Annotated in this window: 45 protein-coding genes and 1 pseudogene (1 of these 46 only partly in view); 24 read left to right on the forward strand and 22 right to left on the reverse strand. The window is 42.7% G+C overall.

Features of this window, described 5'->3' with window-relative positions; all coding sequences use genetic code 11:
• The 5 genes from KPL72_RS12285 to KPL72_RS12305 form a co-directional block, all read left to right on the forward strand.
• On the forward strand, nucleotides 1–892 hold the 3' portion of the coding sequence (locus tag KPL72_RS12285) for an isochorismate synthase (protein ID WP_219702989.1). The gene continues 284 nt to the left of window position 1, outside the view; the window shows 892 of its 1,176 coding nt (coding positions 285–1,176); the start codon falls outside the window, past its left edge; its stop codon occupies nucleotides 890–892.
• Nucleotides 889–2,529, forward strand: coding sequence for a (2,3-dihydroxybenzoyl)adenylate synthase (locus KPL72_RS12290; protein WP_212918387.1), 1,641 nt, complete (start codon nucleotides 889–891; stop codon nucleotides 2,527–2,529). The genes KPL72_RS12285 and KPL72_RS12290 overlap by 4 nt, the downstream gene beginning before the upstream one ends.
• A 12-nt stretch (nucleotides 2,530–2,541) precedes the next feature.
• Nucleotides 2,542–3,426 (forward strand): isochorismatase, encoded by an 885-nt coding sequence (locus KPL72_RS12295; RefSeq protein ID WP_219702991.1) that lies wholly within the window; start codon nucleotides 2,542–2,544, stop codon nucleotides 3,424–3,426.
• Nucleotides 3,423–4,181 carry a 2,3-dihydro-2,3-dihydroxybenzoate dehydrogenase gene (dhbA, locus tag KPL72_RS12300; RefSeq protein ID WP_249422231.1) on the forward strand — a complete coding sequence of 253 codons (759 nt, stop codon included), beginning with the start codon at nucleotides 3,423–3,425 and terminating at the stop codon, nucleotides 4,179–4,181. The genes KPL72_RS12295 and dhbA overlap by 4 nt, the downstream gene beginning before the upstream one ends.
• 97 nt (nucleotides 4,182–4,278) lie before the next feature.
• Nucleotides 4,279–4,965, forward strand: a complete 687-nt coding sequence (locus tag KPL72_RS12305; protein WP_219702993.1) for a 4'-phosphopantetheinyl transferase family protein — start codon at nucleotides 4,279–4,281, stop codon at nucleotides 4,963–4,965.
• A gap of 65 nt (nucleotides 4,966–5,030) precedes the next feature.
• On the opposite strand, the gene KPL72_RS12310 is transcribed toward KPL72_RS12305, so the two are convergent.
• Nucleotides 5,031–7,094: a TonB-dependent receptor gene (locus KPL72_RS12310; RefSeq protein ID WP_219702995.1), complete on the reverse strand. Its 2,064-nt coding sequence runs from the start codon at nucleotides 7,092–7,094 to the stop codon at nucleotides 5,031–5,033.
• 119 nt (nucleotides 7,095–7,213) lie between these two features.
• Here KPL72_RS12310 and KPL72_RS12315 point away from each other — a divergent pair, with 119 nt between their 5' ends.
• Complete coding sequence (locus KPL72_RS12315; protein ID WP_219702997.1) at nucleotides 7,214–9,190, forward strand: TonB-dependent receptor plug domain-containing protein; 1,977 nt, start codon at nucleotides 7,214–7,216, stop codon at nucleotides 9,188–9,190.
• A 383-nt stretch (nucleotides 9,191–9,573) separates the two neighbouring features.
• Here the strand turns inward: KPL72_RS12315 and KPL72_RS12320 are convergent.
• From KPL72_RS12320 to fepB (KPL72_RS12345), 6 genes and pseudogenes are all read right to left on the reverse strand, one after another.
• Nucleotides 9,574–10,809 (reverse strand): annotated as a pseudogene (locus KPL72_RS12320) (IS1182 family transposase).
• 149 nt (nucleotides 10,810–10,958) lie between these two features.
• Nucleotides 10,959–12,218 carry an enterobactin transporter EntS gene (entS, locus tag KPL72_RS12325; RefSeq protein WP_212918392.1) on the reverse strand — a complete coding sequence of 420 codons (1,260 nt, stop codon included), beginning with the start codon at nucleotides 12,216–12,218 and terminating at the stop codon, nucleotides 10,959–10,961.
• A gap of 23 nt (nucleotides 12,219–12,241) precedes the next feature.
• Complete coding sequence (locus KPL72_RS12330; RefSeq protein ID WP_219702999.1) at nucleotides 12,242–19,633, reverse strand: non-ribosomal peptide synthetase; 7,392 nt, start codon at nucleotides 19,631–19,633, stop codon at nucleotides 12,242–12,244.
• A gap of 11 nt (nucleotides 19,634–19,644) precedes the next feature.
• The gene (locus KPL72_RS12335) at nucleotides 19,645–19,869 is read right to left on the reverse strand and encodes an MbtH family protein (protein WP_212918394.1); all 225 of its coding nucleotides are present in this window, start codon (nucleotides 19,867–19,869) and stop codon (nucleotides 19,645–19,647) included.
• Between the two features lie 41 nt (nucleotides 19,870–19,910).
• Nucleotides 19,911–21,131: an enterochelin esterase gene (gene fes / locus KPL72_RS12340; protein WP_212918395.1), complete on the reverse strand. Its 1,221-nt coding sequence runs from the start codon at nucleotides 21,129–21,131 to the stop codon at nucleotides 19,911–19,913.
• A 101-nt stretch (nucleotides 21,132–21,232) separates the two neighbouring features.
• Nucleotides 21,233–22,291: a Fe2+-enterobactin ABC transporter substrate-binding protein gene (fepB, locus tag KPL72_RS12345; protein WP_212918396.1), complete on the reverse strand. Its 1,059-nt coding sequence runs from the start codon at nucleotides 22,289–22,291 to the stop codon at nucleotides 21,233–21,235.
• Between the two features lie 136 nt (nucleotides 22,292–22,427).
• On the opposite strand from fepB (KPL72_RS12345), the gene fes (KPL72_RS12350) reads away from it, so the two are divergent.
• Nucleotides 22,428–23,735: an enterochelin esterase gene (fes, locus tag KPL72_RS12350; RefSeq protein WP_219703001.1), complete on the forward strand. Its 1,308-nt coding sequence runs from the start codon at nucleotides 22,428–22,430 to the stop codon at nucleotides 23,733–23,735.
• Nucleotides 23,736–23,745: 10 nt separating this feature from the next.
• The gene (gene entS / locus KPL72_RS12355; RefSeq protein ID WP_219703002.1) at nucleotides 23,746–25,056 is read left to right on the forward strand and encodes an enterobactin transporter EntS; all 1,311 of its coding nucleotides are present in this window, start codon (nucleotides 23,746–23,748) and stop codon (nucleotides 25,054–25,056) included.
• 61 nt (nucleotides 25,057–25,117) lie between these two features.
• Here entS (KPL72_RS12355) and KPL72_RS12360 read toward each other — a convergent pair whose 3' ends face one another.
• The 5 genes from KPL72_RS12360 to KPL72_RS12380 form a co-directional block, all read right to left on the reverse strand.
• Nucleotides 25,118–25,987: an ABC transporter ATP-binding protein gene (locus tag KPL72_RS12360; RefSeq protein WP_219703004.1), complete on the reverse strand. Its 870-nt coding sequence runs from the start codon at nucleotides 25,985–25,987 to the stop codon at nucleotides 25,118–25,120.
• Nucleotides 25,984–27,000 carry a FecCD family ABC transporter permease gene (locus KPL72_RS12365; RefSeq protein ID WP_219703005.1) on the reverse strand — a complete coding sequence of 339 codons (1,017 nt, stop codon included), beginning with the start codon at nucleotides 26,998–27,000 and terminating at the stop codon, nucleotides 25,984–25,986. The genes KPL72_RS12360 and KPL72_RS12365 overlap by 4 nt, the downstream gene beginning before the upstream one ends.
• Complete coding sequence (gene fepD, locus KPL72_RS12370) at nucleotides 26,997–28,013, reverse strand: Fe(3+)-siderophore ABC transporter permease (RefSeq protein ID WP_249422233.1); 1,017 nt, start codon at nucleotides 28,011–28,013, stop codon at nucleotides 26,997–26,999. Before fepD ends, KPL72_RS12365 begins: the two co-directional genes overlap by 4 nt.
• Nucleotides 28,010–29,041 carry a Fe2+-enterobactin ABC transporter substrate-binding protein gene (fepB, locus tag KPL72_RS12375; protein WP_219703007.1) on the reverse strand — a complete coding sequence of 344 codons (1,032 nt, stop codon included), beginning with the start codon at nucleotides 29,039–29,041 and terminating at the stop codon, nucleotides 28,010–28,012. The genes fepD and fepB (KPL72_RS12375) overlap by 4 nt, the downstream gene beginning before the upstream one ends.
• Nucleotides 29,042–29,148: 107 nt before the next feature.
• Complete coding sequence (locus tag KPL72_RS12380) at nucleotides 29,149–30,666, reverse strand: glycosyl hydrolase family 79 N-terminal domain-containing protein (RefSeq protein WP_249422234.1); 1,518 nt, start codon at nucleotides 30,664–30,666, stop codon at nucleotides 29,149–29,151.
• A 99-nt stretch (nucleotides 30,667–30,765) separates the two neighbouring features.
• Here KPL72_RS12380 and KPL72_RS12385 point away from each other — a divergent pair, with 99 nt between their 5' ends.
• A complete protein-coding gene (locus tag KPL72_RS12385) occupies nucleotides 30,766–31,314 on the forward strand; it encodes a lipocalin family protein (RefSeq protein ID WP_212918402.1) in 549 nt (182 codons plus the stop codon).
• A 23-nt stretch (nucleotides 31,315–31,337) separates the two neighbouring features.
• Here KPL72_RS12385 and KPL72_RS12390 read toward each other — a convergent pair whose 3' ends face one another.
• Complete coding sequence (locus KPL72_RS12390; protein WP_212918403.1) at nucleotides 31,338–31,886, reverse strand: hypothetical protein; 549 nt, start codon at nucleotides 31,884–31,886, stop codon at nucleotides 31,338–31,340.
• Nucleotides 31,887–31,980: 94 nt separating this feature from the next.
• Here KPL72_RS12390 and KPL72_RS12395 point away from each other — a divergent pair, with 94 nt between their 5' ends.
• From KPL72_RS12395 to KPL72_RS12415, 5 genes are read left to right on the forward strand one after another with little or no spacing between them, the layout of a single operon-like run.
• Nucleotides 31,981–33,201: a pepsin-like aspartic protease gene (locus tag KPL72_RS12395; RefSeq protein ID WP_219703009.1), complete on the forward strand. Its 1,221-nt coding sequence runs from the start codon at nucleotides 31,981–31,983 to the stop codon at nucleotides 33,199–33,201.
• Nucleotides 33,202–33,256: 55 nt separating this feature from the next.
• The gene (locus KPL72_RS12400; RefSeq protein WP_219703011.1) at nucleotides 33,257–34,033 is read left to right on the forward strand and encodes an avidin/streptavidin family protein; all 777 of its coding nucleotides are present in this window, start codon (nucleotides 33,257–33,259) and stop codon (nucleotides 34,031–34,033) included.
• 32 nt (nucleotides 34,034–34,065) lie between these two features.
• Nucleotides 34,066–36,474, forward strand: a complete 2,409-nt coding sequence (locus KPL72_RS12405) for a PAS domain-containing hybrid sensor histidine kinase/response regulator (RefSeq protein ID WP_219703013.1) — start codon at nucleotides 34,066–34,068, stop codon at nucleotides 36,472–36,474.
• Between the two features lie 5 nt (nucleotides 36,475–36,479).
• Nucleotides 36,480–37,406, forward strand: a complete 927-nt coding sequence (locus KPL72_RS12410) for a GGDEF domain-containing response regulator (RefSeq protein WP_219703015.1) — start codon at nucleotides 36,480–36,482, stop codon at nucleotides 37,404–37,406.
• 44 nt (nucleotides 37,407–37,450) lie between these two features.
• On the forward strand, nucleotides 37,451–38,773 hold the full coding sequence (locus tag KPL72_RS12415; RefSeq protein ID WP_219703017.1) for a DUF3422 family protein: 1,323 nt from the start codon (nucleotides 37,451–37,453) through the stop codon (nucleotides 38,771–38,773).
• Nucleotides 38,774–38,874: 101 nt separating this feature from the next.
• On the opposite strand, the gene KPL72_RS12420 is transcribed toward KPL72_RS12415, so the two are convergent.
• The 5 genes from KPL72_RS12420 to KPL72_RS12440 all read right to left on the reverse strand — a co-directional run bounded on the left by KPL72_RS12420 (nucleotide 38,875) and on the right by KPL72_RS12440 (nucleotide 44,040).
• The gene (locus KPL72_RS12420; protein WP_219703019.1) at nucleotides 38,875–39,630 is read right to left on the reverse strand and encodes a GntR family transcriptional regulator; all 756 of its coding nucleotides are present in this window, start codon (nucleotides 39,628–39,630) and stop codon (nucleotides 38,875–38,877) included.
• Nucleotides 39,631–39,699: 69 nt separating this feature from the next.
• Nucleotides 39,700–40,815, reverse strand: coding sequence for an ABC transporter ATP-binding protein (locus KPL72_RS12425; protein WP_219703021.1), 1,116 nt, complete (start codon nucleotides 40,813–40,815; stop codon nucleotides 39,700–39,702).
• Between the two features lie 34 nt (nucleotides 40,816–40,849).
• Nucleotides 40,850–41,713: a carbohydrate ABC transporter permease gene (locus tag KPL72_RS12430; protein WP_219703023.1), complete on the reverse strand. Its 864-nt coding sequence runs from the start codon at nucleotides 41,711–41,713 to the stop codon at nucleotides 40,850–40,852.
• Between the two features lie 10 nt (nucleotides 41,714–41,723).
• On the reverse strand, nucleotides 41,724–42,659 hold the full coding sequence (locus KPL72_RS12435) for a carbohydrate ABC transporter permease (RefSeq protein WP_219703025.1): 936 nt from the start codon (nucleotides 42,657–42,659) through the stop codon (nucleotides 41,724–41,726).
• Between the two features lie 85 nt (nucleotides 42,660–42,744).
• On the reverse strand, nucleotides 42,745–44,040 hold the full coding sequence (locus KPL72_RS12440) for an ABC transporter substrate-binding protein (protein WP_219703027.1): 1,296 nt from the start codon (nucleotides 44,038–44,040) through the stop codon (nucleotides 42,745–42,747).
• Between the two features lie 261 nt (nucleotides 44,041–44,301).
• Between KPL72_RS12440 and nagB the strand changes: the two genes are divergently transcribed.
• From nagB to KPL72_RS12470, 6 genes are all read left to right on the forward strand, one after another.
• On the forward strand, nucleotides 44,302–45,102 hold the full coding sequence (nagB, locus tag KPL72_RS12445; protein ID WP_219703029.1) for a glucosamine-6-phosphate deaminase: 801 nt from the start codon (nucleotides 44,302–44,304) through the stop codon (nucleotides 45,100–45,102).
• Complete coding sequence (locus KPL72_RS12450) at nucleotides 45,099–45,980, forward strand: glucosamine kinase nucleotide-binding domain-containing protein (protein WP_219703031.1); 882 nt, start codon at nucleotides 45,099–45,101, stop codon at nucleotides 45,978–45,980. Before nagB ends, KPL72_RS12450 begins: the two co-directional genes overlap by 4 nt.
• 11 nt (nucleotides 45,981–45,991) lie before the next feature.
• The gene (gene nagA / locus KPL72_RS12455; RefSeq protein WP_249422235.1) at nucleotides 45,992–47,143 is read left to right on the forward strand and encodes an N-acetylglucosamine-6-phosphate deacetylase; all 1,152 of its coding nucleotides are present in this window, start codon (nucleotides 45,992–45,994) and stop codon (nucleotides 47,141–47,143) included.
• A gap of 212 nt (nucleotides 47,144–47,355) precedes the next feature.
• Nucleotides 47,356–47,565, forward strand: coding sequence for a cold-shock protein (locus KPL72_RS12460; protein WP_012069364.1), 210 nt, complete (start codon nucleotides 47,356–47,358; stop codon nucleotides 47,563–47,565).
• 215 nt (nucleotides 47,566–47,780) lie between these two features.
• Nucleotides 47,781–48,269: a peptide-methionine (R)-S-oxide reductase MsrB gene (gene msrB / locus KPL72_RS12465; protein ID WP_249411736.1), complete on the forward strand. Its 489-nt coding sequence runs from the start codon at nucleotides 47,781–47,783 to the stop codon at nucleotides 48,267–48,269.
• Between the two features lie 107 nt (nucleotides 48,270–48,376).
• On the forward strand, nucleotides 48,377–48,949 hold the full coding sequence (locus KPL72_RS12470) for a fasciclin domain-containing protein (protein WP_212918416.1): 573 nt from the start codon (nucleotides 48,377–48,379) through the stop codon (nucleotides 48,947–48,949).
• A gap of 125 nt (nucleotides 48,950–49,074) precedes the next feature.
• On the opposite strand, the gene KPL72_RS12475 is transcribed toward KPL72_RS12470, so the two are convergent.
• Nucleotides 49,075–50,013 (reverse strand): DMT family transporter, encoded by a 939-nt coding sequence (locus KPL72_RS12475; RefSeq protein WP_219703035.1) that lies wholly within the window; start codon nucleotides 50,011–50,013, stop codon nucleotides 49,075–49,077.
• A gap of 90 nt (nucleotides 50,014–50,103) precedes the next feature.
• On the opposite strand from KPL72_RS12475, the gene KPL72_RS12480 reads away from it, so the two are divergent.
• A complete protein-coding gene (locus tag KPL72_RS12480) occupies nucleotides 50,104–51,006 on the forward strand; it encodes a LysR family transcriptional regulator (protein ID WP_219703037.1) in 903 nt (300 codons plus the stop codon).
• Between the two features lie 269 nt (nucleotides 51,007–51,275).
• Here the strand turns inward: KPL72_RS12480 and trpA are convergent, their stop codons facing one another.
• Nucleotides 51,276–52,061, reverse strand: coding sequence for a tryptophan synthase subunit alpha (trpA, locus tag KPL72_RS12485; RefSeq protein WP_219703039.1), 786 nt, complete (start codon nucleotides 52,059–52,061; stop codon nucleotides 51,276–51,278).
• Nucleotides 52,058–53,314 (reverse strand): tryptophan synthase subunit beta, encoded by a 1,257-nt coding sequence (trpB, locus tag KPL72_RS12490; RefSeq protein WP_219703041.1) that lies wholly within the window; start codon nucleotides 53,312–53,314, stop codon nucleotides 52,058–52,060. The genes trpA and trpB overlap by 4 nt, the downstream gene beginning before the upstream one ends.
• Nucleotides 53,315–53,546: 232 nt before the next feature.
• On the opposite strand from trpB, the gene KPL72_RS12495 reads away from it, so the two are divergent.
• Nucleotides 53,547–54,503 carry a GGDEF domain-containing protein gene (locus tag KPL72_RS12495; protein WP_212918425.1) on the forward strand — a complete coding sequence of 319 codons (957 nt, stop codon included), beginning with the start codon at nucleotides 53,547–53,549 and terminating at the stop codon, nucleotides 54,501–54,503.
• A 123-nt stretch (nucleotides 54,504–54,626) separates the two neighbouring features.
• Nucleotides 54,627–55,211 carry a TetR/AcrR family transcriptional regulator gene (locus tag KPL72_RS12500; RefSeq protein ID WP_219703043.1) on the forward strand — a complete coding sequence of 195 codons (585 nt, stop codon included), beginning with the start codon at nucleotides 54,627–54,629 and terminating at the stop codon, nucleotides 55,209–55,211.
• A 76-nt stretch (nucleotides 55,212–55,287) separates the two neighbouring features.
• Here KPL72_RS12500 and KPL72_RS12505 read toward each other — a convergent pair whose 3' ends face one another.
• Nucleotides 55,288–56,532, reverse strand: coding sequence for a multidrug effflux MFS transporter (locus tag KPL72_RS12505; protein WP_219703045.1), 1,245 nt, complete (start codon nucleotides 56,530–56,532; stop codon nucleotides 55,288–55,290).
• A 354-nt stretch (nucleotides 56,533–56,886) separates the two neighbouring features.
• Between KPL72_RS12505 and KPL72_RS12510 the strand changes: the two genes are divergently transcribed.
• Nucleotides 56,887–57,365, forward strand: a 479-nt coding sequence (locus KPL72_RS12510) for a phage tail protein (protein WP_219703047.1), incomplete at its 3' end; no start/stop codon positions are given.

Raw genomic sequence — 57,365 nt, forward strand, 5'->3', positions numbered from 1 at the left:
TCTGGATCATAACTTGTCTCCATTTATCGATAAGGATTTTATTCATCATGCAAGTGAGCAAAGCTTTGTTCCAAATCATGTAGATTTTTTAGACATGATAGAGCAAGCGCTATCTATCTTTGAAAATAGCCTTTTGAAGAAAGTTGTTTTATCCAAAATACTGAAGTTAACCTTAGACAAAAGTGTTGATGTGCCACGCTTATTGGCCAATATAATGGCGCAAAATCCAAGTGCTTATCACTTTAGTGTACCGCTCGAAAATAGTGTTTTAATTGGTGCTAGCCCTGAATTACTTATTAGGAAGCAGGGTAATAAGATATTCTCAAATCCATTGGCTGGATCAGCAAAACGTTTGAAAAACGCCGATGCAGATCGACAAGCAGCAAAAACTCTTGCAAATTCAGCGAAAGATCAATACGAGCACCGCCTTGTTGTAGATGCCATTCGGGCTGCTCTGTTGCCTGTTGTAGAAAGCCTTAAAACACAAGAAGAGCCCAGTGTAATCGCGACACCAACAATGTGGCATTTATCAACGGACATTGAAGCAACGCTTCCAGCGATAAATGCTCCTTCCATGTTTGATCTTATTAAACAAATACACCCAACGCCTGCTATGTGTGGCACGCCAACAGTCTCCGCGCAGCATCATATTGCAGCACTTGAGCCTCATCAACGTGGATTCTTTAGCGGTTTGGTCGGCTGGTGTGATTCGAAAGGTGATGGGGAGTGGGCTATTGCTATACGTTGTGCCGAAGTGTCAGGTAATAAGGTGACCTTATTCGCTGGAGCTGGTGTAGTGCCTGATTCAAATCCAGAAAGTGAGTGGTTAGAAACCAGCGCAAAAATGCGCACCATGCTGAATGCATTTGGAATAAAGGAAGATGTGATATGAGTATTGCTTTTACGCCTTGGCCAGAATCGTTTGCCAAGAAATATCGAGAAAAGGGGTATTGGACTGATCGGCCATTACTGGATCTAATTGATAACGCACCACAAGAAAATGTCGCTGTTATTTGTGGTGAAAGGTCGTTGAGTTATCAAGATTTGTGTTCTCAATCTAGGCGATTAGCTGTTTATTTTCAGGGGCTTGGTTTGCGAACTGGAGATACCGCATTGGTCCAGCTTCCTAATATTGCTGAGTTTTATGTGGTGTTTTTTGCGCTTATGCGTCTTGGTGTTGCTCCTGTTAACGCATTGTTTAGCCATAACAAAATTGAGTTGACCGCTTACGCCAGCCAAATCGAGCCTAAAATTATTATTGCCAGTGATGAGCACGTCTTGTTTCATGATGGTGCTTTTTTCAATACGTTGAGAGCATTGTCAAAAGAGTTACAGCACGCTTTGATTATTGGTAAATCAGAATGGGCTGAGACACTTGAAAATGTACTGGCTTCATCGACAAGTACTTTATTAACAGCTGTGCCAAGTAAGGCCGATGAGGTGGCATTCTTTCAGCTTTCTGGTGGCAGTACAGGTACGCCAAAGCTAATCCCAAGAACCCACAACGATTACTTTTTTAGTGTGCGTCGTAGTACTGAAATCTGCCACTTTACGGCCACTACACAGTATCTTTGTGCGTTACCTTGTGCTCATAATTTTCCTCTGAGTTCTCCTGGTGCCTTTGGTGTTTTTCATGTTGGTGGGTGCGTTGTTATGTCACCAAGTCCTGATGCGAATACGTGTTTCGAATTAATCGAACGCCATCAAGTGACTGTTGCCGCTTTGGTTCCTCCTGCTTTGGCTCTGTGGTTACAAGCGGCACCGTCCAATAATGCGTCTTTATCTTCTTTGCAGCTAATGCAGGTTGGTGGTGCAAAACTGAGTGAAAGCCTTGCTCGACAAGTGCCGGAAATATTGGGCTGTCAGTTGCAACAGATTCTTGGTATGGCTGAAGGTTTGGTGAACTATACCAGATTAGATGATGACCTCGAAACAATAGTGACGACGCAAGGCCGCCCCATGTGTTCACTTGATGAGGTAAGAATCATCAATGAAGCTGGCGAAGAAGCGTCAGTAGGTGAGGTTGGTGAATTAGCGACACGAGGTCCTTATACCATTCGTGGTTATTACAAGTCGCCAGAACATAATGCCAAGGTGTTTGATGAGGAAGGGTTTTATCATTCAGGGGATTTGGTTTGCCGTAACGATAAGGGTTATTTGACAGTAGTCGGACGTGATAAAGATCAAATTAATCGTGGTGGTGAAAAAATTGCTGCGGAAGAAATAGAAAACCTTTTATTGAGGCATGAGCAGATTATGCACAGTGCGCTTGTCTCTATGCCGGACAGCATGATGGGAGAAAAGAGCTGTGCTTTTATTGTCCCGAAAATCGCCAGTCACGGCATGAAAAGTCTCTCGTTACGTAAATATCTAAGAGGGCTCGGCGTGGCGGATTATAAAGTGCCTGATAGGTTTGAGTTTATTGACTCTCTTCCCCTAACGCCCGTTGGCAAGCCGAACAAAGTCGCATTACGCGAGGTGATACGCCAACGTTTACAACTCACTTCTCAACTCGATAAAACACTGTAAAAAAGGACCATTATGAGCATTCCTACGATACCTTCTTATTCCATGCCAGCATCTGATACTTTTCCTAATCAAAAAGTAAATTGGGTGTTAGAGCCAAATCGAGCAGTGTTTTTAATTCATGATATGCAAGCGTATTTTTTACGTTTCTATGATACGGATTCCGAGTTAATTAAAATACTTAAACAAAATTTGGCAGCGATAAAAGCCTATTGTCGAGCGAATGACATCCCGGTTGTTTACACCGCACAACCTAATGATCAAAAGCCTGAAGACAGAGCTTTGCTTAATGATATGTGGGGAAGTGGGCTAAATGATTTTCCTGAGTTGCAACAGGTTGTCGAAGAATTGGCTCCAGACGAAAAAGATACGGTTTTGGTGAAGTGGCGTTATAGCGCATTTCATCGTTCTAATCTTCAAGAGCTGATGCAGAGCTGGGGACGTGACCAGTTATTGATTGGTGGTGTTTATGCGCACATTGGCTGCATGATTACGGCCGCTGATGCGTTTATGCGTGATATTCAGCCTTTCGTGATAGGTGATGCCTTGGCGGATTTTAGTGAAGAGGAGCATCGACAAGCGCTCACCTTTACAGGTGGAAGAACAGGTCGAGTGATTTCAACAAAAGAGGTGTTGATTGCAACCGATATTGTTGATACAGATTTTCGCTATGAGCAGTTAAAAGCACAAGTTTTTGCCTTCCTAGATGATGAAGATATCCAGGAATTTGATGCCGATGAAGAGCTTGTAGATTATGGCCTTGATTCGATTCAAATCATGTCATTGGTCACTAAATGGAAAGCTCAGGGAGTTGAGGTTTCTTTTCAAGAGCTTGCCAGTGCCGCAACACTGAATGGTTGGTGGGAGCTGATCCAAAACAAGAGGGTGCTAGCTGCATGATTAATCCACTCGATTTTTCAGGTAAAACTGTCTGGGTAACGGGTGCTGGAAGCGGTATTGGGTTGGAGGTTGCTAATCAATTTACTTCTCTTGGCGCCAAGGTTGTTGGCTTTGATTTATTGTTTGATGGTGAGTGTTATGATTTTGATTGTGTGACTATAGATATTAGTAATGAAGAAGCTATTTCTCGTGTTGTGCCAGGGTTATTGAGTGATTCTCCACGATTAGATGTATTGGTGAATGGTGCGGGAATATTGCATTTGGGAAGCCTAGAAGAGACAAGCTTTGATGATTTCAAACGCTGTTTTAACGTCAATGCGGGCGGTGCGTTTTTAATGATTAAGCATACAGCTCCTACTTTTAAACGCCAGAAGAGTGGTGCAATTGTCACTATTAGCTCAAATGCAGCCAAAGTGCCGAGGCAAAATATGGCGGCTTACTGCGCTTCTAAGGCAGCTTTATCAGCGTTGAGCCATACGGCAGGGCTAGAATTAGCACCTTATGGCGTCCGTTGTAATTTAGTCTGTCCTGGCTCTACCGACACGCCCATGCAGCGAATGTTGTGGACAAGTGATGACGCTGAGCAAAATACGATTAAAGGTTTTCCCGAGCAATATAAATTGGGTATTCCATTAGGTAAAATTGCTCAGCCGAGCGATATTGCTCAAGTGGTATTGTTCTTTGCTTCCGATATGTCGAACCATATCACCATGCAGGATATTGTTGCAGACGGTGGAGCTACGTTAAACGCTTAGTAAGTTTGTTATAAGATGAATCAAGTGTTTTCTTGTTTTTTAAGGAAAATTTGCTCGGTATGATTTTCATATCGAGCTTTTTTATATGGACATTAAAGTGAATTGCTATTTCCAAACGAAAATACAGTTATTTGGTTCTCATGTTTTGCATGTGAGTCATTTTGTTTTTAAAGAAGAGTCTTTGGTTGCGACACACTATGAAGCCAGTGTTGCAAAACCGTCAGGCTATAGCAATTGGCGAACGAAGCGTAAAGAAACCTTTTTGGCAGGGCGGCTTGCGGTTAAGCACGCACAAAATTGTTTGAGTGTGTCTGTAGTAGATGTCGCAAAAGCTGAAGATGGTGCACCGGTTTGGCCAAATGGATATACCGGCAGTATTTCCCATACGGATAATCAGGCGATTGCTGTCTTGTTTCGCCCTTCGAAAATAGGGATTCAGTATATCGGCATAGATTTGGAAGCCTTTAGTAATGCCGAAATGCTAGATGTAACTGATTCAATAGGATCACAGCGTGAGTTTGAAATATTATCAATTGCTGGAGTGAAAAAAGAGTTGTTGACCTTGACTCTCTTTTCTTTAAAAGAAAGTGTTTATAAATCACTTTACCCTTTGGTAGGCGAGTTTTTTGACTTTCTGGATGTTGAGTTGACGTCTTGTGAAGGAGGTGAGTATTTTGAGTTTCAAGTAAAGCGGCAGTTAAGTCAGAAAGTGCCGCTTAGTTTTGTTTTGCGTAGGGGTTATAAAGAGCAAGAAGGGCATCTATTAACTTGGGCTTTTTATTGATAAAAATTGATATTTAAAAGGGCGAATCATTTCTGATTCCCCCTTTTTATTTGACTAAATAAACACTATATCTTGTACGTAGCGCTTAAGCCGATAGTGCGGGATTGGCCGACAGAGGCTCGTGAACCACTATTGATTACATAGACGATATCTTCATCCGTTAGGTTTTTGATATAACCACTGATGAGAAGGTTGCCCATTTCATAATCTATATTAGTGTCCAATAGCGTGTAGTTTCCAACTTTGTAATCAGCTGTATTGTCCAAGTCTGAGTAATATTCTCCCACATAAGTGACATCTGCACCAATCGTTAGACTGTCACTTATGTACTGTGTGAAGCCAACCGAAGCATTCCATTCAGGTGCATTAGATAGTTCATTGCCCTCGTAATTATCACTCTCATCAATTTTTGATTTAATGAAGCCAATTGATTGTCGAATTTCTAGGTTTTCGGTTAGCCATTGTGTGGCTTCAAGTTCAATACCCATTGTATGTGCCTTGGTAACATTGCTGATACGGCTATCGGCTAATGCTTGGTAATCACTATAGCTATTGTAGAATACGGCGGCATTTAACGTAGTTCCGTTATCTAGTGAAGTTTTTGAACTAAGCTCATATGCATAAACGGTTTCTGCATCAAAGTTGTAGGTTTCAGCGGCTTGAACTTGGCCTTGCCCTGAACGATAACCATCATCGTATCCGATTCCACCAGAGTTATAACCTTTGCGAACTGAGAAGCCTACAGTGGTTTGGTCTGTTGCTGCAAGGGTGGCACCTAGTTTTGGCAAGAAAAATTGATCAGTTATGTCTTTATCAATATTAACTGTACCATAGTTTGAGTAGTAGCGACTTTGGTCTTCGTATTGAAAACGGCCACCTGCAATTAGAGTTAACTTTTCTGTTAGAGCATAGTCACCTTCTGCAAATACACCTATACGAGTTTCTTCAGTTTTGCCTTGAGTATTCACATTATCTAGTGTGTTATCTCTGTCTGCGACCATGATACCAACGAAGCCATTGAGCTCTGAATCCTTGGGTGTATAGAGCAGGCGGCTTTCTAGTGTTTTTGTTTTGTCTTCGAAAGTGTAGGTTTCTTCTTGTGGGTATTGATCAAATCGGTTTGTTTGACTATTGCTGGATAGAGTTGTGACACTGGTTAAGTCGTTACTTAAAACATAGTTAATTTCAGTGGACAGGTTGTTTACTTTAGAATCTTGTATTCGAGTATTGTTATAATTCGCAGTGCTTAACGTGAAGGTCTCGTCTTCATAGCCTGTGCCATTACTCCAGTTTGCCCAATTCAAATAGCTGCCATCCGCTTTGCGATGATTTGCTGTTACTTTGACAGTTAAATCGTCTGTTGCTTTCCATAGCAATTTACCTCGTAAATTCAGATTGCTTGATTCTTCTGGGTCTACAGGAACATCATTCGTCTCACCATCGTAACTGAGATAGCCTTTTCCGTCTGTGCCATCAGCGGCAATGCGATAAGCCAAGTCTTCTGTTATTGGGCCTGAAGTCATAACGGCCAAATTTTTCATTACATTACCATTTTTATAGGTTTCTAAACCAAGGCGTACAGCAGCTTCAGGGTTAAAGGTTGGGTCGTTGGTTTTTACCGAGATTGCACCACCAATCGAGTTTTCACCTTGAGTGGTTGATTGCGGGCCACGAAGTACTTCTACTTGTTCAATATCCCAAACACCAGATCCACTAAAGTTATAGCCTGTAAATGCATCAGCTACACCGTCTACGGATGTATTTATTCGCTGCCTACTGCCGCTTACCGTTGCGTAATAGCCAGTTGTTGCGCCACTGCCGTTAATCCCGCGAATATTCACAGTTCCAAATGCCGCTGAGACTACGTTTGGTGCTTTTGTTACTACATCGTTGACCGTTTTTGCATCGCCTTTTGCTACGTCTTCACCGTTAATAATGGTAACTGCAGTGGTTGTGTCCTTGATATTTTTATCCATTTTTTCACCCGTCACCACTAAAGCGGGTAGGGCTGTTGTTTCTTCTGCAAATGTACTTGCTGAGATACATGCAGCATTGATACTGATAACGGCCATAGCAACGCTAGATAGGCGGCTTGGTAAACGGGTTGAGGAGAAATTAGAGATAGACATGTTTTTTAATTTCCTTTCGGGTGAAATAATTATGATAATTGTATTGATAATGAAAACGATTCGCAATAAGATTCATATTGTTTAATAATTACTTACATTTTTAGGAGTGATACCGCTTTATGTTTGCTAAGAAAAAACTCATTGTTGGTATGCTGGCAGCTATGCCAATGGTCAGTTTTGCAGCTGGTGACGACATTACGCTGACCGAAGATGCAGAACAGCTAGATACTCTCGTTGTGACAGCTACAATGGCTGCAAAAAAAATTGAAGATATTCCCGCATTTGCCACAGTGGTGACGAAAGATGATATTGCTAAATCCACAGTGAGCAGTGTGGCTGATTTGCTTCGAGAAACTGTTGGGGTAAATAACTTTAGTGACTCCACAGGGCGAGATGAAATTCAGATTCGTGGTTTAGATGGCGATTACACTGTTTTATTGGTTAATGGTAAGCGAGTATCAGCAGGAACCGCTTTTGATAAAGGCAGCGATACAGATTTGAATAGTGTTCCCTTAAACTCTATCGAACGAGTTGAAATTATTCGTGGCCCTATGTCTGTATTGTATGGTGCGGATGCCATTGGTGGTGTTGTGAATATTATCACCAAAAAGCCACAACCTGATGCAGGATGGACGGGTACGGCAAGTGCGGAAATGCGTAAAATTGAGTCCGGTGAAGGTGGCGACCAATATCGTGTTGGTGTTACTGGAATGGGGGCGATAACAGATAAAGTGGCCTTGTCTGTTAGTGTTGAAGATCTAAGGCAGAAAGCCTGGTTTGCTAATGATGAAGATATTTCTCCGTTGCGTGAAAAGAAAAATGCCCAGAATTTATCCTCTACATTAACGTGGCAGGCAGCAGAGAACCAAGAAGTCGATGTGGATTTCGGTTATAACCATGATGAACGTCCTTACCAGATTTTTAATTCAAGTGGAGCGACTCGCGAGCAAGAAATTACTCGTACCGATTTGGCTATTACTCACAAAGGGAAATGGGACTGGGGGGATACCACAGCTTATATAAAGCGTGAAGAAAGTGATATTTACGATTACAACTCGCAATATGATGAGCCGGAAGCTCACTCTGGGTTGGAGGCAAACAATACCTATGCAAAAGGCTATGCAAATAAAGTAATTGGCATGCATGCATTGATGGCAGGTGTGGATTACCAGAATGAGCAATTAAAGAATAGCTACACTTTGCTGGATACTGGTGAGTACAATGTTGATCAGTACGGTGTATTTGCGCAGGATGAAATGGCATTAACAGACAAGCTTGTTTTCACTTTAGGTGGACGTGTCGATAATCATGAAATCTACGGAAACAATTTTTCTCCAAAGGCTTATCTTGTATATAACGCAACGAATTCACTGACACTAAAAGGTGGGGTTACCAAGGCCTTTAAGGCGCCAGAAGTGAGCAAACTAAGTGAGGAATATCGGACTGTAAGCTGTGGAGGAGCTTGTACCTTATCTGGTAATCCTGACTTAGAAGCAGAAACCAGCATTAGTTATGAGTTTGGCGTGGATTACCATACTAGGGCCTTTAATGCTACGGCAGCGGTCTTTCGAAATGACATTGATAATTTGATTGAACGTGAAGTTGGCTATGATAGTAGTGGAAATGCCAATTCTGCGAAATGGATTAACGTGGCTACAGCCATGACACAGGGTTTTGAGCTGAGTGCATCATCGCCATTAACAGATGATTTACTATTAAAGGTCAATTACACGTATTTAGATACAGAAGCGGAAGATTCTGATGGTGTCAAAACCACGTTGACAGGTCGCCCTGAGCATCAGGCTAGCTTGTCATTGGATTACCAGGCGACAGAAATTTTAGCTACTTATGTTTCAGTTAACTACATCGCTGGGATGCAATATTCAAGTTGGGTAAGTGGTGTTGGTGATGTTTATAGTACATTGCCTTCTTATTACCGTACTGATATTGGGCTAGTGGCTGATGTAACTGATAATTTAGTTCTTCGTGCGGGCATTAAAAATATAGGTGATGTTCGCTTAGATGAAGAAGATACAGGCTATACCACTTATGAATTAGGTCGTAACTACTTTGTAAGCGCAGCATACAACTTCTAGTCTTTCTAAATAACTAAGAGAAGCACGCATATCCCCTTATATGCGTGCTTTTTTTTGCTTGCTTATTAGTGCTCTGTTTGCAGTGTTCGTCAGGTATTGTCATTTAATAGTTTAGTTTATGCTCTTTCTTTTGCTTTGTTATTGACGTATGTCTGGGAGGGGCAGTTAATGCATTGCATTAAGGCAAAGAAAAGCCTTCTAATAAGGAGGTCAGGTTACTGATAAACCCCATTTTTTTTAACAGGGGTTTTATTTTTCTGAATGTTTTCCTGTATTTCTTTCCAAATAACTTAATATACCTCATTAGTGACTGGGTACTCTCTGAGAGTCTTTATTGAGGCTCTGATTATCGAATCAGTCATTTTTTGAACAGATAAAAGCTTCTAGCTCAGCATCAAGGTGATCTTCTTCATATTTTGGGCTGCTGCAGTTAGTAGACATTGAGAGGCGATCATATCTTTTCCCCTAAAACGTGCGTAGTGATAACCATGCAGCTCTTTTGCATCGGTAAAACTTCTTTCGACCGTCTCTTTTCGCCTTGCATAGATAGCCTTGCCTGCTGGCGTTAAGCGGTGGGCATTAATACGCTCTTTGCTATCCTCCCAAACATGGCGTGTGATGGTATTCACCGATTTTTTGTTGGTTGTACAGCGATGCCTCTCGGGACAGGCTTGGCAGATCAGTCCGTTTGAGCCGTAATGACGATAACCTTCTCTGACGTGGTTTTGTAAGTGAGCGGTTCGCCTTGTGGGTAGAGGTAAATGTTTTGCATCGTATTTGTACTCGCGTTTATAGAAGAAGCCTTTCTATGATTTGGACGACGATAGCCCATCACTGCATAGATATTTCGGGCTTCTAATCCATGACAAACTGCCGAGGTAAAATACCCTGCATCCACACCAACTGACGTAATAACGAAGTTAAATCGATTCTTGATTCGATCCAGTCTTTCTAAATAGGGAACGGCGTCATGGACATTGCCTGCGGTAACATGAACATCCGTAATGATGTTGCAGCGACTGTCTACCGTTCGATGAGCTAGATAAAAGAACCCTTTCGGCTTGGTATCACGTACCATGTAACCACTGTCAGGGTCGGTTGTACTCTGTTTAATTTCTCGTGTGTCCAACTGAGTTTTATCAGGTGGAAGTGACTTTTTTCTGTGAGCGAGTCGATCCTCCTCAATAGCCTGATCTAGTTCATCCATGTACGCCTGACGAGACTGTTCAATATGAACTTTCTCAAAATACTTCTTGTTGGCATTGGCCTTTAGATGAGTGGAATCTGTGTAGAAGGTATGCCCACCGACTAACTTGCGTTTCATTGCTTGGAGTACGATTAGCACTTAATGTTGAGGCATCAGGCACTTTGTTTGTTAGGCCTAAGCCTAGGAACCAGCGATAAGCGACATTAACTTGAAACTCTCGAATTAACTGATGTTCACTACGAATACCAAAAAGGTAGCCAATAAATAGCAGCTTAAACATGAGAGTAGGATCTAGAGCAGGACGACCGTTATCCGCGCAATAAAAATCCTTAACAAGATCATGTAAGAATGAAAAGTCGATGGTTCGATCAATCTTACGAAGAAGATGATCACTTGGAACGAGCTCGTCAATGGAGACAAACTCTAGAGTCGATTGGGTTTGGGGCGTTCTTTTAGCATAAGGCTATTATAAAAAGTCCTCGCACGAAGGCGAAGACTTTATCAGCAGTATAAGCCTCCTAAAAAGGAGGCTTATACAAAAGGGTAAGTATTTAGACGTGTTTAGTTTTCTTCTACTAATTCAGGATCATTGAGTGGGCTGCTTCTTAATGTTTTTAAGCTAGCTAACATGATGAGACCAATTCCCATCGACACGGCACCGAAAGCAAAGATACTACCCAATGATGAAAGTAGTTTCCCTAAAGCGCCAATGGAAAGTGTTCCAATTGAATCTCCAGAAGCGTCTTGAGCTGTCCATATGCCATTAATACGACCTAAATAGTGGTCGGGTGTATGCCCTTGAACAAAACTGTATTGTAACAGGGATGCGATAGATACTAGGTAGCCAAAAAGAGCCAAAAGAATAAGGGCAAGAGGAAAATAGGTTGTACTACCAATCCCCATTAAGCAGAGAAAAGCAGCAAGGCTGGTAAGCATCATTACTAAACCGGGTTTTTCTATATGATTTGTCCAGCCACTAATAATAGCTCCCATCGTTGCACCCAATGGAACGGCAGAATACATCAAGCCAACTGTCCAAGCGCCTCCACCATACACTGTGTCGGCTAAGGCAGGAAACAATACTCGTATCGCTGTTGTTAAGGTGACTAAGGTTCCTATTATTACCACGCTGGCAACAATTTTATTGGTGCATAGATATGTAAAGCCGTCCCATAATGATTTGAGTGGATTGTGACTTTTTACTTCTTTGGGTCGCATTGTTGGTAAAGATAGAAGAGCCATAAGAGTTATGCCTGTACCCACAGCAGCAATCATATAGTTCCAAGCCACATCAGAAACAGCAATAATAATGCCACCAATAGCGGGTGAAATGACCGTTGCTAAACGAACACTTACCATACTGATTGCGCGAGCTTGCATGAGATTTTCTCTGCCAACAATAAAAGGCATGCACGCCATTAATGCCGTGACGCCTAATGCACCAAAGAAGCCGTCCCAAATTGATAGAACATAGATGGCCCATAAAGAAGGTTCTGGTAACCATGCATTGACGGCCATAGCGAGAAAACCTAACCCACAAATTGTACGCGCAAAAAGGATTATGCGCTTACGTTCATACATGTCGGCTAAAACACCGCCTAGAAGTAGGCCAATAAATAGACCTATTCCTTCTAGTGCCATGACGATGCCTACATGCAAGCTGTCGTTGGTTAAAGAATACACCTGTACAGGTATGGACACGGAAAGCATGCCTAAACCTAGTATAGAAATGGTACGGGCAATAAATATATTGCGAAAATTCCTGTGGGTCGCTAATAAACTGAAATCCACAAACATTGATTTTTTCTTGGTATCGCTCACGTTTCACTCTCTTTTTGAAATGGTTAAGCCAGTTCTGATGATGTGTCAGAACGGTCTTTTAAACTTAATAATGTATTTTGTTTTGCATCATGAATAAGTTGATCTAGCAATGGTCCTAATGTTTTTAAATGTTCTGGGGATAGAATGTCTTCATGGCTGCAATGAGCTAAAGGGTGAAAACACACTTGACTTGCATAAGGTGGCCAATTGATGGCCGGGTTGATGTAATCCGGAAGAGATTGCTGTGCAATAAAGACATCAACTTTTGCATCATAGTTAGGAGTGGTGGTTTTTTTCAGTAAGCGAACCGCATCTTTATAGTTGGCAAAAATTTGCTCAAGCATCTTATCTTGTTCTTGTTTTACAAAAAGTGCCATTTCACCAGGGTCGCCATCTTCATCTGTTATTGCCGTGCTTAGAAGTTGTGTTTGTTCTCGCTCCGCGCCCATAGCAGCCTCTTCTCCTTGCGGGTCATTCCAATCATGAACTTCGGCTGGATAAGTATCTAATAGACCGAGGAAGTTAACGTCTTCCCCTATTTCTCTAAGCTTAGCTGCGACGCCATAAGCAACGGTTCCTCCGAGGGAATAGCCCAATAAATAATAGGGACCGTGTGCTTGTTCTTGACGAATGACATGAAGTTGTTGGTCGATTAGTTCTTCCATCGTTGCGCTACTGGCGATTAAACCGTTGGGTCTGGGAGATTGTAAGCCAATAATAGGGTGTTCACCTTTTAAATAGCGGGATAACACACTGTATTGCCAAGCAAAGCCAGATCCAGGATAGAAGCAAAACAGTGGTTCACCTTGCCCTTCACGAAGGTAAATCAAATGGTCAAAGCCATTTGCGTTACTGGCAGTCATTGCATTGCTGCCATCCATCATGGCTTCCAGCTTTTCGCGGCTATGTTGCTCTGTGTCTTTGCTTAAGAGTCGGGCGAGTTTGGCAACCGTAGAGGTAACCATTATTTGTCCTACTGTAATAGGTCGTTTCACTTCTCTACGTATATCCGCAGCTAGCCTCATGGCGAGTAAAGAGTGACCTCCTAGTGCAAAGAAATCATCTTCAGCTTTGATGTTTTCTATTCCTAAAAGCGTTGTAAACAGGCGTGCCAGCTGACTTTCTAGTCCGATCGATGGTGCTCTAGACACGTTGGACGTGAGCGTGTTTTTTGCTATGTTGGGTTCTGGAAGTGCATTTCGGTCAAGTTTGCCATTGGCACTGAGTGGTAGGCTGTCCAATATGACATAAGCGACAGGCAGCATATGACTTGGTAGTTCTTCGGAGAGCGCAAGTTTAACTGCTGATTCATCATAGTTTGTTGAAGCATTTAATGTGAGATAGGCCACTAACTGGCGATTATCTTGTCCCGTATTGTTGGCGGTTTCATTATTCAATGTACGGGCTACGACGACCGCTTGTTCGATTGTATTTTGTTGTAGAAGAAGCGTTTCAATTTCTCCTAGTTCAATGCGTTGGCCACGGATTTTGATTTGATTGTCCGCTCTGCCTAAATACTCAATATCCCCGTTTTCTAACCAGCGGACGATATCGCCTGTACGGTACATTCTGTCTCCGGCTTGTCCAAAAGGGTCAGCGACAAACCGAACACAATTGAGTTCTGGGCGATCTAAATAGCCAATAGCTAACTGAGTACCGCATAAATAAAGCTCTCCTGTTGCACCAATAGGGACGGGCCGTAAGTACTGATCTAGCACCCTTAGTTCTGTGTTCCACACGGGTTTTCCAATCGCGACGCCTTGGCCATGTGAAGACAAATCCTCAAAAGCGGGTTTATAAGTCACATCAACAGCGGCTTCGGTTGGCCCATAAAGGTTATGCAGTTGAGCGTTAGAGCAGTCTTTGAAAGCAATGGCTTGTGTTTTTAGCAATGCTTCACCGCTGCAGAATACCTGTTTAAGTGATTTGCAAGTAGGCGAATTATCGTCCTTGCTTTGCATGCTTGCCGTAAAAATAGCGAGCATAGAAGGAACAAAATGCAAGGTGCTGATAGCATATTGGTCGATGGTTTGCATGAGTAGTTCTGGATCGCGGTGAGCTTCAGGGGCCGCCATGACTAAAGATGCACCAACCATTGGCGCCCAAAAAAACTCCCAAACAGAAACGTCGAAACTGCAGGGCGTTTTTTGTAAGACGACGTCGTCAGGGGTGAGGTGGTATTCATGCTGCATCCATAAAATACGGTTGATTATTGCTTTATGGGAAACCAATACGCCCTTTGGACGACCTGTGGTACCTGACGTATAAATTAAATAAGCAGGATGTTCACCTGTAATCGCGCTGGCCGCTATTGGCTTGGTGTTTTTGTATTGATGTGCCGAGTTTTTATCGTAAGACTGGTCAAATAGCTCATCAAAGGCAAGGCGTTTTGTGTTTGTATTTATGTTAAGAAAACGGTTTTTTTGAGAGCTCTGGGTGACTAACAATACAGGTGAGGCATCGTCGAGCATGTAGGCGAGGCGATCATCAGGATAACCAAGGTCTAAAGGTAAATAGGCCGCCCCCGCTTCAATAATGGCCCAAATGGCCAAGCTTAAGTGACAGCTTCTTGGTAAGGCGACGGCAACAATGTGACCTTCAGTAACACCTTCATTGCGCAGCTTTGATGCCAGGACTTGCACTTGATATCGAGCTTCTTGATAATTCAACTGATGTTGTTGATCTGAAAGGCAGAGAGCCTCCGGCGTAGTTTGTGCTTGTATTGCTAATGCCGATTGTAAGGTTAATTCAGGAACAGATTGCTTCGTATCGTTAATACGGGTAATGAAGCGAACTTCCTGAGAGCTAAGACTTTCGTATCGGCACAGTGGTCGTCGAGGGTCTTTAAGACAGATTTCAATAGTTTGCTGCAATCTATGTGCTAAGGCTTCCACTTCAAAATGCGTTAATGCACCACGGTTTTCGATAAGGAAAGTAATTTCTTCACCGGGTAATACTAATAAAGCCAATGGATAGTGACTGTAGCCGCGGTTATGAATGTCGCTAACTGCTAGTGGATTGCCGTCTTTACCTTGTAATTGTGTGTCTAGATATTCGCTGTCCGGGTAGTTTTCTACCACTAATAAAGTATCAAACAAGGTTTGATTACCCGCGATGTTTTGTATTTCAGCAAGACCAATGGCGTCATGTTCTAAGAGTTCGATATGACGCTTTTGCATGATCGGTAACTGTTCCCAGAGCGACGAAGTGGAATTTAGTGCCACGCGAATTGGCAGTGTATTTAGAAATAAGCCAACTTGGTCTTCAATACCGAGGATATTGCTGCTTCGTCCAGAGACGGGCGAACCAAAAATGATATCTTCTTTACCGGATAATAGGTTTAAGGCTTGGGCCCAAAGTGCTTGCATGAAGACATTTAAGGTCACACCACGCTCTTTAAGTTGAGACATTAATTGTTTGCTTGTGGTGTGATTTAAAGAGAGTTTAAATTCGTTGACTTCATCTTGGCGCTGCTCAAATAGCAGGCAAGGTTGTGCTTGATGCATGACTTCCTGCCATTTTTTTAAACTCGTCTGTTGATCACGATTGTATAGTTGCTTGATTACCTCGGTGTAACTATTGGGGATAGGGCTAAGAGAGTTAGTTTGTTGCTGGTAGGCATCAAGTAGGCTGCGTAATAAAAGGGGCGTAGACCAACCATCGATAATAAGATGATGGACAATTAGGATAAGTGCCGATTTAGGTTTTCCTGTTGTTTCATCTTTTCCTAAATCCACATAAGCGGCGTGGATCATACTGCAGAATGTATCTGTCTTGTGTTGTGTTTTTAACAATGTTTGTTCTAGCTCTTCTAATGCAGCTGATTTTTTATCGTCAGGATAAAAGCTGATATCATGCGTACTCAGCGGCCATTGCCATGTTTGTTGTTGAGTATCGGGAATGATGAATACAGGTTCTGCTAAGTGTTCGCTATCAAAAGCACCGGCTAATTGAGGGTAGCGGACTAGCAGGGCATTTAGTGCATCCTGTAAAGTGGAGAGGTCCATTTCACCAGTAAAGTTTAGGCGCGTATATGCGTTGTAATTACCGGAAGCCGAATCCATCATGGTTTCAAATAGCATGCCTTTTTGTAATGGCAGTAACGGTGCAATGTCGCCAATCGGTTCATAATGTAATGATAGTGTACTTAGCTGATCTTGTGAGAGCGCCCATTTCTTGATGTTATCGGATGACGATGTGTCTGAAATAGGTGTAATTTCGATGGCAATTTGTCGGGGAGTGCGTAGTTTGAAAACTTGGCTCGGACGCAATGTATAGCCTGTATTTCGTAGTTCTGTGCAAAGCATAATGGCGCTAATACTGTCGCCACCGAGAACAAAAAAATCGTCCGTCGTGCCAATTTTGTCTATTTTTAATACCTTTGAAAAACAATCACAGAGCCGTATTTCATCTTCATTTTCAGGTAAGGCCTTGGCCTCTAGTGAAGTTTGAACGTCTATTTTAGGTAGGGCTTTTTTGTCTACTTTACCGCTGACATTACGCGGAAAAGATGACATGACGCAAAGGCTGGATGGCACCATGTAATCAGGTAGATTATTGCGTAATTCTGCTAATAATATTTGTCCGTGGTCTTGCTGTTGTTCTGTTGATAAGCCTGGTATCACGCAATAGCCAATTAGTCTGTGGCTGTTATTTAGCGCTTCAGCAATGACAATGGCGCTTTCGACATGCTCTAATTTTGAGAGAGCATTCTCTACTTCGCCTATTTCAACTCGGTAGCCACGGATTTTAACCTGATCGTCTCCACGCCCCATAAACTCTACGTAGCCTTCTTGATTCCAGCGTACGATGTCGCCGGTTCGATACATGCGGGTGCCGGCTTGATCGCTAAAAGGGTCAGCAATAAAACGGCTAGCACTGAGTTCCGCTCGAGCCAAATAGCCGTGGGCTAAGCCTGCGCCTGATATATAAAGTTCACCTAAGACGCCGATGGGAGCAAGCTGTAACTGAGTATCTAAAATATAAGTTTGTGTGTTTGCAATAGGGCGACCAATGATAGGCATATTATGCTGTGTTAGGTCGGCACGCAGAGTATCTACTGTGTATTCTGTTGGCCCATAAAGATTATGAGATTTTAGTTTTGGGTAGCTTCTCAGTTGCTGCCAAAGTGCTGCTGGGCATGCTTCGCCACCAATCAATATTAGGCTTGGTTGATGGTTTGATGTGCCTGATTGATCTGCCATCAGACCATTGTTAAGTAGTTGCGCTAACAGAGACGGCGGCAAGTCCATGGCATCAATTTTGATCTTATGAACCTCTTCTACAATGGCATAGGCGTCGCGTCGTGTTTCTTCATCAAACACATAGAGTTCTTCTCCTTGAATCAGCCAGAAAATCTGCAACCATGAAGAGTCGAAAGAAAATGAATGGGTGTGCGCCGCTCGTAGAGCGCGCCCTGGGTGACGTTCTTGAACCACTTTCTGGGCTGGACGGTAAATTGATTCTTGGTGAGAAAGTAGCAGGTTCAGCATGGCGGCGTGGGTGTTCATCACACCCTTTGGTCTACCTGTGCTACCTGAGGTGAAGATTACATAGGCGATGTCGTCCTTGCTGGGCGTTGGTCTATCTGCTTCTGTAATGTGGGTGTCTGGATGGGTGGCGAGTAACGAGACAAATGATTCATCGTCTAGGTTAATTACAGGCATATTTAACCCTAGCGAGACACTGGAATGGGTCAATAGCAAAACGGGATCTGTATCTTCACACATCATTTCCATGCGTTCTTTTGGGTAATCTAAATCCAGCGGTAAGTAGGTTGCTCCTGTGTTTAGAATAGACATCATCGCGATAACAGATTGAGCGCTACGAGGCATGGCGCAGGCAATGACAGTTTTGCCTTCGGTCTTTTGAAGACTAGGGTGTGCTAGTAAAAAATGACTTAAGCGGTTGATAGCTTGACCTAGTTCGAGAAACGTAAAACGTGTTTCAATGTCTTCGTCTGGGTGGCGGCAGACAAGCGCTGTCGCTTCTGGTTTGTCTACTACTTGTTGCCAAAAAACGTCTAAAATATTGGATACGTTTTCGGGTTCGAATTGGCGCCCTTTTCCCCATTCGATAAGAGCTTTGCGTTCCTCTTCAGGTAGAATGGATAGTTGGGCTAATGGAGTTTCGGGAGCTTTCAGCCAATTTGTTAGCATGGTAAAAAGGCGTAGGCCGTGCTGCTCTAGAGCAGCACGATTATATTTACGAGCATTTGCTCTTAGCTCGAAATAGGTTTTTTCTTTTTCGACAATAATGCTGAACTCAAAATCATCCACAGGGCCTGTGGCCAAATGATGGGTAATGCCTGCAATTCCTGCGAAATTGAGTTCGTAGTCAAACTGTTTGTAGTTGATGAGCGTGTTATAAAGCCCAGATGACCCTACCTTACCTATGTCTCGCTGAATTTGTTCTGCGCTGTAGTTTTGGTGGCGACGAATCGTTTTTAAAGAGCGCTTAAATGCTTGTGTGATGTCATGCCATTGCATGTGGGGTTCTAAGTCTATTTTCATCGGCAGCACATTGACCATGGGCGCAACGGATGACACAGATACAGAGCCTAAGCGCCTCATAAAAGGCATTCCAATGACTTGGCTAGTTTGACCAGTTACTCGGAAGAGGTAGGCGGTTATAAGGCTCATTAATAGCTCAGCGCTGCTGCTGTTAATTGAGTCAGCCAGTACGTTCAGCTTTTCTAGTTGATGAGGTGTTATTGGCGTGATATGGCGTATTAAGCTTGATTTACCTAGATCGTTTATAGTGGGTGTATTTGAAAGGCTGACAGGGGATGGCATGTCAACGCAATAGTCGGTCCAGAATATTTTATCGTTCTGATATCTTTCGGATTCCTGATATGTACTTTCTTCATCTATTACCTGGGTGACTGAAATAAAAGGCGAATCGGAAATAGGTTGTTTTTTTAACAAGTGATTGTAGATATCGGCGACTCGTTTGGTGAGAGCGGTGAAGCTGAATCCGTCTAACATAATATGATGGTAGCGCTGATACCAAAGCCAGACACTATGACCATTCTCTGTGATGGAAATTAATATCTGTTTCTGCAGCGGTTTTTGGCCGTCATTGGAGAGTGGAAGGTCTTGTTCTGTGTCTGCTTGCATGATTGCCAGCGCTTGTTCGCGACCTGCATTGTTTTGCGTTAAGTCGATTTTTTCTATGTGGATGTTATTGGCTTCTTTCGGGTCAAGAAGTGTTTGTTTTCCATTTCCGTAATGAGCGAGAACTGTATCGGCTTCACCAAGTGCTAAACGGATGGCTTGTTCTAAATATCCACTTTGAATATTACCTTTCATTTCTAAGCAGTGCGAAATAGTGTAGAGGTGTTTGTCTTCTGATACCTGATCAGCCAGCCATATCCCTTGTTGTGTATTGGTAAGAGGGAGTCTTTTAGATCGCATAATAGGGTTCCTTATCGGCTTTCTGGTGCTGTATTATCAAATGGGTTGATCGCTTTCCAATGCTGTTCAACGTAGGTTATGCATTCACTTCTAGGTAATGGTCCCAGAATTATTGTCCAGCCTTTCGGAAGTGAAGCGAATTCTGGCCATAAGCTGTACTGTCCTTGTTGGTTTAGTAGCACAAGGAATGATAGATCTTCATTGTCGAATGGGTTGAGGTATTGGTTATTGTCCATGTTTGCTTGGTCCTTATGACGCGGTGTATGGTTATTAGAAATCAGCTATTAAGTGCCTGTAATAGGCTGTGAATAAGACCTTGGCGCCAACATAACCAGTCATGGCCGCCTCTAAATTCTCGATATCGAACACGGTGTCCATTTTCTTTGAGCGTTTTTGCCATTATTTGACTGACTTCTAGCATGTCTTTCTCATAGCATCCTGCCTCCATCACAATATTTAGCGGGGCGGTGGTTAAATCCGCGTTTGAAATTTTTTGAATTAACTCGCCTTCTCCTGGTTGAGAGTCGACATCAGGCCACCAAAATGACCCCGATTGACTGATGGCTGTAGCAAAGTATTCAGGCCAGTGAAAAGCTCCGAAAATAGCGCAAAGGCCACCGAGGCTTTGCCCTGCGACGATCGTTTTTTCAGGCTTATCCGTAATAGAGTATTGAGTTCTCACCCATGGGAGTAATTCTTTCTGGATGGCGATCCAAAAATCGACATTACAAGCGAGCTCAATATTTCTATGAGAGGAGCTAATCGAATCGATTAAGATATATTGAGCTTCTGGAATCTGACAAGATAAGGTAAGTGCGTCTAGCTCTGCATAAATTGGTAGGTGATTTGCCCAATACTGCCCATCGAATAAAAGTACGACAGGCAGTGACTCTTGAGTGTTACGACTTGTTCTGTAGAGCCAAATTCGGCGTTCATTATTGAGCCGCTCACTTTTCCATACGGATTCTTTTAGGATGCCTTGTGTTTCTACATTTGAATATTTGAATGCGGCTTTTTTATCTTCACTTAGACAAATAGCAGAGAGTGTTACTCCGTTTCCATTACTATGGGCAGGTAATACGTTTAATGGGTCAGACTGCGCACTAAGGCCCATTAACTGAATCCACCATTGGCGAATTTCTTGACGGGTTTTGTGTTTTGGTGGACGTTGACTGTGTGTGGCTGGCATTAAAAAATAGCTACCAAGCCAGTCGTTTTCAAGTTCTGTTTCCCAGAACCAAACATCACTACCTTCAAGGCGGGCGAAACCTGTCAGCTGCTGTGTGGGATGAGGCGTTTTCGAATAGAGATCAATATAAACGGAATCTATATCAGAACACTTTCCACAAGGATCTTGCCAAATGAAGGAGACAATACTTTTATTCTCATCGACCTTTACGATTAAAGGTGTCCCTGCTTGCTTAATATCCAGCCACCAGTCATGAGAGCCTACATCTTGGCGATGGAATATAGGATTAATAGGTTGTGTCTGCAGCATAGTGTTAACTTTAATAATGACTTTTTATTTAAAGGCACCCACTCTACGGTGAAATAGAATTGTCTAAATTCATCTTAGGGGTGTGCGTCTTGGGTTGATTTTTAAGGATTGGAAGTCAGCACACTGCTGTCTTTTTTAAATAAGTTTGTTAAACGCTGAATCATGTTACTCGAGCTAAAATAGTCGAGCCTGAATGTATCATTTCCTACTGCATAGATGGAGTTATTAAGGACGGCTGGCGTTTCAGCAAGGTAAGCATTGTTTTTTACCATTGCTTCTTGAGGTGGTTCCGTAGCAAACAAAAGTAACGTATTTCCGGTTAACGCATCAGGGAAGCGTTCACCACTGGCGATGACTATGTCGTTGCGTTTTCCCATGCTTAAATCGCCGCGCACCGAATCTGGAATAGCTGACAAGGTGAATCCTAACTGAGTTAAAAGTTGACCCTGAGCCGATTCGGATGTCCATATGTTGCCCCCTGTGCCGTCTCGATAATAAACCAGTGGCGTGGTTGGTTGTGGAGGCAATATGGCTACTTTTTTGAACTGATCTATTTGCAGATTAAATGTGTCGATTAGTGTGTTTACATTGTCTTCTAAACCAATGAAGTTGCCCAAGACCTTGGCAAGTTGCATCCAGCTTTTATCTCCGTAATTAATGACGGCTGTCGGTGCGATGTCCTTTAATTGATCATAGAGCTTAAGGGCCGAATCACCACCGGTTGCGGAGATGAGTATAAGATCAGGGTTTTCCCGAATAACCGCTTCTGCGTTGTGTTCTGTTTGATAGAGCGCCTTTAAGCCTTTCTGCGTAGCAAGTTCACTCCATTGAGTGAAAAAGCCTTGGTCATCTGAGATATTGGTATTAGGGATGGTTGCACCTGAGCCAATAATAGGAGCATCAATGGCTAACAGTGTTCCAGTCATGGTGACGCTGGTGGAGATAATTCGTGTAGGCTGCTTGGTTAGGGTAACAGGACCATAGCTCGTCATAATCGTTCTTGGCCATCCTGAAATATCTTTACTTACTTCATCAATTTTCAGCTGAGTGGTATTTTGGGTGCTAACGTCAATATTGGATGTATCATCACAAGCTGTTATTAGCATGCATAGTGAAAGCAGGCTGGCGCAGAGAAAAAGGCGTTGAGTTTTATGCGTCATTATCAGAGTCTCTAATACAAATGATGTCTTTAAGTAGATATTGATAGATTTAAAGATTATGATAATCATTATCATATGTGTCTTGCAAGGCTTATAAATACTTAATTCATGAATGTTTTTTGTGGAGGGAAGGGGATTGATCGAAAATACGGGTTTACCACAACTGTTGCGTTGTTTTCTTTTACCTGAAAGTCAGATTGGTAGTCGTAAGTGGTGGAAAGATATTCGTTCTATTGGAGCGCCTTTTATAAAAGTACAAAACGCTCAAACAAGTGTTGTGCTATTTATTTGGCAGGATCCACAAGGAACGGAAGATAAATCTTCAACGGCGAGCGTATTGTTGGATGTGAACTCAATCACCGATCATCATAGCTGGACACCGGCTAGCATGCATAGAGTAAAAGGAACCGATGTTTGGTACGGTCAACTAGAAATCGGCGTAGAATGGCGTGGTAGCTATTCGTTCATCCCTATAGAAAAAAATCAGTTACCCGAAGTCGTGCGTTTATTGAGCGATAACTCTAGAATGGCACAGCGGAATTGGTGGATGGGGGTCGCTAAAAATCAGACATTCGACCCCTTAAATAAACGTCCAGCTGTGAGTTCTGGTTGGGGTGTTAGCTCAGTGCTACACCTTCCTCATGCACCGTTAGAATTAGGCTGGGATGAATGGGAAAAAGGGCTTCTGAACGACGTTTCTGAAGCGCGTATTCAGACGCTTATGTGGCAATCTTACGTACTTGATAATCAGCGAGATTGTTGGCTCTTCTCAACTACGATGGATGATGCTCCATTGGTGATTTTACTTGATGGACAAAAGTGGAATGCTGCTAGCGGTACGTTATCGGTTCTTCAGTATTTGACTGATACTGGAAAAATTGCGCCAACACATTATCTTTTAATTCCTTCTATAGATAGCAAAACTCGCTGGCATGAATTGGGTTGCTATCGGCCTTTTTGGGAGTCTTTGATTGATGGTTTGTTACCAATAGTAGAGTCGAAATTAGCGGCTTCGAACCGTTCTGTTTCAGAATATCTCGTAGCGGGACAGAGTTTAGGTGGTCTTTCTTCTTTGTATGCGGGCGTGACTTTTCCAGATGTTTTTTCGAAGGTGATTAGCTTATCAGGGTCTTTTTGGTGGCCTGACAAAGACAGAATGATTGATCCTGATAAGGTTATTGCATCTAAACCTATTCCAGCCAATAGTCTTGCAGAGCAAATATTGAATGACCGAGTAAGTGTTTCGCATTTAAAGGTTTATCAAAGTGTTGGAACGGGTGAAGGGGATATGTGTGTTTACAATGAGCAGACGTGCCAAGCCATTAGAGGAAAAGGGGGCCGTGTGCAATATGAGGTCTTCTGTGGTGGTCATGATTGGCTCTCGTGGCGCTCTGGTTTGATAAAGGGATTGTCGTTTTTGATTCCTGCTGATATGGCGGGTTAACTGAGTCGTTATGTCAAAATCAAATATCATGTTGGACTTTAGTTTGCTAAAAACCAACAGAAACTTTCGCGCTATTTTCATTGCTCGGCTGATGTCTGTGTTGGGTATTGGCATGCTAAATGTCGCCGTGCCGGTACAGATATATGAGTTAACGGGGTCCAGTTTACAGGTTGGTTTTGCCGTGGCGTTAGATGGAATGGGGATGTTTGTCGGTCTGATGCTAGGAGGTGTTTTAGCAGACAGAATGGACCGCAAATGGCTGATTCTATTTTCGCGCTTTATTTGCGGAGTTGGTTTTGTCTTGCTTGCAGCCAATGCGTATTTGTCAGAGCCAAGTCTATGGGCCGTTTACGCCATTTCTCTCTGGGATGGTTTTTTCAGTGCCATTGGAATGACGGCGTTAATGGCGTCTATTCCTCATTTAGTTGGACGAGAAAATTTGCCAACAGCGGGTGCATTGAGCATGTTGATTGTCCGTATTGGTTCCGTCATTTCACCCGCAGTTGCCGGTGTGGTGATAGTGTCATTTGGGGTGACATGGAACTATACCTTGGCAGCGATAGGTACGCTTTGTACGTTAATTACCTTGGTTACTTTGCCAAACATGAAGCCGCAAGAAGGTGGGCCTCAAGAGCACCCAATCCGCTCTTTAATAGACGGATTTAGCTTTGTGTTTACGCACAAAGTTATTCGTGCCGTTGTTGCATTGGGCACACTAGAAGCGGTCACCAAATCTATTCGTATTTTATTCCCTGCTTTAGCGGCAACCGCATTTGGTGGCGGAGCGTTTGAAGTTGGGCTCATGTACGCCGCAGTACCTGTTGGGTCGACGTTAGGGGCGCTTACTAGCGGTTGGGTTCGTCATGCGAAACGGCCAGGTGTGGTGATGTTGTTCACCGCATTTTTATCCTTCTTATGTGTCGCCGCGTTGGGTTTTATGGGGCATATAGTGGTTATGTTGCTGGCCTTGGCTGTATTCGGTTATCTCGGTTCTATTGGCGGCTTGCTGCAACACACAATTGTACAGGGCCACACGCCAGATCACATGTTAGGTCGAATTGGTAGCTTCTGGACTGCGCAAGATGTAGTAGGGGATTCTGCTGGTGCATTAGGCATTGGTGCACTTGTAAAGGTGTTGTCGCCGATTATGGGTTTAGTCGCCCTTGGCTTTGGTTGTGCCGCAGCAACGGTATTATTAAGTGCCGGAAATCGCTCATTACGAAATGTCAGCTTGATTGATACCACGCTCTTTCCTGATGAGGGTGTTGCTAAAGAAGGATCTAATGAAAAAGAAGTTGAGGCAAAAGAGGCGACGGCGTAATGACTTTTTAGAGGGTGCAATCTTAAAAATGGCGATGTCGCAGGACATCGCCATTTTTTATTTATAGCTTGTCGCTCAACGACACTTGTCGACCTTTTGGAATGATTAATGGTGTCCCTGAAACAGGATCTTCCAGAATCATACAGGGTAAGCCAAATACGTCTTCAATAAGCGCTTCAGTGACAACGTCTTTGGGCGCGCCAGAAGTAATGATTTTCCCTTCTTTCATAGCAATAAGATTGTCAGCGTATCGGCAAGCGTGATTAAGGTCATGCAGAACCGCCACCATGGTATGACCTTGTAGGCGGTTTAAGTCTTGAAATAAATCCATTAGCTCAATTTGATGGGCGATATCTAAGTACGTCGTTGGCTCATCTAATAATAGTAATGGTGTTTCTTGAGCCAAGGCCATAGCTACCCACACACGTTGTTTTTGCCCGCCAGAAAGTTGATCAACATGATGCTGAGCGAACTCCATGATGCCAGTCGCTTTCATTGCTGACTCGACGGCTATCTGGTCTTGTTCGCGCCAAGGTTGAAACCACTTTTGATGGGGAAAACGGCCACGAGCGACTAGATCGACCACTTTTATACCATCTGGAGCAATTGCGCTTTGTGGTAAGAGCCCCAGTATTTTTGCTACCTCACGGGTTGGTAACGTATGAATGTCTTGGCCATTTAGTCGTACTTGGCCAGATTTTGGTGGCAGTAGTCTACTCAATGCTCTTAGTAAAGTGGATTTACCACAGCCATTTGGGCCAACAATAATACTGAACTTACCTTCAGGAATATCAACCGAGAGATTGTTGGTGATGATGGTTTGATCGTAACCGAGGGTAACAGATTGGGTCGACAAAGAAAGTTCTGGCAAAGCTTGATAGTCTGGATCGTTTGATTTGTTTTGCTGAATTTCTGTGACTGTTGCTGTCATTTTCTTCCCTCTCGAATAATTAAAAACACTAGATAAATACCCCCCAAGCTCACAGTGATGAGTCCCACCGGTAATGTCGAGCCTTCCCAACTATGTTGCGCGATAAAATCTGCGCTAAGTAATAACAAACCGCCGACTAGAGCGGATGATCCTAATGAGGTGCTCGCGCTGTTTTCAAGTCGTTTTGCTATCTGAGGCGCGGCCAGAGCAATGAAGGCTATTGGGCCTGTGATGGCGGTGGCGACAGCGGTTAGAGCGACGCCAACAAACATTAGGGTGAGGCGGGTTTTATTCACTGAAACGCCCAGCGCCGCCGCGGTATCGTCGCCCATTTCGAGCAATTTCATACGAGTATTAAGCAAAAAAGCACAAAGGATAAAGGCTGCAATGAGTACCGCTGCGGGCAATATGCGCACCCAGGTTATACCATTGAGTGTGCCTGCCCCCCAAAGCGCAGCGGTCATTGCGGTTTCTAATGAAACGCTAAGAATCAGCCATTGGTTAAACGCAGAAAGGGTGGCACTAATCGCGATGCCAACGATGATTAATCGAAAACCGGAATGGCCATCTCTATAGGCAAAAATATAAACGAGCAAGGCAGAAAAAAGACCGCCCAAAATTGCGCCCAACACACTGAACCAGTAGAGATTGCCAAACAAAGCAATAGACAGCAAAACCCCGGTAAAGGCGCCAACATTAAAGCCAGTGATGTCTGGACTACCCAAAGGGTTTCGAACCAGTGATTGAAATACGGCGCCGCTGATTCCTAGCGCTGCACCGATGACTAAGGCGGCAAACAATCTAGAGGCACGCCATTGCCACACAACAATAGATTGATAGGGGGCAGCTTGACCTGTGAGAAGCCGCCAAATATCTTGAACATTTTCGGCAATGTGTTGGCCAAAAAAAAGTGTGGCAATGACCAGCGCAAGAGTAAAAAAACAAATGATTTGCTTTGGGTAGTGGCTGACAAAGTTGGTTATTGTAAGTGTGTGGGTACGATAGACCTTCATAGTCCAGAAGCTCCTTTTCTGCGCACTAAATAAATCAGAATAGGTGCACCGATAAACGCTGTCACAATAGAAACTCGTAATTCCCCGACAATTAATACACGTCCGATGATGTCAGCGATTAATAGCAATATGGGCGTTAGAATAAAGCAAAAGGGGATGATCCAACGTTGATCTGGGCCCACCATCCAGCGAGCAATATGTGGCATCATTAGACTGACAAAGCCAATGGGTCCGGCCGCCGCAGTGGCAGCGCCACAAAGTAATGTAACCGCTATTAGCCCTAACAACTGAATCCGAGCGGGCTTGCTACCCAGTGCAGATGCCAAGGAGTCGCCTAGTCCAAATGCATTAAGAGCTGGGGTAATCGATACGGCTAACAAACAGCCGCCGATGACAATAGGGGCGATAAATAATGGGACAGATAACGAGCGAATATCTAGACTACCAATTGCCCAAAAACGCATTTGATCAAATGCGCTTGGATTAAAAAGAGTAAGGCCAGAGCTAATACCGCCAAATACGGCGCCAATGGCAACCCCTGCGAGCGTAAGTTTCAGAGGGTCGGTTTTACCACCGCCAATGCTGCCAACGAAATATACTAATAAACTGGCTAAAAAAGCGCCCAGAGCCGCGTAGCCAAAAAATTGGGTCAGCTGAGTTGCGCCTAGGAAGACGATGGCAATCGCTATGGCTAAGCTGGCGCCTAAGTTAACGCCAAGAATACCGGGGTCCGCCAAAGGATTTCGGGTTATTGCCTGAATCAGTGCGCCAGACGTTCCAAGCGCCATACCAACAAAAAGCCCATTTAACGTGCGTGGTAAACGACCTTCAATAACAATGGTTTTGGCCAGTCCATGTTCTTCGCCCATGAGTATATTCCACAGCATGTCCATGGAAATCGGCTTAGCCCCAATGCATAAACTGACGATCATAATAATGAGTAAAAATAGCAGCAATACGAATAACCAAGCATATCGCTTGCTCTTTGACGCAGACATTGTGTTATTGGTCATGACTTTTCACGTCCAAACAGTATTTGTAATCGTTTTAATAAGTTGGTGGCGCTGTAATAGTCCAAGCGAAAGGTATCATCGCCAACAGCGAATACCTGTTTGTTTTGTACGGATCTTGTTTCATGTAAATAAGTGTTATTCATAAAAGCTTTTTCTCGGTCTGTGCTGGCAGAAAATAACAGTGTGGTATTACCTGTTACCGCATCAGGAAATCGCTCTCCAGTAGCAATAATAATGTCATGGCGAATGCCCATACTGATATTGCCTTTTACGCTCTCAGGTACGTCGGCAAGAGTAAAACCAAGCTCTTGTAATAATCGACCTTGTGCAGATTCTGAGGTCCAAATGTTGGCACCAGTGTCGTCTTGGTAGTAGACCATGGCCGTAGTCGGTTGAGGCGGTAAATTGATGGTTGATTTGGTGTGTTCAACTTCTTGTTTGAAGCGTTGGATCATGGTTTTCGCTTGTTCTTCTAAACCTAGAAGGTCACCAAAAATATTCGCAAGTTGCATCCAGCTTTTGTCGTCATACGCAATAACCAATGTTGGTGCGATATCTTTAAGTTGCCCATAAAGCTTGATGGCGGAATCGCCGCCTGTTGCAGAAATGATGATTAGATCTGGGTTGGCCTTGATAATCGCTTCGGCATTGGGTTCGGTTTGATAGAGGGGAGTGACACCTCGAGTTTCTGCGATATCTGCCCACTGGCGCATGAAGCCTTGTTCAGATGCTACGCTGGTATTCGCCATGGTGGCACCAGAAGCGACAAGGGGGGCCTTGATGGCAAGTAAAGTACCTGTCAAGGTGACGCTGGTGGACACAATTCTGGTTGGCTTTTTATTGAGAGTGAGCAGGCCTTCCGGAGTCATGATTTTTCTTGGCCAACCCGATGTGCTTTTTTCTACCTGATCTATTTTTAATTGTGTTTTGTCTGGCGAGGCTGTGGGTGATTGATCACAGCTTGCTAAAGTAAGACTTAAAAAAAGAAGAGCTAAAACTGGTGTGAAGCGTGTCATAAAGCGAACCATGTCTAAAATCCTGTAGACCAAGAAGAGCGCGTCATTATATAGATGAGAATAGAACATTTATACTATTGATAATCATTTCTATTTATTTTTTTGAGTGTCTCTATTTGTTACACAGTAAAACACCAGAAGTTAATGCTATAAGGGCTGACAAGATCGAGCTTGGATAGTTTGGGGAAATCGCTAAGTTTGACTTTGCCATTTTTAAATTTGGGCTTGAGGCCGTTGATGCGAATCTTTTTTGATGTGAGAGAGTCCGCGGTGATTTCAAAACGACGCTTTTTAGAGCCAAAACCGTTACAGTGTAAAATTTTGGGGTTGGCTGACATATTAATAATAAGAAGGGTGCATTTGCCTTCTTTTTTGGCGCTATGACAATAAATCTGTACAAATGGGTCGTTGCTTTGTACGTCAAAAACGCGCTCTCCCATTAGCTTTCCCCATAGCCAACTGACCCAATAATCTGGGTTGGGTTTCAAAGTTTGTCGATTAATAAGGGCGTAATCACCGCCGATTAGACTTTGTCTTATCATGACTTTCTGACCGATTTTTGCGCCTCGACCAAGTTGATCTGCCCACCAAAAACAAGATACAAAACGGTCTGATAGTTTGGCTTGTCCACCGCATTGAGCTGAGCCAGTTTCTCCTGTCCACAGTTGAGCTCTAGGCTGATACTGGTCACGAAGTTTTTCGAGTTGCTTCGAATATCGCTCATAATCCATGAGAGAGCTTGGAGAGAGAATATTTTTGATGGTTGCTGCGCGAGTTTTAACCGGAGAGCGGCTGCTTTGAAATGGGTAATAATGCCAATCAACAATATCTAGAGGTTCTTCCAGATAGCCTAGGAAAGGTGCGGAGATATTACTTAAGGGTTTGATGGCTTCGCCGATTCGTGGCCAAAAAGCACTTCCTGGACCTGCAACCTTGCTATCTGGGCTACATTGGCGAACACAACGGATAAACGTATCGTAGTCTTTGGCAAGATTACGCGCGCTAGGTTGTGAGGTTAAGCCATGAAATGCCCAATAGGCATTTAGCTCATTACCCAGTTCGCAAATGTCTATGTTTTGTCCGTGCGCTTGGCTGTATTCCAATAATTTTTTAACTTCTGTTGCTTGCCATGTGCCTTGTTGACGTCGTTCAAACAGGCCGTATTTCATAGTGAACATGAGGTCTAAATCATTACGCTGACAAAAATCATGAAGCTGATGCCACATTTCCTGTGTGATGATAAGTGCGTCTGAGTTTCTATTAGCTGGGGAGTTTCTATTAGATGGGGAGTTGCTATTAGTTGAAGGGGGAGTGCTCGTAAAGTAACGAACCTTGTCGGCTTCTGATCCACCGACTCGAACATAAGCTGAGCCGAGCGCTTTTACCAATAAATCGAGTTTGTCTTGTTGTAAGTTGAGAGGTTCAACCCGCTGAGTGCCAAGCCCGCACTGCGTTCCTTTACTGCCTTCCCACCAGAAACCACCCGCGAGTACTGAAATATCAATCGAGAAAGATAAGTATCTAGGGTCTATGGTTGTAATAGGCGTTGTGCTGTTAAGATTAACGACAAGTGATTTATTTTGGCGAATGTTGTGTCGTCTTTGATTCCATGGACGTATTAGTCTAGTACTAAACAAGAGGTTTCTTCCCTCACAATAGGTTTTGCTAGACTGCAATAAAAGTGTGACATTTGTATGATGCTTTAAACGCTGCGATTTTTTATAAAGGATACTTCGATGAAAGTAATGGTTTCGATAATGGCGATTTTATTAGCTGGCTGCACTTTATTAGTTGGTTGTACTAGCGCGCCTAAAAATATTGATCCAGTAACGCAATTTCAAGTAGAGCGTTATTTAGGGACTTGGTATGAAATTGTTCGCCAAGATCATGCTTTTGAAGAGGGCTTGTCTAATGTTACGGCAACTTACTCTATGCGTGGTGACGGTGGTGTTGCAGTGCTTAACCGAGGTTATTCTGCGGAAGATAAAAAATGGCGAGAAGCCGAAGGTCGCGCTTATTTTGTAAATTCTTCAGATGTTGGCCATTTAAAGGTATCGTTTTTCGGGCCGTTTTATGGTGCCTACGTGATTTTTGAGTTGGATAAAAAAGACTACCAATACGCCATGATTTCTGGCCCGAGTCGTGATTATTTCTGGCTGTTGTCTCGTACCCCAACGATGCCAGAAGACGTTAAGCGTCGATTACTGCTAAAAGCGGAAGCTCTAGGCTTCCCGATGGATAAGTTGGTTAATGTAGTGCAAAGCAGTAATGTACCAGCCAGTTAATGTTTTCCTGTAATGCTCTCTTTTTAGAAAAGAGAGCAAGTTATGGATTCTTTTGCTGATTGATTAGAACAAACTTCTGCATAAGCTGTTGGGTTTTGAATCAGTGAATAGTGTGCATTTGAATCTCGACATAAGGCTAGGAAGTCATCATAGCGTCGATTGAAATTGTTTCTTGTTATCTCGTAATTAATGGTTGTGTCATTATCACCAAAATCGTTATCCATGGCTTCTGTTTTGACTCGCTGAATTAGATAGGTTAATTCATTGTATCTGTGTCTAACTTGGTGGCAGTAAGTGCTATTTGGTTCTGTTTCTGCGCAATCGGCTACTTCTGCTTCTAATTCTGCCAACTCTGCCTGATAGCGATCTAAATAGTTTAGTGACTGACTATTTTTTCTCTGTGTCCTTTCTGATCGAAGCGATAAGGCTTCTAATCTATTCTTGGCTTTATTTAAGCGTTGCTCCTTTACCAAACAGTCTTTCCCAAAAGCGATTAAATCGTTGCCATGCACTAGGCTGATAAAAGCACATCCTAAGATAAGGATGCTGGATTTAATAATTGAAATGCTCATAAGCTTATGATCCTGAATGTTTTTTTGTCACACATTTGGCGTACGTTCATTAGTAAGTATGGTCAAGTATACACTGTGTTTTTCTGGAGGAAGTATGGATAAGTCGTTATCAGTAAAAAGTGAAGGAAAGGGGATTACTATTTCTCTTGGTCGGGGCCCTTATCAGAATAATGGTGCGTCACCTTGGTATGCTTATATTGGGCTTGGTACGACTGCGCAACCGTTAAAGTTTTCCTTTGATACTGGCAGTAACTTTATTTGGGTGACTTCTAGCTTATGTGGATCGGACACTTGTCATCATTATGGAGGTAAAGAGTTTGTTTATGACAAATCAACGAGCTTTTCATGGATAAGTACGAAGCCGATTGATGTCGATTTTGGTCCATGGGGAAGTATGCAGGTACAGACGGGTAAGGATATTTTCACCTTAACGCCAGATATACTGGGCCAAATGGATAATGGCTTGGTGTCTGTGTCTTCGGACATATATTTAGCGCAATCTTATGAAGGCTCTCAGTTTGAAGAGCTTGATTGGGATGGCGGTATTGGTATCCCAAGCACAACGGAATTATCAGATTCTCTTTCTATGTATCGATCTTTTCGAGCTATGGCACCGAGCAATAAAACTGAACCGACATCATTTCATTTCTTTCAGAGTTTGCTTGATCAAGGAGTGGTTAGTTCGAAATGCCCTTATGTTACATTTTTAACAGATATCGATAACAAGAGTGGTCAAGTGGAATTTGGGCAGCTGAATCAAGATTACCGAGAGAACAGGGAGTATCTATTTTTGCCTTGGGATAAATACAATGCCCCTTATTTATGGACCAGCAGGATCACATCTTTATCTATTGGTGATACTCAGGTTATTGCACCTGAATCAATTACTAGCACGCCATATTTTTTTGCTTTGGATACTGGCTCATCTCAGTTCAAAGGTGATTTGGATGTCATGACTACGCTTTACAACATAGCGACTAAAACAAAAGAAGATCTGGTGATTGAGATCGGAGAAACGGATTCTGGAAATATTGGAAAGTTGGTGGTTACCTCTGACATGTACGATGTATTGATTGAGGCTGGTGGGAATAGAGGAGAAGTTATTGCGCAATTTCAACCAATGGAAAATGCTGATTATATCGCGTTGGTAGGTTCTGTATTGATGGATTATTTGTATACGGTGTATGAATTTAGAGTAGTTCAACGTGAAGGCGAGAATTGCATTATTCCTGTTGGCATGTGGATATTCAATAAAGAAAAGGGACCCAAAGTGATTGTGACAACTCAAAATAAGCCGGCACGTATTTTCAATTGATGTCTACCGATTTTAGCGAGTAGATAAAAATGTTTGAACCATAAAGGAGTAATGTATGTCTTTGATGTTGAATGGCTCATGGGAAAATAGTTATGGCTCAACGATGACGTTAGAAGTCGATGAAGATGGTTTTATTTTTGGAGAGTACGGATCTCATACTGGCTCTACCGGAACTTATCTTGTGATCGGATATTGTCGGCCAAGTAACCCGACTAACGCTGCTGGGCAACCATTAGTACTGTCTATTTATTGGCGTTCAATTAGTGGTGAAGAACCTGACGAAGGCTCTCATTGGGTGTCTACTTACTGTGGTCAGCTTGATAGTGATGGCCAAATGACGGTAATGAATTCGTTGTTAACGACAACTAAATATCAAGCTTTTGTTCCAGGAGATTACATCAATAAGTTGATCTTCACGAAATACTCTAGCTCTAATGAAATCAAGACAAAAAACATTGAATCGATAGCACAGGAAAAAACGAAATTTTCTAATTCTATTAATGGCGTTTGGGTAAACCAAGAAAAAAGTATTCAGCTAACGGTGTTTTTGCAGGATAAAGAATATGGTGTTGTCAACGGCTGGCTAGTATATGGAAGTGAACTAATAAGCATGCTTGGTTTCACAGATACCTTAGATAATAACAATATATTACAGAGCGTTAGCTTAAGTGGATATATGCTAAAGACATCTCAACCGATATCACTTATCGGTCGTATAAGCCAAGACTCTAATACTTTGATTCTTTCTCGTTGGTTGGCCAACTCCACAAATGCTGAGGTAGCCTACTTTCAGGCAAACTCTGAAAACTGGGAACTAACGAAAAAATCATAGTTGAGTCATGATCAAATTGTGAGGGAAAACAAATGAGCTTAGGTAATGCATTCAATAAAGAAGAGCATGATCAAACTATAATCGATTGTTTTCTACAAATGTGGCGTTATTCAGCCGATTTGATGTTTATTATGGCCGTAGAAGATGGTGATGAGTTTTCTTTATACGATAATAATCCAGCGTCTAAAGCCGTAATGGGTCTTGAAAAGGGAGCAGAGATACATCGTCTTAACTTACGAGTGCAGTTTGGTGATGAAATGGCAGAGCAAGTTTATTCCACCTATCGTCAAGTATTGCAAGGTGGAAAACCTGTTTCTATTGAACAAGCTGGTATGCGAGGTGACGGTAGTCAGATTTATTTTGATACCTTGTTTGTCCCTATTTTTGATGCATTAGGTAAGCCTATCTTTGTCTGTGGCGTGAGTCGCGATATTACAAAAATAAAAGAAGCAGAAATCGTTGCATTAAAAGCCAATGAAAAGCTGTTTGAGTACAGCACAGCACTAGAGACGATCAATCAAGATCTGGACCACAAGGTACAAGAACGAACCAAAGAGTTAGAAAGTGCGAAACGTACGGTAGAAGATGCATTGGAAGCCAAATCTTCATTTGTTGCCAGAATGAGTCATGAAATACGCACTCCTATTAATGCGGTGATTGGATTAAGTCATCTAAGTTTGAAAACCTCTTTAAGTAATGAGCAAAAAGACTATATCAATACCATTTTATCTTCTGGTGAAACCCTGCTTAGTCTGGTGAATGATGTGCTAGATTTTTCGAAGATCGAGGCGGGTAAAATGTCCATAGAAGCGGTGCCTTTTTCTCCAAAGTCGATTGTTCAGCATGCTGTCAATATGAACTCAATCAAAGCCGAAGAAAAAAAGCTAGCGGTAACAGTCGATATTTCTCCATCACTACCACCTACCCTTTTGGGTGACCCGCTACGTATACAGCAAGTGCTGATTAATCTTGTGACCAACGCAGTCAAATTTACCGAGCGTGGCGGCATATGTGTGCGAATGTATACAGATGAAAGTAATGATAAAGGTGTTTTGCTCAGATGTGATGTGATTGATACTGGTATAGGCATATCTAAAGCGCATGCCGAGCAACTCTTTCAATCTTTTCAGCAGGCTGACGACAGCATTACCCGTCAGTTTGGTGGAACGGGTTTGGGTTTAACTATCTCTCGCCAACTTTGTGAACTGATGGGTGGTGATATTTGGGTGCATAGTGAATTAGGGCAAGGTTCTACGTTTAGTTTTACTTTACCTCTTAATATTGCATCGAATATATCTATTCAAGAAGAAGGAATGGCTAGTAATGAAATAGTTAAGGTGTTTATCAACGAAGAAATAGAAGGGGTGGGGGATGAAAAGCTATTTTACGGAAATGGAAAAATTCCGGACTTATCGCAGTATTATGTTTTATTAGCAGAAGATAACTTAATAAATCAGAAGGTTGTTTTAGGCTATTTAGGTGATACCGCTATAAATGTAGATGTGGTTGAAAATGGTAAAGAGGCTATTTATAAATTAAATAATAAAAAATATGATTTGGTGTTGATGGATATTCAAATGCCAGTCATGGATGGTTTAGCGGCGGCTAGAAGCATTAGACAGTCTTCTGTATATGGCAATATTCCGATAATTGCCATGACGGCTCATGTCTCAGATGAGGCAAGAAAACAGTCTGCTCAAGCAGGTATGAACGCACATTTAGATAAGCCAATTCAAAAGTCAGAGTTATACAAAACGTTACAAAAACATCTCGACGGGAAAAACACACATAACTCTTTACAAACTCATGATTTTTTCGTTTCTGGCCATTACTCTTCTTATGACGCGGTATTGTCTAAGCTGTCATCAATAGATACATTATCTATCAAAGAGGCTATTCAAAGTCTTAATGGAAAAACAAGTTTATACCTTGAAATTGCAACGGCATTTTATACTAAATACAAGGTGTTTTCTTTGCGTGATTTTGTAGGTAGTGATTTATCGAATGTGCTTCATTCACTAAAATCAAACTCGGCTTATATAGGAGCATTCGAATTATCCTCTTATTGTACTGAGTTAGAAGATGCTATTAAACATAAAGCGCCAGACTTACATTTTATAAATCGTCTTGAATCGATGGTTAATGATTTGGTTGATTCATTGCAAAACATATTAATGCCGTACTCTTCTCTTGTTGAATATAGTGAGGATGCTAATGGGTTTAGTAAAAAAGATTTGGTAATCAAACTGAAAACTATTGTTCCTTTGTTAAAGAAATCAGACTTTTTTGTAGAAAATCATTTTAGTTTATTACGCAAAACAGTTAGGGGGACCAAATATACGTTAGATATCGAAAACTTAATTTTCGATATAAAAAATATTGAGTTTGAGATTGCTGCTGTAAAAGCATCTCAGCTTATTTTGGAACTTCAAGGCGATTAAAGACGATGACAGAAGAGCAAAGCATTTTAGTCATTGATGACGAAAAAATTAATCTGAAAATAATCAGCGATATGCTTAACGATGATGTTGTCGTTATGCTTGCAAAAAGTGGCGAGCAGGGTATCAGAAAAGCCATTGAATATCAGCCTGATTTGATTTTATTAGATGTGGTAATGCCTGAAATGGATGGCTTTGAAACCATGGCTCGTCTTCGCCATGATGCGCGTACAAGTGCTATTCCTGTGATTTTTATTACCGCCTTAAATGATTCGAGTCATGAAGAAAAAGCGTTATTAATGGGGGCCAGTGATTACATTCAAAAACCATTGCACACGAATATAGTTCAGGCTCGTGTGCGTCTTCATTTGCAGCTTGCGAAACAGCGTAAAATGTTAGAAAAATTAGCCAATATTGATCCTTTAACATCGCTTGCCAATCGTCGTAAATATCAAGATGTTCTTGAACAAGAATGGCAAAGAGCCATGGCCCATCAAGCCTGCCTTTCTTTATTAGTGATTGATATCGACAATTTCAAACAGTATAACGATTGTTATGGGCACGCCACAGGTGACAAGGTGCTTCAGCAAGTGGCTACAGTATTAGCCAACCAAGTTGTAGATAAAGGTCTTGTAGCGCGGTATGGTGGTGAAGAATTTGTGGTTTTGTTGCCTGATCATTCTCAAGAAGAGTCAATTGAAGTGGCCCGTCGTTGTATGCAAGGTGTCGAGGCGCTGAACTTGGCTTACAGTCATGAAGACTTTAGTGGCAAAGTAACGGTCAGTGTTGGGGGCGCTACAAAATCGCCTAGCCAAAAATGTCGCAGCGAGGACTTTTTTAATGCTGCAGATGATATGCTTGGACTTGCTAAAAAAAGCGGTAAAAATAAAATATTATGGAACTTACCGAGTAACCTACACGCAGTTGTTGAGTGATATTTTTTTAAATCACTCTAAAAGAAGGTTTGACAGATAACACAATGAACAAGGTTAATAATTCATACGGCTTAGAGATGCATCCATTACGAGATGCGCTGTATGCAGAGCTGCATTCACGTCCTTTTCAGGTGCTTCCTAGTCCAGCTAGAATCAGTTATCTCGCAGTAATTGTTGGAGCAGATCAAAAACAAGCAGAGTTCGAACATTTCTGTTTACTATACAATCATTTTAATGGTACGCCGCCTGAAAATGACAGTGTGTGTTTTGAGGTAGATTTTGGTCATTTTAAGGTTCGCCGCGATAAGCACCTTGAATTTATCTCTTACATGATTATCCACACTCAGGTCGATACGGAGCTGGGTTTTTTTGATCAAAATGCCTTGGCTTATTTACCGCTTGAGTGGTTATCAAGCATGCCTGGCATTACCATTGCCGCTTTTCATGTGTCGGTTGAAGATGCCCGAACTATTCCTGAACCAGATCTGGCCCTTGTTAAAAGCCACTTTGAAGGTATGCGTTTAGTCGGTAGTCGACCTCAAAATGGTGATGCTCAAGTTTGGACCACTTTTCAGCTGCACAGTGATGGCTGTGGGCGCTTTTTGATTTACAACAAGCGTATGAGTGATAGTCAACTGGGCCGCATGGTTCAGCGCGTAGTCGAGATTGAAACCTACCGTTTGATGGCGTTATTGGCATTGCCCATGGCACGTAAGTACAACGCAGAACTGGTTGCGATGGACGAAGAGTTGGCTCAAACCACCGCCAGCTTGTCAGATGCAACAGAGCCACTTGATGAACAAGCCCTGTTGAGTGAGTTAATCGATATGGCTGCTTGGGTTGAAGCGACTCGCTCTAAAACGTCTTTTCGATTCAGTGCCACAAGGGCGTATCATGAGTTGGTTTTAAAGCGTTTAAATGAGCTAAAAGAAGACGAAGTATCGGGGCATTTAACCATTACCGAATTTATGACTCGTCGTTTAACACCCGCAGTGAGAACCTGTAATACAGCAGGCAATCATTTAGAAAGCCTTTCTACTCGTATCGACAGAGTGTCGGATATGATGCGTACTCAAGTGGAAATGTCGATTCAATCTCAGAATCAACAATTGCTCACTTCGATGGATCGTCGTTCAAAAATTCAACTTGCTATGCAACATACTGTTGAAGGCTTGTCTGTTGCAGCGATTAGTTACTACAGCGTAGGGTTATTGAAGTTTTTGATCGAAGCCGTGTACGACAAAGGCGTGAGTTTTGATAAAAGCCTAGTTATTGGTTTGTCGGTGCCTCTTGTTGTTGGCAGTGTCTGGTTAGCGACTCGAAAAATACATAAACGCTTTTTGTTGTTGGCTAAGGCGAAAGAATAAAAGTAGTCGTCGTTGTTTTTTTAACACACATAAAAAAAGGCTTTCTGTTGTTACCGTAGAAAGCCTTTTTTGTGATTAGAGATTTGTTTCTAAAGACTTTATCAAACCGTATTATGTATCTCTGCAACGAAGTCGTAAGAATCCCCAGGAAACCATGAACGCGTAAATTCAATGGGCGTGCCATCTTGCGTTACAGCGGTACGTTCAATGTAAAGCACAGCGCTAAGTTCTGGGATGTCGAGCAGTTGAGCTCGTTGCTCATCAATGCTAATGGCACGAAGGCGCTGAAAAGCGCGAACAGGGCGACAACCTTGTTGCTCTAGTAAATCGTACAGTGATCCTTCCATCGCAAAAGGGTTGAGAATGTAATTACTTGGAATCGTCGCTAATTCGAGCGCCATGGGTTTACCATCGGCATAACGCAAACGATAAAAGCGCACAACCTCTTGTTCTGCTGACAGCTTAAGGGCTTTGCATTCATCTGTATGAGGCATTCCCAAAGAGCGATCTAGCCATTTGGACGTAATGGCTTTACCACGTGCTTTCATGACTTCGGTAAAGCTACGCAGGTGATTCAGAGGCTGCTCAACTCGCTCGCTGACGAAGGTTCCTGCACCTTGGCGTTGCGTCAATACATCTTCTTTTACTAACTCATCGATAGCTCGACGTACAGTGACGCGTGAAACATCTAAATATTTGGCCAGATCACGTTCTGGCGGAAGTGTATCTCCACCAAGCACTCGGCCTGCAGAAATAGACGCTAAAATGGCTTTTTTTACCTGTATATAAAGAGGAATGCCTTTTTCTCTCAGTGCTTGAGCCGCGCCAAATAATTCATTAACCCGATTTTGATTCATATCAGTGTCCTGAACGGGAAGGGGCTCCCGTATTCGTACTTGTTTTTCTAAGAGCTAAGTATGTCAGCTCTAAAGGGGGATAGCCGCTGACGTATGCGCGTTGACCCTTGTTAAGGCGTTGCCTTGGTGATCAAATAAATACAAGCGATTAGGTTGAATGCCAAAGGTGATCTGGTCGCCAGCTTGGTGTTGGTTGTCGCCATCCACCTTAAGCACTATTTCACCTTCTTGCCCAATATCGACATACAAATAGGACAACTCACCAAGGTGTTCAATCAGAGTGACTTTGCCTTCTACCATGTTGCTTTCGCAGTTGAGCGCCATATGTTCTGGTCGCATGCCTAGTTGTACTATATCGCCCTGCTTCAAAGACGAAGAATCGACTGAGGCTTGAATAACGCGGCCAGATTCTAGCACAAGTTGCGTGTTTTCAGGGGCAGATTGACTGATCTTCGCTTTTAAAAAGTTCATTTTTGGTGAGCCAATGAAACCAGCGACAAATTGTGTTTTCGGATGGTGGTACAAATCCAGCGGTGCGCCAACTTGTTCGACACGTCCTTTGTTCATGACCACGATTTTATCGCCCAGTGTCATGGCTTCTACTTGATCGTGAGTCACATAAACCACCGTGGCTTTTAGTTCCTGATGAAGCTTGCCAAGCTCAACACGAGTTTGAACTCGTAGTGAGGCGTCTAAGTTAGATAAAGGCTCATCGAATAAGAATACTTTTGGGTCACGAACAATGGCACGGCCGATGGCGACACGCTGACGTTGGCCACCAGACAGCTCTCGCGGCAATCGCTCCAATAAATGATCAATCTTTAGCTTCTTCGCCGCTTCCATAACCTTGTTGTTCACAAATGCTTTGTCTTTTCCTGAGATTTTTAAGCCAAATGCCATGTTTTTAAACACGTTCATATGAGGGTACAAAGCATAAGATTGAAACACCATAGCGATGCCGCGCTTAGCAGGAGAGCGTCCATTGACGCGCTCTTCATCGATATATAAGTCGCCTTCGGTGATGTCTTCCAATCCAGACAGCAAACGCAATAAGGTTGATTTGCCACAACCAGATTCGCCAATCAACACGACAAACTCGCCGTCTTTGATATCAAGATCGATGCCATGCAGTACGTCCACATCGCCAAAGCGTTTTTTAATATCGTTTAGTTTTACACTAGCCATGAAATAAACCTCCAACGGTCAAAGATATAAACTATTATTTGACCGCTCCGCTGGTTAAGCCGCGGATCAATTGTCTTGAAAAAATGGTGTATAGGATCAGTACAGGAACGATCGCCAAAGTTAACGCTGACAAAACCGAGTTCCAATCAGTAACGTATTGCCCCACAAATTGCTGTACGCCAAGGGTAATAGTGCGTGTTTCCTCACCTGGTGCGAGTATCAGCGGGAACCATAAATCATTCCAAATCGGAATCATGGTGAATACGGCAACGGTTGCCATCGCAGGTTTCAGAAGTGGCAAGATCACACAAAAGAAAATCTTGTATTCGCTAACTGAATCGCAACGCGCAGCCTCTGTGAGTTCCTTCGGAATAGTGCGTACAAACTCCGATAATATGTACACGGCAAGGGGCAGGCCTTGCGCTATGTACACTAAAACTAGCGCGGTAAGCGTATTCACAAGATCCAAGCTGACCATCAGGCTTAAAATACTCACCGTGCCAAGACGGATCGGTATCATGATGCCCATGGCAAACAAAAAGGTAATCAATAAGTTGCCCTTAAATTTGTATTCAGTCAGCGCCCAAGCGGCCATCGCGCCAAGTAAAAGCACCAAACCTACCGCCAAAATAGTGACGACCAAACTGTTCCAAGAATACAAACCGAAGTCTGATCTCAATAACACTTGCTGGAAGCCCACTAGGGTAAAGGAATCACTGTCTGGTAAGCCGAGCGGATCACGGAAAATAGCGCGACGCTCTTTAAAGGCATTGATTACAACGACAATAATTGGGAAGAGCGCTATCACGGTATAGGCCAATAACACAGCGTGTACAGTGACACTTTTGGGTACTTGTCTCATTCCAGAGGAAGGTATAAGACGACTCAATAGTTTCATCATAGCCTCCTTAAAATTGGAATCGCTGAATGCGACGTTGAATAAAGAATAAGAACAACATAACGCCCATCAAAATGATCAAGAACATAAGCGTTGCCACTGCGGCACCCATGGATGCGCTGCCTTGTTGTAGCTGGAAGCCAAAGAATGTTCGATAGAAGAAAGTTCCCATTAAATCGGTCGAGAAATCTGGGCCGGCAAGGGCGCCTTTTACCGCATATATCAGTTCAAATGCATTGAAATTCGCCACAAAGGTTAAAATTGATACCATGGCGATAGTTGGCAAAATTAACGGTAATTTAATGTGCCAAAAGGTCTGAAATGAATTTGCACCATCAACCACGCTGGCATCGACAATGTCATCAGGAATATTAAGCAAGGTGGCATAAATCAACATCATCGGAATACCGACAAACTGCCAGACGGAGATAAAGGCAAGGGTGATCAATGCGCTGCTTTCTTTGCCAAGCCAAGCATCGAAGTATTGACCAAGACCAATGCTATAAAGGAAGTTCTCAGAAATTCCCCAAATAGGGCTTAACAACAACTGCCAAACGAAACCTATAATCACTACAGAAAGCATGGTCGGCATAAAAATAAGTGTTCGGTAAGTACCGGATAGACGTAATTTTGGCGAGCTTAATAAAACCGCTAAAAGTAGACCAATTGGGTTTTGTACAAGCATGTGAATCGCGAAGAATTTGAAGTTATTGCCTAGCGCGTTCCAAAAAGCCTGTGACCAAGTGTCGTCTGTTACCAAGGTGATAAAATTCTGCAGACCGATAAAGCTAGTTTGCCCTTGTTGTTCGTTGTATAAACTTAAGACGAGTGTATCGAGCAAGGGGTAAACACTGAATACAACGTAAATAAGCAATCCAGGCCCAAGGAAAAATACCAAGTGCCATGGGAAAGGTTTCTTTTCGTCATGTTGGTTGGATGGGTTCATAGTTTATCTCAATGTAACGTGCTATCTAGATAAATTGCATTTAGTTAAGAGGGCGCCCCAATGGACGACCTCTTAATGGTTTAGTTTATTGCTGAGGTTTATACCATTGTTCCAAACCGTCCTGTGTTTCTTTGGCGGCGGCTTCTGGTGTCATGGTGCCATTGATTACCTGAGCGCTGACGTTCCAAAGTTGGTTTTCTAGGTTTGGTGTTCCACGAGACAGGATTTGATAAGAGTTACGAATGGTCGATTTGCACTGTTGACGCCAGCTCATAAACTCTTGCGCAACAGGATCCTTGATGTCTATTTGATGATCAGACAATGGGAAGAAGCCCGGTACCGCATTCGCATAAAGTGTGGCGAACTCTTTACTTGCCATCCAATTTAAGAAGACTTTAGCGGCTTCTTTATTAGTTGAACTGGCATTTATGCCAATACCCATATCGGTATGATCACTGATGTAACAAGTGTCTCCTGCTTTCGCTACTGGCGGCGGAAAGGCGCCGAATTCAAAATCCGCTTGATTATTGAACGTCTGAATATCCCAAGAGCCGGCTGGGTAGATGGCAGCACGACCTAAGGTGAAAAGGTTCTGTGAGTCAGAATATTTCTGCGCTTCAAATCCTCGACCTAGATACGGTTTCCACTGGGCAAGTTCTTTCCAAGTATCTACGTAAGCTTTGTCGGTTAATTTTTCTTTGCCGCTTAGTAGAGCTTTACGACCTTTTTCACCTTCCCAATAGTTTGGTCCGATATTCTGGAACCCCATTGTTGCGGCTTCCCACTGATCAGCGGTTCCCATTGCTAAGGGTATATAACGACTTTCTGATTTGATGGTATCAAGTGTCTTGAAAAACTCATCACGGGTTTTAGGCACGGATAAATTCAATTCTTTAAAAATTTCTTTATTGTAAACAAAGCCATGAATAACCGATGCAACAGGCATACAGAATTGGTCTTTGCCATCGTCCGTGACCCATGCACTTTTCGCCACGTCAGAGAATTGCTTTAGGCCTTTTAGATCATTTAGGTTTGCAAGATAACCGTCTTTATAAAGATCTAACGCCGTATCAAACGGACGACAAGTGATTAAATCGCCAGCAGAGCCTGCTTTTAATTTGGCTTGTAAGGCAGAGTTGTATTCCGTTGGAGGGGTTGGGGCAAAGTTTACTTTTGTATCTGGATGGCTTTTGTTGAAAGCTGGGATGATGACATCATTCCAGATATTAGCATCATCACTGCGCCAACTTTCAATCGACAAACCATTTGCTGCTTGTGCTATGCCTGTGCTGCTAAGCAAGATGGCGGCTAGGCAAGTTAGCTTTGTGACCGTTTTTGTCGCTGTTTTTGTTTCAAGTGAGGCGGAACGAACATTAAACATGAGTACTCTCCGATTGTGTTTTCCAATTGTGCTGTGGTTGCTTTCTTTTTTATTAGATGTTTTTTGCTACTAAAATTTTATTCGTATTTATGTTAAAAAATGCCAATTGGTATTTTTTAGGTATTTCTTATTTTAAAAATTAGCACCAATTATTCTTTCAAGCAAATAAATATGACAGTTTTGTGGAAAATAAATGGATCTTGCGCTTTAATTGGTTTTATATTGGTTTTGTATTTGTTCTGGTTAGGAAAGAGGATTCTTATGCAAGTTATCATTCTCCCATCTGCTGATGATGTGGCCTTGTATGCGGCTGATCGTGTCGTTGATGTGATTAATACCAAAACGAATCCTGTTTTAGGGTTGGCAACGGGATCCACGCCCATCGCTTTGTACAAAGAGTTGGTGTCGCGTCATCAATCTAAGCAAGTATCGTTCCGACAAACGATTAGTTTTAACTTGGATGAATATATTGGTATTGCCGATTCTCATGAGCAGAGTTATCGCACTTTTATGAATCAACACCTGTTTGATGCGATTGATATCCCTGTCTCCAATACACATGTGCCATTAGCCGAGAGCCAAGAGGCTAGCGCCTTAAAGAAAAGTGCGCAGGATTATGAAGCGAGTATTCAGCAAGCGGGTGGTATTGATTTACAGATTTTAGGTATCGGCTTAAATGGTCATATTGGCTTTAATGAGCCTACTTCTAGTTTTGCTTCGCGCACGCGTATCAAAACCTTGTCTGAATCTACTGTTATAGCGAATAAGCGTTTTTTCAAAGACGGTGAGTTTCAGCCTCATTTAGCGTTAACGATGGGAATTGGTACCATTTTGGATAGTAATGCAGTGTTGTTAATGGCAACCGGAAAGGCGAAAGCTGAGGCGGTAAAGGCCATGATTGAAGGGCCGCTTTCTGCAATGTGTCCAGCGTCGGCACTGCAATTACATGAAGCGGCAACCATAGTATTGGATGAAGAGGCGGCTAGCTTATTAGAGCTAAAAGAATATTACCAATGGTGCGAACAAAAACGTCAACAATTGCACGAGGGAAGTTTGGCATGAGCGGTTTATATATTGGTGTGGACGGCGGCGGTACTTTTTGCCGCGCCCGCTTGGTTGATGGCGATGGCAATGTATTAGGTGAAGCGGTCGGTGGCTCGGGTAATCCAAGAATAGGGATAGAGGCGGCATGGCAGAACATTATCAATGCCTGCCTTGAAGCATGCCATCAAGGCAATATTCCTCCCGAAGTCTATTCAAAAATCACCTTAGGTTTAGGTTTGGCAGGTGCCAATCAGCCGTTAGAACAAGAACAGGTGATTGCTCAAAAGTCTCCATTTGGACAGCGCTATTTATTAACGGATGCTCATGCGGCTTGTTTAGGGGCGTTTAACGGCGAAGATGGCGCGTTATTGATATTAGGCACTGGCAGTTGTGGTGTCGTTTATCAAAATGAAAGGTTTAGTATTGTTGGTGGTTGGGGCTTTCCGTTATCTGATCAAGGCAGTGGGGCGCGTATTGGTCTTGCTGCTTTAGAGTATTCACTAGCGGCCTTGGATGGAATTTCTCCATCGACGCCTTTCACTGACAGTATTAATGCTGAGTTTTCTTTGTCTGCAGAAGAGTATGTCTTGTATCAAAATCGTGCGCCACTTCCGAAAGAATACGGTGCCTTTGCTGTTCAGGTGTTTCAATTTGCTCAGCAAAAAGATCCTATTGCGTTGAAAATCATCCAACAGCAAGTGGAATGGGTCAGTCAGTATTTAGACGCTTTAATCACCAAAGGTGCCCATAAGATCGTTTTGGTCGGCGGCGTCTCAGAAGCCATTTTAGAATATTTACCTGAGCGTTTTTCGCCTTACTTTTGTCAGCCAAAGGGTGATGCCATGGCGGGTGCCATTTTGATGGCTAAAGCTCAAATTGGAAGGAAAGCAATATGAGGGAACATAAGATGACAACGGTATTTGCAAAACGTCTGTTCGACGGTGAAAACTGGCTCACTAATCAAAAAGTGACTTTTAACGGTCAAGTGATTGAATCTATTGTCTCTGTGGCTGATTTTTCTGATGAACAATCTCTTGAGACTATAGATGTTGTTGATTTGCTAGTGCCTGGGTTTATTGACGTGCATGTTAATGGTGGTGGCGGTGCATTGTTTAACCATACGCCGACAATTGAAGCATTGGAGCGTATGGTGGCTGTGCATGCTCAATTCGGCACGGTTGCTATGATGCCAACGTTAATATCCGATGATTACGAAATAATGTCACAAGCACATCAAGCGGTTTGCCAAGCACTTAAGCAAAATATAGCGGGTATTTTGGGGATGCATTATGAAGGTCCTTACCTCAATCCAATTCGTAAAGGCGTTCATAACGAATCTAAGCTGCGCAAACCTACAGAAGGTAAACTAGCTACGTTATTAGAAGTGAGCCGCAGCGGAAAACTTATGCTGACATTAGCGCCAGAGCAGGTGCCAGAAGGCTTTATTGAATGGCTTGTTGCTGAAGGTGTTATTGTTTGTATTGGCCATTCTGCTGCGAATTATGATCAAGCAAGGCAAGCCGTGATAGATGGTGCTCGTGGTTTCACCCATTTATTTAATGCTATGACGCCTTTAATTAGCCGTGAGCCGGGTGTAGTTGGTGCGGCATTGCAAACCGACATCCCAACTTGGTGCGGCTTAATCGCCGATGGTCATCATGTTCATCCTGCGAGTATGCGAGTGGCTATTGCCGCAAAAGGTTGTGAACACATGCTTTTAGTAACCGATGCTATTCAGAGTGTGGGATCCGATGAAAAAGAAATGCCATTTTTAGGCAAAAAAGTACTTCGTAGTGAAGGCAAAGTCACCACCGAAGATGGCACACTGGCAGGGTCGGATTTAGATATGGCAACCGCAGTTCGTAATACCGTTAATCTAATTGGGCGAACACCTACGGAAGCCTTGCAAATGGCGTCTTTAAGGCCTGCTGAATTTTTAGGAATAGAGCAACATTTTGGCCGTATTAAAGCGGGTTATCGAGCTAGTCTTGTTGCACTTAATACTGATTTTTTTGTCACCGCAACCTGGATCGATGGGCAAAAAGTATGGGGTAGGTAGCAACTTATTTTAAATAAGTTGGAATTAAAGCTATCTATCCAAAGTGTATCTCTATACTATGGCGGCACAAGCTAGAAAGAAGTCTAAAATTATTAACTCTGCAATACGTTGTTTTATTCATAAAATCCTCGTCCTGAAAGTTTCTAAGTACAAGTCTATTTTTTTTGCAAAACCGGCCCCTAAAGGGCTATTTAAAACTCAGGTGATTATTTATGTCTAATACAGTGAAAGGAACCGTTAAGTGGTTCAACGAAATTAAAGGTTTTGGTTTTATTGAGCAAGAGTCTGGCCCTGATGTGTTCGCACATTTCAGCGCTATTGCTAGCTCAGGATTCAAAACATTGGCTGAAGGCCAACAAGTAGAATTCGTTGTTACTGCTGGCCAAAAAGGTCCTCAAGCAGAAAATATTACAGTACTTTAATTAGCTACTAAGAATATTTAAAAAAGGGTAAGTTCTTCGGAACTTACCCTTTTTTTGTGTAAAAAAGCACTCCTTTTTTACTGAAGCGCTAATAGCATCTCGTTGCGCTCTTTACCTATCAAATTGAAACTATTCTTTAGTTTTTTACGTACTTATTTATATCTGTTGCGTTGTCGCTATAAAGCAACAACTTAAGAACGATAAGGAGCAATGCTATGAACCGTCGAAATTTTCTTGTAACAACCGCTTGTGTGATTGGTGGTGCTCATTCGTTTAGCGCACCTGTTATGGCTGCCACTTCAACCTCTAATGAAGATTTTGAGGTGGTACTCAGTAAGAAGCAATGGCAAGCAAAGCTAAGCGACTTTGAATACCAAGTAATGAGAGAAGAAAAAACAGAGCGTGCTGGTAGCAGTCCTTTGCTGAATGAAAAACGCGAGGGTACGTATCTTTGTAAAGGCTGTGATCTTCCTCTTTATCCTAGTAGTACTAAATATGAAAGTGGCACCGGGTGGCCAAGCTTTTATGACAGCTTACCCGATGCTGTTGGAACGAAAGAAGATAATGGCTTTTTTATGAAGCGAACAGAAGTTCATTGTCGTCGATGTGGCAGTCACTTGGGGCATATTTTTGATGATGGCCCGCAACCAACAGGATTGCGTCATTGTTTAAATGGTATTTCTTTGGTGTTTCAGCCTGCTTAGATGTTTTTTTAAATTATTTTGAAAAAACTTGAAACCTTTTTAAATTCGCGGCGTATCTCTTAATAACCATGGCGAATTGTTATGGAAAAACAAACTGGAGAATAACAATGAAATTACTAAGTCTTGTTTCTGCTGCGACAATTGTAACGCTTGCTGGCTGTTCTGCTAGCGGCATGAAAACCACTGATGACAATGCTAATCCAATGGTGGGTGGCGCGCCGATGTATGCGAGCAAAAACATCATTGAGAACGCTGTTAATTCAAAAGATCATACCACTTTAGTCGCTGCTGTTAAGGCTGCTGGTTTAGTTGATACACTTCAAGGGCCTGGTCCTTTTACTGTTTTTGCTCCAACTAATGCGGCCTTTGATAAATTGCCTGAGGGCGCTGTAGCCGATCTTTTAAAACCTGAAAATAAGGCGGCCTTAACTAAAGTGTTGGCTTGTCATGTTGTAAAAGCAGACGCGCTATCTGGTGCGATCAAGACTATGATTGACAATGATATGGGTAAACACCCAGTTCCTACCGTTGGTGGATGTACTTTGATGGCCACATACATGGGCGACAAAATTATGCTTGAAGACGAAAATGGCCGTGTTGCACACGTCACCATTGCAGATGTGAAGCAATCAAATGGCGTGATTCACGTGATTGATACTGTGCTTTTACCTAAGCAATAATCCTGTAGCTGTGTGTTGCACTAGTTTAAAAAGGCTTAGCTCCTATTGTAAGTATAGGATCTAAGTCTTTTTTTTATTCTATCCCCTTTTTCATTTCACCCTTTTTTATCTTAAAACAGCGATCTTTATTTTCTTAAAGTCGCCATTATGGTTGCTAGTAAAATACAGGCACCGCCTATCATTTGTATTGTATTTAGCGATTCCCCTAACCAGTAGTAAGCAAAAATGGCTCCGAAGGTAGGTTCGGAACCAGTGAGCAAGGAAACCCTTGATGGTGTTGTGTGTTTAACACCGAAGTTCTGTGCGAACAAGGCGAAAATGGTGCAGAAAATAGCGAGGTAAAAAGTGGCTACCCAAAAAGAGAGGTTGGTTGGGAATAGTTGCTCAATAGGATTATCTGTTGCAATAAAAATAAATAATGCGCCAAGGGTAACCACATTTGCTTGAATGCTCGTGGTGCTTAGAGCTGATAGCGTTTTTCCTTTTAGTAAGCTTTTCGTTGTTACCACCATGCAGGCGCGTAATAAAGCGGCTAGTAAGATTGAGTAATCTCCTTTATTTAGATCTAAAAATAGAAACTCTAGAGACAATGTGTTTAATGTTGGCTGGCCGCTGCTTTGTGTCGTCAGTAGAAAAACACCGAATAAAGACAGTAGGGCAAATAAAACGATTGCTGTGCTGGGCAATTTACGGTCTGTAATGGCTTCTACAAATGGAGTAATAAGTACACATAGGCTGATTAAAAAAGCGGCTTTAGATGCTGTGGTATGGAATATGCCATAGATTTCTGCAAGAAAAATACACAGTAAAATGCCACCGGTCGGGATGGCAAACTTCCAGTCTTTTGCTAATCCCATGCGTTGCTCTTTGATAAAAATAGGGGTGAGCAAGATGGATGTTAAGCCAAAGCGAATCACTATAAAGGCAATTACGCCCGTATAGAGTAGTGCTTCTTTAGTAATGCCATAGCTGGTTCCCCAGAAAAATGCGGCTAACAGTAAGGCGATTTCTGGGAGTGGTAGCTGAATTTGTCTAAACGGGAGTTTGATGTTGGAAGTTAGCATGGTGATTATCTCGGTTTTTACAAAGAAAATAATGCTAACTTGTGTTTAGATTGATGATAATTACCAAATTAATCAAAAGACTTGTGACTCATGGACATAAATAAGCTTATTGCATTGTTACCAGATATGGCGGCATTTGTTGCTGTGGTTGAAACGGGGAGTTTTACCAAAGCGGCGTTGAAGCTTGGTGTGACACCATCGGGTGTTAGTCGACAGGTATCTCGAATGGAAACAGCCCTATCGGCCGTTTTGATAGAGCGTACCACACGACAACAAACCATTACATTGGTGGGTAGAGCTGTGTATGAGCAGTGTCGTCAAATGTTAGACAGTGCAAAAGAAGCCGTTGCGGCATCAGAAAATAACGCCAAAGAAGCTGCTGGGCGCTTACGAATCGCCGCCCCTGATGCTTTTGCAAAGCAAGTTTTAGAGCCTTTGTTATTGGAGTTTATGGCTTTGTATCCGGCAATATCGCTGCAAGTACAAGTAACCGATTTACGAATTGATCCTGCTTATCAGAATGTGGACTTGGTATTTTATGTGGCGGAAAAACCGCATGAGCATTTAGTTTGTAAAACGTTGGGGAAAGTTCGCTCCATACTGTGTGCAAGCCCAGACTATGTGGTAAAAAATGGTATACCAAATGCACCAGAGGATTTACTTAATCATTTGTGTTTACCATTAGGCTTTTTTGATGGCGATAATATCTGGACCTTCACTCAAGGAGAGCGAAAGTCGGTTGTCACTGTTGATGGTCGTTATATTAATAATGATGCAGATATGCGTTTAAGAGGTGTGAGGCAAGGGTTTGGGATCGCCCCTTTTCCAGACTTCGTCGTACGGGAATATCTTGAAAAAGGTGATGTGGTACAGGTGTTAAGTGATTGGCATTTAAACAGTGATTTTCAAGGCGGTATTCATATGCAGTTTCCTGCGATGCGATTCATGCCCAATAAACTTCGAGTGTTTATCGATTTTATGGAAAAACGCTAAACGACTTCCGTCAGTCTTGTCGCGATTTATCCTTAACAAAAGTAGGCCGGATGAGCCGAGGCACGAAGGCGTTATCCGGCATCATAACCCCACACAACCCAACGCCGGATAACGGTCGTACCTCCCTCATCCGGCCTACAAAGCTAAAGGGATTTTTTGGTAGAAAGGATTAATGAAATAAGTCTTGTATCAGTTTAATGCCAGCTTCCTGTCCGCCTTTATTGAAGGCATCCAAGAGCGCNGCTAAAGGGATTTTTTGGTAGAAAGGATTAATGAAATAAGTCTTGTATCAGTTTAATGCCAGCTTCCTGTCCGCCTTTATTGAAGGCATCCAAGAGCGCCGACCCTAAAATAGCAATATCGGCTTTGCCGGTTAGCTGTTCTATCTGTTCACGGTGACGTAAGCCAAATCCTACGCCCATGGGGGCGCTAGCATGAGTTTTAATTTCTGCTAGATAATCGTCCAGTACGTTCACCTTGCTCTTGCCTTCATGGACAGAGTGCCCGGTCACGCCAGACCGTGCAACACAATACAGGAAGCCACTTGCTTGGCCTGCCAGCATGGCTAAACGATCTTTTGGTGTCGCAGGCGTTACCAGCCAAACGGGATCGATACCGTTGGCTTTACAAGCTGCTTGATAGGTTGCTGCTTGTTCAATTGGTAGATCTGGAAGGATTAACCCCAGAATGTTTTCTTCTGCCGCGCGTTTAGCCAGCTTGTCTAAGCCGAAGCGATACATTGGGTTGAGATAGCTCATCAATACAATACGGCTGTCAGGAAAGTTTTTAGCTATTTTGCCTAACTGAGATAAACAGGTTTCCACGTCCAGCTTTTGTTCTAACGCTTTATGGCAAGCCGCAACAATACTTGGGCCATCTGCCACTGGATCTGAAAAAGGAAATTGCACTTCGATGAAGTCAACGCCTTCCTCCAGTAACCTTTCCATCCAACTCAAGCTTTCTTCAACGCTTGGGTAGCCATAAACCACATGGGTCATGGATAAAATTGGCTTGTTTTGGCGTTTTTCTTCGATAAAAGTCGCTAACTGGCTCATGCTTTATCCCCTTTGTTTTGAGTGGTTGGGTAAGAGGCGAGGTAATCGGTTAAGAATTGCGGGAAGGTTTCATCTTCCACTGCTTTTGCCACGTTAAAGATATCCTTGTCACCTCGACCAGAAAGATTGATAACGATCTTTGAGTCTTTAGGTAAGTTCGGTGCATCTTTAAAAGCGCCCGCTAGTGCATGAGAAGATTCAAGTGCTGGAATGATACCTTCTTTTTTCAGTAGGAGAGTACAAGCGGCAATTACTTCATCGTCCATGGCGTAGGTCATTTTGATGCGACCAATTTCCGCCAAATGGGCAATGATAGGAGAAACGCCCACATAGTCTAAACCGGCTGCAATAGAGTGGGTTTCTTGTAGCTGTCCAGCGTCATCTTGTAGGAACATAGTCGCAAAGCCTTGTGCAATACCAGGCTGTCCAAGATTGTGAGACAAACGAATAGAATGCTCGCCAAGCTCCAAACCTTTACCGCCTGCTTCGACGCCGACCATTTCCACTTCTTTATCATCGAGGAAAGGTAGGAACAAACCACAAGCATTCGAACCACCGCCAACGCAAGCATACAAACGATCTGGAAATTGGCCGAATTGCGCCACACTTTGCTCGCGAACTTCGTTGCCAATTACTGATTGAAAGTACGCCACCATTTCAGGGAAGGGCGCGCACCCACAAGAGGTGCCAATTAAATAATGACTTTCCTCATGGCTAGAAGACCAGTCACGTAGTGCTTCGTCTAATGCATCGCGCAGGGTTTGTGCGCCAGTGGTAACGGGCACGACAGTGGCGCCAAGTTGTTTCATCCAAAAAACATTTGGGTACTGACGTTCAATGTCTTTTGCACCCATGTAAATAGTGCATTCTAGGCCTAAGCGGGCAGCAACAAGAGCCGTTGCAATGCCGTGTTGTCCAGCGCCTGTTTCTGCAATGACGCGCTTCTTACCCATGCGCTTGACCAACAAACCTTGGCCAATCACGTTGTTCATCTTGTGCGCGCCACTGTGGTTTAAATCTTCACGCTTTAAGTAGATTTGTGCGCCGCCAAAGTGTTCGGTCAAATTCGCACAAAAAGTAAGTGGCGTAGGGCGGCCAGAAAACTGCTGCCATTGTTTGTTCAGCTCAGCGAGAAACTCTGGGTCGTTTTTGGCTTCTTCGAACGCATGTAAAATTTGCTGTTGGCTCGAATAAAGGATTTCAGGAATATAGCTGCCGCCGTATTGCCCGTAGAAACCGTTCTCGCTTTGCATGACTTGCTCCTAAAATTGCTATTTTTTATCAATTAAATTAACTATACCGTTTAGTTAATTTAATACGGCGTTGATTAGCCGTCAAGTGTATTTTTCTTGAGCGATTGTCGTTTTGTGTTTTTGATAAAACCTTTGATCTTTATCATTCGCTCTAAGAGTTTCGCAAGTTACGGGTTAATGCTCAATTTACTGCTACAATTTTAGTGAGATAATTTTATGCACAGGGTTCTTTATGATTAAGCCGGAAATTCCAAAAAATGAAGCTGAACGATTGCATGCATTAAGAGCATTGCGAATTCTTGATACTTCCTATGAAGAACGATTTGATCGCATTACTCGGATGGCTAAGCGGATGTTTAGTGTTTCTATCTCGTTAATTAGTCTGATAGATGAAAGCCGCCAATGGTTCAAATCTCGGCAGGGGCTTGATGTGATTGAAACATCACGAGATGTTTCGTTTTGTGGCCATGCTATTAATCAGGATGGTTTGTTTATCATTACTGATGCGTTAATTGATGAGCGATTTTTTGATAATCCGCTTGTTACAGACGCACCGAATATTCGTTTTTATGCAGGCTGTCCTTTGAAACTTCGCCAAGGAATTAATATTGGTACTTTGTGCATCATAGATAGTAAGCCAAGGGTATTTGATGAAGAGGACCAACTACTGCTTAAAGATTTAGGTACGATCATTGAGCAGGAAATACAATCTATTCAGCTGGCAACCTTAGACGAGCTCACTTTGATTTCTAATCGACGTGGCTTTATGACCATGGTCAATCATATGCTCAAAGTGTGTCAGCGTGATAAAAAAACGATGTCTTTTGTTGTCTTTGACCTTAATAAGTTTAAAGCGATAAATGATAACTATGGACACCATGAAGGTGATTTTGTATTGGCTAAATTCGCTCAGATAATGCTTGAGTCATTTAGTGAATATGATGTGATCGGTCGCTTAGGTGGTGATGAATTTGTTGCTATGTTGAGTGACCGTACAGATGAAGAGATTAGTGTCTTTTTAGAGCATTTTGCGGCATGTGTCGATGAAGTGAATGATAGTTTGAAAAAGCCTTATAGGATTCAATACAGCGCAGGCGTTACTCATTTCTCGCATGACACTGACAAATCGATTGAAGAGATGATTCAATGTGCTGATGCTGCTATGTATCAGCAGAAGAAAAATAGGTAGCGCCCCTTTCGTTATCATAATTTGCTATTATCTACCGATGTCGCTTTTTCAAATATAGAAAGCAACGTTACATCAATGGGTTAGAGTTCCGTTAGATAATACAAAACTTGTTTAGAGGGCGTTATGGCAAGAGGAAGACCCAGTAAAAAAACTCATATTGTCGAGGCAGCGTGTGGTTTATTTACTCTACAGGGCTATCAAAGTACCAGTATTGACCAAGTTGTTGTTACAGCTGGTGTGTCGAAACCCACTGTGTACAGTAATTTCCCGACCAAGTTGGTGTTGTGGGAAACGGCGTTAATCTTGTTAACTGAACAAGCACATGATGAGATGCAAAAGATCTTGGTGCGTTTGCAAACAAAGAAAAATCTCACGCTTATTTCTGGTTGGATATTGCTTTGGGAGACTTGGGTTAATAAAGTCGAGCGCCTTGCTGTGTATCGTATTTTGCTTGGCGAGCAGCATAAAATGTTGCCGTCTACCTTTGTATTGTTTACTGAATTTGAAGCAGTGCTGGAGTCGACGTTATTGGCATGGATTTCTGAGTTTTCTGTATCACCGATGAATTTCTTTGCGTTGAAAGCGGTGAGTAAAGAAGCGCTTTTGATGCCTGCATTGATGAAGCAGTCGATGATGGCTAGTGCTGAACTAGAAAGTCAGCTTGATGAATTCCTAATAGGTATGAACAATACAAAAAAAGCCAAATAGTACCGACTGTTTGGCTTTCTAAGTGTCTTTCTAACAAGGGCTTAACATCTTTCTAAAAAGTTCTTAGATGATTGAATTAAGCGGTAGCGCTTGTTTCTTCAATTACTTCTTCAACTCGTCCTTTCTCTGCCCAGTACATGATGCAAATTGCTAGTGAACCCATAATCACGAAGCCGCCAGAGATTGGCATCAAGGTGTTGTTGTACATTTGGCCTATGACGGTGCCGATACTCATAGACATAATGGACGAGACCGAGCCGATGACCGCCGATGCAATGCCTGCCACATGTCCCATTGGTTCCATGGCCAGTGAGTTAACGTTACCGAATAACAAGCCAAAGCAGAAGAATAAAATCGACGCGTATACCAAGAACATCCACAAGCTTATCGTCACAAAAGTGTGCAAAGCAAAAAATGCAATGGATGCGATAACGACAACGCAAATAGCGCGGAAGGCGATGTATTTCGCGCCATGTTTTTCAACGATGCGAGAGTTAATCAAAGAAGAAAAGCCCAATACTAAAGCTAGTAAACCGAAGTAGAGTGCAAATAAATTTCCAGTGTTGAATTGCACCTGAAATATTTGCTGTGAAGAGTTCAAATAACCAATAAAGCTACCGAAGAACAACCCCATGCAAATGGTGTAACTCGCGGTAATTCGATTCGTTACCACTTCTTTAAAACCATCTAAAAAGCCTTTTTTCGAAAAAGGAATACGGTTTGATTTTGGTAGCGTTTCTTTTAAGCGAAAGCTAATCCAAACAATCAATAACACAGCATAAACAAGATACATCTCAAAAATGCCGCGCCAGTCATCGACAAACATAATCGCTTGGCCAAGTGTTGGGGCGATGGCTGGAACCAAGACGAAAATCATCATCACCAAAGACATGATACGAGCCATTTGCGCGCCATGATATAGGTCGCGAACCAAGGAAATAGCGGATATATAAGGTCCTGCTACCCCTAAGCCTTGAATAAAGCGCCCCAACATCAGCACTTCTAAACTATCGGCTTTGTAGCAGACTACAGTGCCAATTAAGTAGAGAGTAAAGCCACCAAATAGAATAGGGCGGCGACCTAGGGCATCTGACAGTGGCCCACAAATTAATTGCCCCACTGCCAAACCTAAAAACAACATGCTAATGAGTAATTGTGGTTGATTTGCTGTTACTGCACCAAGTTCGTTACCGATAACGCCAAGCGCTGGTAGCAAAGCATCAATGGATATTGCCGTTATCGACATTAATAGAGCAACTAAAAGTGTGAACTCCTTCGACCCCATACCGGAAGAAGATGTGTTGTTGTGAGCATTTTCCATAAGGTGTTCCTAAGAAAATAGTAGATTGTTGAGCGTGCACTAGGTTCATGCCTCAAATAATAGTCGAGTATTATACTCAGGCTTTATGAAGTGGCGTTTTCTGTTGTGTGCACATAATAAGGAATTGTGCACTTTTTTGAAGAGAGGTAAAAATAGATGCGTTCTGATAAAGAATTTCGATACGCCCTGGTATTGCCTAAAGCTGTTCTTTAGAAGCTATATCGTGTTGCTTTGTGTAGTTGACATTTGTTTGTCTTTGACTAACTTTAGTAAGGTTTTTGTCAACTTTTGATAGTAATTGAGAAACCCAGTGTTAAAAATAACGATGTAATTTATGGATACAAGGAATTTATCATGAAAAAAAATATGGCTGCGTTATCGACTGGACTGCTAGTGACCGCGTTTTTGGCAACGCCCCAAAAAGCCTTGGCTTGTGCTGTGGAGCCTTATATCGGCTCTATTTGTGTGATGGCAACCGATTATTGCCCCAGAGGATATAGCGTGGCGGCGGGGCAAACAGATGCCATTTCTAATAACCAGGTATTATTTGCATTGTTACGTTTTAATTTTGGTGGTGATAATAGAACCACCTTTGGTATTCCAGATTTGCGTGGTCGAGCTCCTATTGGTACGGGTCAGGGTGGAGGATTATCCGGTTTTGATCTCGCTGATATGGTAGGTCAAGAGACGCATGCGTTAACTGCCTCTCAAATGCCCAGGCATAGCCATGCTGCGGCCTTTACTCCTAGTGGTGGTACGAGTGCAGGGTACGCATCTGGCACCATCTCCTTGCCAGTGACAGGGTCTGCAAAAATCGCGACCTCTTCTTCTAG

The sequence above is a fragment of the Marinomonas lutimaris genome (genome assembly GCF_019426345.1).
Lineage (GTDB): Bacteria > Pseudomonadota > Gammaproteobacteria > Pseudomonadales > Marinomonadaceae > Marinomonas > Marinomonas lutimaris.

Coding starts and splice junctions, on each gene's coding strand:
- KPL72_RS12290 (WP_212918387.1), top strand. CDS start 889: ATGAGTATTGCTTTTACGCCTTGGCCAGAATCGTTTGCCAAGAAATAT.
- KPL72_RS12295 (WP_219702991.1), top strand. CDS start 2,542: ATGAGCATTCCTACGATACCTTCTTATTCCATGCCAGCATCTGATACT.
- dhbA (WP_249422231.1), top strand. CDS start 3,423: ATGATTAATCCACTCGATTTTTCAGGTAAAACTGTCTGGGTAACGGGT.
- KPL72_RS12310 (WP_219702995.1), bottom strand. CDS start 7,094: ATGTCTATCTCTAATTTCTCCTCAACCCGTTTACCAAGCCGCCTATCT.
- KPL72_RS12315 (WP_219702997.1), top strand. CDS start 7,214: ATGTTTGCTAAGAAAAAACTCATTGTTGGTATGCTGGCAGCTATGCCA.
- KPL72_RS12330 (WP_219702999.1), bottom strand. CDS start 19,633: ATGCGATCTAAAAGACTCCCTCTTACCAATACACAACAAGGGATATGG.
- KPL72_RS12335 (WP_212918394.1), bottom strand. CDS start 19,869: ATGGACAATAACCAATACCTCAACCCATTCGACAATGAAGATCTATCA.
- fes (WP_212918395.1), bottom strand. CDS start 21,131: ATGCTGCAGACACAACCTATTAATCCTATATTCCATCGCCAAGATGTA.
- fepB (WP_212918396.1), bottom strand. CDS start 22,291: ATGACGCATAAAACTCAACGCCTTTTTCTCTGCGCCAGCCTGCTTTCA.
- entS (WP_219703002.1), top strand. CDS start 23,746: ATGTCAAAATCAAATATCATGTTGGACTTTAGTTTGCTAAAAACCAAC.
- KPL72_RS12360 (WP_219703004.1), bottom strand. CDS start 25,987: ATGACAGCAACAGTCACAGAAATTCAGCAAAACAAATCAAACGATCCA.
- KPL72_RS12365 (WP_219703005.1), bottom strand. CDS start 27,000: ATGAAGGTCTATCGTACCCACACACTTACAATAACCAACTTTGTCAGC.
- fepD (WP_249422233.1), bottom strand. CDS start 28,013: ATGACCAATAACACAATGTCTGCGTCAAAGAGCAAGCGATATGCTTGG.
- fepB (WP_219703007.1), bottom strand. CDS start 29,041: ATGGTTCGCTTTATGACACGCTTCACACCAGTTTTAGCTCTTCTTTTT.
- KPL72_RS12385 (WP_212918402.1), top strand. CDS start 30,766: ATGAAAGTAATGGTTTCGATAATGGCGATTTTATTAGCTGGCTGCACT.
- KPL72_RS12390 (WP_212918403.1), bottom strand. CDS start 31,886: ATGAGCATTTCAATTATTAAATCCAGCATCCTTATCTTAGGATGTGCT.
- KPL72_RS12395 (WP_219703009.1), top strand. CDS start 31,981: ATGGATAAGTCGTTATCAGTAAAAAGTGAAGGAAAGGGGATTACTATT.
- KPL72_RS12400 (WP_219703011.1), top strand. CDS start 33,257: ATGTCTTTGATGTTGAATGGCTCATGGGAAAATAGTTATGGCTCAACG.
- KPL72_RS12405 (WP_219703013.1), top strand. CDS start 34,066: ATGAGCTTAGGTAATGCATTCAATAAAGAAGAGCATGATCAAACTATA.
- KPL72_RS12410 (WP_219703015.1), top strand. CDS start 36,480: ATGACAGAAGAGCAAAGCATTTTAGTCATTGATGACGAAAAAATTAAT.
- KPL72_RS12415 (WP_219703017.1), top strand. CDS start 37,451: ATGAACAAGGTTAATAATTCATACGGCTTAGAGATGCATCCATTACGA.
- KPL72_RS12420 (WP_219703019.1), bottom strand. CDS start 39,630: ATGAATCAAAATCGGGTTAATGAATTATTTGGCGCGGCTCAAGCACTG.
- KPL72_RS12425 (WP_219703021.1), bottom strand. CDS start 40,815: ATGGCTAGTGTAAAACTAAACGATATTAAAAAACGCTTTGGCGATGTG.
- KPL72_RS12430 (WP_219703023.1), bottom strand. CDS start 41,713: ATGAAACTATTGAGTCGTCTTATACCTTCCTCTGGAATGAGACAAGTA.
- KPL72_RS12435 (WP_219703025.1), bottom strand. CDS start 42,659: ATGAACCCATCCAACCAACATGACGAAAAGAAACCTTTCCCATGGCAC.
- KPL72_RS12440 (WP_219703027.1), bottom strand. CDS start 44,040: ATGTTTAATGTTCGTTCCGCCTCACTTGAAACAAAAACAGCGACAAAA.
- nagB (WP_219703029.1), top strand. CDS start 44,302: ATGCAAGTTATCATTCTCCCATCTGCTGATGATGTGGCCTTGTATGCG.
- KPL72_RS12450 (WP_219703031.1), top strand. CDS start 45,099: ATGAGCGGTTTATATATTGGTGTGGACGGCGGCGGTACTTTTTGCCGC.
- nagA (WP_249422235.1), top strand. CDS start 45,992: ATGACAACGGTATTTGCAAAACGTCTGTTCGACGGTGAAAACTGGCTC.
- KPL72_RS12460 (WP_012069364.1), top strand. CDS start 47,356: ATGTCTAATACAGTGAAAGGAACCGTTAAGTGGTTCAACGAAATTAAA.
- msrB (WP_249411736.1), top strand. CDS start 47,781: ATGAACCGTCGAAATTTTCTTGTAACAACCGCTTGTGTGATTGGTGGT.
- KPL72_RS12470 (WP_212918416.1), top strand. CDS start 48,377: ATGAAATTACTAAGTCTTGTTTCTGCTGCGACAATTGTAACGCTTGCT.
- KPL72_RS12475 (WP_219703035.1), bottom strand. CDS start 50,013: ATGCTAACTTCCAACATCAAACTCCCGTTTAGACAAATTCAGCTACCA.
- KPL72_RS12480 (WP_219703037.1), top strand. CDS start 50,104: ATGGACATAAATAAGCTTATTGCATTGTTACCAGATATGGCGGCATTT.
- trpA (WP_219703039.1), bottom strand. CDS start 52,061: ATGAGCCAGTTAGCGACTTTTATCGAAGAAAAACGCCAAAACAAGCCA.
- trpB (WP_219703041.1), bottom strand. CDS start 53,314: ATGCAAAGCGAGAACGGTTTCTACGGGCAATACGGCGGCAGCTATATT.
- KPL72_RS12495 (WP_212918425.1), top strand. CDS start 53,547: ATGATTAAGCCGGAAATTCCAAAAAATGAAGCTGAACGATTGCATGCA.
- KPL72_RS12500 (WP_219703043.1), top strand. CDS start 54,627: ATGGCAAGAGGAAGACCCAGTAAAAAAACTCATATTGTCGAGGCAGCG.
- KPL72_RS12505 (WP_219703045.1), bottom strand. CDS start 56,532: ATGGAAAATGCTCACAACAACACATCTTCTTCCGGTATGGGGTCGAAG.